Annotated in this window: 46 protein-coding genes and 1 tRNA gene (1 of these 47 running past the window's edge); 21 read left to right on the top strand and 26 right to left on the bottom strand. The window is 62.5% G+C overall.

What is annotated here, in order from left to right:
• On the top strand, positions 1–592 hold the 3' end of the coding sequence (locus tag JOD97_RS21145) for a S8 family peptidase (RefSeq protein ID WP_209722898.1). The gene continues 2,570 nt to the left of window position 1, outside the view; 592 of the gene's 3,162 nt are visible here — the last part of the coding sequence; the start codon falls outside the window, past its left edge; its stop codon occupies positions 590–592.
• 58 nt (positions 593–650) lie between these two features.
• On the opposite strand, the gene JOD97_RS21140 is transcribed toward JOD97_RS21145, so the two are convergent.
• From JOD97_RS21140 to JOD97_RS21125, 4 genes are all read right to left on the bottom strand, one after another.
• Positions 651–1,100 carry a hypothetical protein gene (locus tag JOD97_RS21140; protein WP_209722895.1) on the bottom strand — a complete coding sequence of 150 codons (450 nt, stop codon included), beginning with the start codon at positions 1,098–1,100 and terminating at the stop codon, positions 651–653.
• A gap of 29 nt (positions 1,101–1,129) precedes the next feature.
• Positions 1,130–2,164, bottom strand: a complete 1,035-nt coding sequence (locus JOD97_RS21135) for a hypothetical protein (protein WP_229264623.1) — start codon at positions 2,162–2,164, stop codon at positions 1,130–1,132.
• A gap of 81 nt (positions 2,165–2,245) precedes the next feature.
• Entirely contained in the window at positions 2,246–3,334 is a 1,089-nt protein-coding gene (locus tag JOD97_RS21130) for a hypothetical protein (protein WP_209722892.1), read from the bottom strand.
• Positions 3,335–3,365: 31 nt separating this feature from the next.
• Positions 3,366–4,538 (bottom strand): TIGR04552 family protein, encoded by a 1,173-nt coding sequence (locus JOD97_RS21125; protein ID WP_209722888.1) that lies wholly within the window; start codon positions 4,536–4,538, stop codon positions 3,366–3,368.
• 269 nt (positions 4,539–4,807) lie between these two features.
• Here JOD97_RS21125 and JOD97_RS21120 point away from each other — a divergent pair, with 269 nt between their 5' ends.
• Both JOD97_RS21120 and JOD97_RS21115 read left to right on the top strand, forming a co-directional pair.
• Positions 4,808–6,628 (top strand): hypothetical protein, encoded by a 1,821-nt coding sequence (locus JOD97_RS21120; RefSeq protein ID WP_209722885.1) that lies wholly within the window; start codon positions 4,808–4,810, stop codon positions 6,626–6,628.
• A gap of 83 nt (positions 6,629–6,711) precedes the next feature.
• A complete protein-coding gene (locus tag JOD97_RS21115; protein WP_209722882.1) occupies positions 6,712–8,118 on the top strand; it encodes a GntP family permease in 1,407 nt (468 codons plus the stop codon).
• Here JOD97_RS21115 and JOD97_RS21110 read toward each other — a convergent pair.
• Positions 8,060–8,881, bottom strand: coding sequence for a DNA-formamidopyrimidine glycosylase family protein (locus tag JOD97_RS21110; protein ID WP_209722879.1), 822 nt, complete (start codon positions 8,879–8,881; stop codon positions 8,060–8,062). The two genes, JOD97_RS21115 and JOD97_RS21110, sit on opposite strands and share 59 nt — an antisense overlap.
• Before the next feature lie 196 nt (positions 8,882–9,077).
• Here JOD97_RS21110 and JOD97_RS21105 point away from each other — a divergent pair, with 196 nt between their 5' ends.
• Both JOD97_RS21105 and JOD97_RS21100 read left to right on the top strand, forming a co-directional pair.
• Positions 9,078–10,736, top strand: coding sequence for a M28 family metallopeptidase (locus JOD97_RS21105; protein WP_209722876.1), 1,659 nt, complete (start codon positions 9,078–9,080; stop codon positions 10,734–10,736).
• A 96-nt stretch (positions 10,737–10,832) separates the two neighbouring features.
• The gene (locus JOD97_RS21100; RefSeq protein WP_209722872.1) at positions 10,833–13,622 is read left to right on the top strand and encodes a pitrilysin family protein; all 2,790 of its coding nucleotides are present in this window, start codon (positions 10,833–10,835) and stop codon (positions 13,620–13,622) included.
• Between the two features lie 13 nt (positions 13,623–13,635).
• Here the strand turns inward: JOD97_RS21100 and JOD97_RS21095 are convergent, their stop codons facing one another.
• The 9 genes from JOD97_RS21095 to JOD97_RS21055 form a co-directional block, all read right to left on the bottom strand.
• A complete protein-coding gene (locus tag JOD97_RS21095) occupies positions 13,636–15,006 on the bottom strand; it encodes a diguanylate cyclase domain-containing protein (RefSeq protein WP_209722869.1) in 1,371 nt (456 codons plus the stop codon).
• A gap of 104 nt (positions 15,007–15,110) precedes the next feature.
• Positions 15,111–16,469 (bottom strand): tRNA 5-hydroxyuridine modification protein YegQ, encoded by a 1,359-nt coding sequence (gene yegQ, locus JOD97_RS21090; RefSeq protein WP_373999907.1) that lies wholly within the window; start codon positions 16,467–16,469, stop codon positions 15,111–15,113.
• Between the two features lie 741 nt (positions 16,470–17,210).
• A complete protein-coding gene (locus tag JOD97_RS21085; RefSeq protein ID WP_209722866.1) occupies positions 17,211–18,158 on the bottom strand; it encodes a COG2958 family protein in 948 nt (315 codons plus the stop codon).
• Between the two features lie 10 nt (positions 18,159–18,168).
• A complete protein-coding gene (locus JOD97_RS21080; protein WP_209722863.1) occupies positions 18,169–21,192 on the bottom strand; it encodes a type I restriction endonuclease subunit R in 3,024 nt (1,007 codons plus the stop codon).
• Positions 21,189–22,448, bottom strand: a complete 1,260-nt coding sequence (locus JOD97_RS21075; RefSeq protein ID WP_209722860.1) for a restriction endonuclease subunit S — start codon at positions 22,446–22,448, stop codon at positions 21,189–21,191. Before JOD97_RS21075 ends, JOD97_RS21080 begins: the two co-directional genes overlap by 4 nt.
• Entirely contained in the window at positions 22,445–24,037 is a 1,593-nt protein-coding gene (locus tag JOD97_RS21070) for a type I restriction-modification system subunit M (protein ID WP_209722857.1), read from the bottom strand. The genes JOD97_RS21075 and JOD97_RS21070 overlap by 4 nt, the downstream gene beginning before the upstream one ends.
• Positions 24,024–25,784, bottom strand: a complete 1,761-nt coding sequence (locus tag JOD97_RS21065; protein ID WP_209722854.1) for a DUF262 domain-containing protein — start codon at positions 25,782–25,784, stop codon at positions 24,024–24,026. Before JOD97_RS21065 ends, JOD97_RS21070 begins: the two co-directional genes overlap by 14 nt.
• A gap of 15 nt (positions 25,785–25,799) precedes the next feature.
• Positions 25,800–26,699 (bottom strand): YafY family protein, encoded by a 900-nt coding sequence (locus tag JOD97_RS21060; protein WP_209722851.1) that lies wholly within the window; start codon positions 26,697–26,699, stop codon positions 25,800–25,802.
• 381 nt (positions 26,700–27,080) lie between these two features.
• A tRNA-Phe gene (locus JOD97_RS21055) sits at positions 27,081–27,156 on the bottom strand.
• A 77-nt stretch (positions 27,157–27,233) separates the two neighbouring features.
• Here JOD97_RS21055 and JOD97_RS21050 point away from each other — a divergent pair.
• From JOD97_RS21050 to JOD97_RS21020, 7 genes are all read left to right on the top strand, one after another.
• A complete protein-coding gene (locus JOD97_RS21050) occupies positions 27,234–28,457 on the top strand; it encodes an FAD-dependent monooxygenase (RefSeq protein ID WP_209722847.1) in 1,224 nt (407 codons plus the stop codon).
• Positions 28,458–28,504: 47 nt separating this feature from the next.
• Positions 28,505–29,233, top strand: coding sequence for a DsbC family protein (locus JOD97_RS21045; protein ID WP_209722844.1), 729 nt, complete (start codon positions 28,505–28,507; stop codon positions 29,231–29,233).
• 73 nt (positions 29,234–29,306) lie between these two features.
• A complete protein-coding gene (locus tag JOD97_RS21040; RefSeq protein WP_209722840.1) occupies positions 29,307–29,765 on the top strand; it encodes a (2Fe-2S)-binding protein in 459 nt (152 codons plus the stop codon).
• An 11-nt stretch (positions 29,766–29,776) separates the two neighbouring features.
• Positions 29,777–32,017, top strand: a complete 2,241-nt coding sequence (locus JOD97_RS21035) for a xanthine dehydrogenase family protein molybdopterin-binding subunit (RefSeq protein WP_209722837.1) — start codon at positions 29,777–29,779, stop codon at positions 32,015–32,017.
• A gap of 5 nt (positions 32,018–32,022) precedes the next feature.
• On the top strand, positions 32,023–32,607 hold the full coding sequence (locus JOD97_RS21030) for an NTP transferase domain-containing protein (protein ID WP_209722834.1): 585 nt from the start codon (positions 32,023–32,025) through the stop codon (positions 32,605–32,607).
• Between the two features lie 10 nt (positions 32,608–32,617).
• Positions 32,618–34,447, top strand: coding sequence for a M61 family metallopeptidase (locus JOD97_RS21025; RefSeq protein ID WP_209722831.1), 1,830 nt, complete (start codon positions 32,618–32,620; stop codon positions 34,445–34,447).
• Positions 34,448–34,685: 238 nt separating this feature from the next.
• Positions 34,686–35,894 (top strand): GGDEF domain-containing protein, encoded by a 1,209-nt coding sequence (locus JOD97_RS21020; RefSeq protein ID WP_229264622.1) that lies wholly within the window; start codon positions 34,686–34,688, stop codon positions 35,892–35,894.
• Positions 35,895–35,904: 10 nt separating this feature from the next.
• Here the strand turns inward: JOD97_RS21020 and trpC are convergent, their stop codons facing one another.
• From trpC to rpe, 9 genes are all read right to left on the bottom strand, one after another.
• Positions 35,905–36,705 (bottom strand): indole-3-glycerol phosphate synthase TrpC, encoded by an 801-nt coding sequence (gene trpC / locus JOD97_RS21015; RefSeq protein WP_209722828.1) that lies wholly within the window; start codon positions 36,703–36,705, stop codon positions 35,905–35,907.
• A 13-nt stretch (positions 36,706–36,718) separates the two neighbouring features.
• Complete coding sequence (locus JOD97_RS21010) at positions 36,719–37,372, bottom strand: LysE family translocator (protein WP_209722825.1); 654 nt, start codon at positions 37,370–37,372, stop codon at positions 36,719–36,721.
• Positions 37,373–37,383: 11 nt separating this feature from the next.
• A complete protein-coding gene (gene trpD / locus JOD97_RS21005; RefSeq protein ID WP_209722822.1) occupies positions 37,384–38,421 on the bottom strand; it encodes an anthranilate phosphoribosyltransferase in 1,038 nt (345 codons plus the stop codon).
• 123 nt (positions 38,422–38,544) lie between these two features.
• Positions 38,545–39,108, bottom strand: a complete 564-nt coding sequence (locus JOD97_RS21000) for an aminodeoxychorismate/anthranilate synthase component II (protein WP_209722819.1) — start codon at positions 39,106–39,108, stop codon at positions 38,545–38,547.
• Position 39,109: 1 nt separating this feature from the next.
• Positions 39,110–40,606 (bottom strand): anthranilate synthase component I, encoded by a 1,497-nt coding sequence (trpE, locus tag JOD97_RS20995; protein ID WP_209722816.1) that lies wholly within the window; start codon positions 40,604–40,606, stop codon positions 39,110–39,112.
• 206 nt (positions 40,607–40,812) lie between these two features.
• Entirely contained in the window at positions 40,813–41,514 is a 702-nt protein-coding gene (locus JOD97_RS20990; RefSeq protein WP_209722813.1) for a phosphoglycolate phosphatase, read from the bottom strand.
• 140 nt (positions 41,515–41,654) lie between these two features.
• Positions 41,655–42,833, bottom strand: a complete 1,179-nt coding sequence (locus tag JOD97_RS20985; RefSeq protein ID WP_209722810.1) for an ADP-ribosylglycohydrolase family protein — start codon at positions 42,831–42,833, stop codon at positions 41,655–41,657.
• Positions 42,830–44,332: a PAAR-like domain-containing protein gene (locus tag JOD97_RS20980; protein ID WP_209722808.1), complete on the bottom strand. Its 1,503-nt coding sequence runs from the start codon at positions 44,330–44,332 to the stop codon at positions 42,830–42,832. Before JOD97_RS20980 ends, JOD97_RS20985 begins: the two co-directional genes overlap by 4 nt.
• Before the next feature lie 266 nt (positions 44,333–44,598).
• Positions 44,599–45,264 carry a ribulose-phosphate 3-epimerase gene (gene rpe, locus JOD97_RS20975; protein ID WP_209722805.1) on the bottom strand — a complete coding sequence of 222 codons (666 nt, stop codon included), beginning with the start codon at positions 45,262–45,264 and terminating at the stop codon, positions 44,599–44,601.
• 178 nt (positions 45,265–45,442) lie between these two features.
• Here rpe and apaG point away from each other — a divergent pair, with 178 nt between their 5' ends.
• Complete coding sequence (gene apaG, locus JOD97_RS20970) at positions 45,443–45,817, top strand: Co2+/Mg2+ efflux protein ApaG (RefSeq protein ID WP_209722802.1); 375 nt, start codon at positions 45,443–45,445, stop codon at positions 45,815–45,817.
• A 22-nt stretch (positions 45,818–45,839) separates the two neighbouring features.
• Here the strand turns inward: apaG and JOD97_RS33025 are convergent, their stop codons facing one another.
• Entirely contained in the window at positions 45,840–45,974 is a 135-nt protein-coding gene (locus JOD97_RS33025; protein ID WP_255585839.1) for a hypothetical protein, read from the bottom strand.
• A 10-nt stretch (positions 45,975–45,984) separates the two neighbouring features.
• On the opposite strand from JOD97_RS33025, the gene JOD97_RS20965 reads away from it, so the two are divergent.
• Positions 45,985–47,193: a murein transglycosylase A gene (locus JOD97_RS20965; protein WP_209722799.1), complete on the top strand. Its 1,209-nt coding sequence runs from the start codon at positions 45,985–45,987 to the stop codon at positions 47,191–47,193.
• Between the two features lie 10 nt (positions 47,194–47,203).
• Here the strand turns inward: JOD97_RS20965 and JOD97_RS20960 are convergent, their stop codons facing one another.
• On the bottom strand, positions 47,204–47,641 hold the full coding sequence (locus JOD97_RS20960; protein WP_209722796.1) for a universal stress protein: 438 nt from the start codon (positions 47,639–47,641) through the stop codon (positions 47,204–47,206).
• Positions 47,642–47,746: 105 nt separating this feature from the next.
• Positions 47,747–48,964, bottom strand: coding sequence for an MFS transporter (locus JOD97_RS20955; protein WP_229264642.1), 1,218 nt, complete (start codon positions 48,962–48,964; stop codon positions 47,747–47,749).
• A 170-nt stretch (positions 48,965–49,134) separates the two neighbouring features.
• Between JOD97_RS20955 and JOD97_RS20950 the strand changes: the two genes are divergently transcribed.
• From JOD97_RS20950 to JOD97_RS20920, 7 genes are all read left to right on the top strand, one after another.
• A complete protein-coding gene (locus JOD97_RS20950) occupies positions 49,135–49,911 on the top strand; it encodes an enoyl-CoA hydratase (RefSeq protein WP_209722793.1) in 777 nt (258 codons plus the stop codon).
• Between the two features lie 10 nt (positions 49,912–49,921).
• The gene (locus JOD97_RS20945; RefSeq protein WP_209722789.1) at positions 49,922–50,611 is read left to right on the top strand and encodes a response regulator transcription factor; all 690 of its coding nucleotides are present in this window, start codon (positions 49,922–49,924) and stop codon (positions 50,609–50,611) included.
• Complete coding sequence (locus JOD97_RS20940; RefSeq protein ID WP_209722786.1) at positions 50,598–51,824, top strand: HAMP domain-containing sensor histidine kinase; 1,227 nt, start codon at positions 50,598–50,600, stop codon at positions 51,822–51,824. Before JOD97_RS20945 ends, JOD97_RS20940 begins: the two co-directional genes overlap by 14 nt.
• A gap of 178 nt (positions 51,825–52,002) precedes the next feature.
• Positions 52,003–53,619, top strand: coding sequence for a phosphoethanolamine transferase (locus JOD97_RS20935; RefSeq protein WP_373999906.1), 1,617 nt, complete (start codon positions 52,003–52,005; stop codon positions 53,617–53,619).
• A 34-nt stretch (positions 53,620–53,653) separates the two neighbouring features.
• The gene (locus tag JOD97_RS20930) at positions 53,654–54,319 is read left to right on the top strand and encodes a phosphatase PAP2 family protein (protein ID WP_229264621.1); all 666 of its coding nucleotides are present in this window, start codon (positions 53,654–53,656) and stop codon (positions 54,317–54,319) included.
• A gap of 57 nt (positions 54,320–54,376) precedes the next feature.
• Positions 54,377–55,849 (top strand): DUF2868 domain-containing protein, encoded by a 1,473-nt coding sequence (locus JOD97_RS20925; RefSeq protein ID WP_209722777.1) that lies wholly within the window; start codon positions 54,377–54,379, stop codon positions 55,847–55,849.
• Positions 55,846–57,321, top strand: coding sequence for a GTPase domain-containing protein (locus JOD97_RS20920; RefSeq protein ID WP_209722773.1), 1,476 nt, complete (start codon positions 55,846–55,848; stop codon positions 57,319–57,321). Before JOD97_RS20925 ends, JOD97_RS20920 begins: the two co-directional genes overlap by 4 nt.
• Positions 57,322–57,671: the final 350 nt, after the last annotated feature.

Here is a 57,671-nt window from a genome sequence, read left to right as displayed (position 1 = left end):
GCCGGCCACCCGCGAGACGCGCACCATCGCCACCGCCAACACCAACGTCAGCAACACGGCGCTGTGCCAGGCCGGGCCCGCGACCGGCGTCAACCTGCATCCGGTGACGATCCCGGCCGGCGCCATGCTGGCGCGCTTCTCGCTGTTCGATGCGGACACGGTCGGCGCCGTCAGCGGCAACTCGGACCTGGACATGGTGCTGATGCGCGGTAACACGCCCGTCCTCAGCAGCGGCGGCGACACCGCCAACGAGACGATCCAGATGGTGGCCCCGGCCGCCGGCGATTACAGCGTCTGCGTGATCGGTTACCGTCCGAACGGCGGCCAGGCCAGCTACACGTTGTCGAGCTGGGTGGTCGAGCCGTCGACGGGCGGCAACCTGAAGGTCCTCTTGCCGAGCTCGGCCACCGTGGGCGGCACCGCGACCGTCGCCATGAGCTGGTCCGGCCTGGCCGCCGGCAAGCGCCACGTCGGCGCGGTCAACTACATGCTGGGCGGCGCCAAGCAGGGCATGACGGTGATCGATGTCGACACCACCGATCCGCTGCCGCTGTTGCAGAACTCGCGCAACAAGGAGGCGCTGGCGTTCTAAGCGTGAGCTTGTTGTAGCGAAAACCCGCGCGACCCGATGGTCGCGCGGGTTTTTTGCTTTAATCCGCCCGGCGCGGTTCCGTCGTGAAGGGGGCGGCGGGATTGACGACGCAGACGCCGGCGCGGCAGCTGGCGCCGGGGTCGCTGATCATCGAGCAGGTCGACATCATGTGTTCGCGCTCGTCGTCGGCGCGGCGCGCGGCCGCGTGCTGGGCGACCAGCGCCTTGAGCGCGGCGCCGTCGCTGTTTTTGCTCGACCAGGCCAGATAGCGCTCCGGGCCGCCGCAGGCTTTGGCGCCGGCGCCTATCGTGTGGCAGTCGCTTTGCGTGGCGCAGCTGAGGTCGGCGTTGGCCGCCAGGATTTTCTGCCACAGCTGTTCGGTCTTGCCGGCCGCCGGCGCCGGCGTAGCCGGGGCGGGGGGCGGCGCGCTGCCGCAGGCGCTGGCGGCCAATGTCAGCAGGCTTGCGGCGGCAAGGCGAAGGAAGCGGGGCGGGAGGGCGGTTTTCATCGTTTCATCATGAGCCAATCGCCGCCGCTTTACAAGGGGTCGGTCAATCGTGCTTTGCGCGCCAGGCCGTCCGGGCCGAACAGGACGACGAATTCGGCGTCGTCGGGCTTGCCGTTTGCCGATGGCTTGGGCGTGAGCCTGGGATAGCGGTAACGCCACACCTGGTAGCCGCTGTCGAAGCGCACCACGGCGGCGGGACCGAGCGCGGCGCGCATCCGTTCGGTGTCGCGATGGGTGTCCGCGACCGCGACCGTGCCGGCGGCGCCGGGTGGATCGTCCATGTAGTCGAATTGCACCAAGGTATCGTCGGACCAGCGCCGGTCCCATAGCGGCGCGTAGTAGCTGCGGTCGAGCAACACCTGGCAATCGCAGAAGGGCAGCGTGTCCGACGTTTGGGTGCCGCCCGCGTACAGCATGGCAAACGGCAGTTGCTCGGTGCGCGCGCCGTCGCGCAAGGTGGCGCCGAACAGCGGCCGATCGGCGAAGAGCAGGTAATTGCCATCGGGCGAGGCGCAGACGCGGTCGGGATCGGTGAGCAGCGCGCCCAGCCAGGCGAAGACGTTGGCGTTGTTCGAGACCAGTCCGGCCTGGACGCCGACCAGGCATTCGAGGCGCAGGTCGCCCAGCCGCCGCATGCCGGGCGGCACGCTGGGACTGCGCACTTGCGCGCGCCAGGTCAGCGTACTGGTCTTGCTGCTGGCGACGAGGGCGGCGTCCTGCCGCAGCGCCTCGCCGTCGCGCTCGAGGGTGAAGGTGTGGTCGGGCGCCACCGCGACCGGCAGCGCCATCGTGTCGCCGACCACGCGCAACGTGATGCCGTCGAGCCGCGTGGTGGGCAGGCGCGGCAGCAGTTCGAAGCGCAAGGTCGCGTTTGGCGCCAGCGCGCGGTCGCGCTCGAAGCGGTCCATGCCGGCGAGCATCTTGCGGTAGGACTTGTCGACCGGATCGCGGGTGGCCGTGACGGTGACTTGGGCGGGGGACTGCTGGCCGGTGGCGGCGCCGGCGCAGCAGGCCAGCGCCGACAGCAACAGGCCATGCAAGCAAAAGTGCTGGGCATTCGGCAACGTCGTCTCCGGCTACATGGCTTTTCATGTTAGCGCCGGTGGCCGTTTGGCGGCGCACCGCTCAGGGCGGGCGTCGCCTTATTACTGGTGTTCGAGCCTCCATGTGCCCGATGCGGTGCCGGCGGACCAGGCGCCGCCGATGCTGAACAGCGATTCAAAGGCGCCGCTGAAGCTGGCGCCTTTGACACCGTTCACGGTGAGATAGAAAGTGCCTTTGCCGTTGACGTCGATGTCGCCGTGAACGCTGAACAGGCCGTCCCCGCAGTCTGCGTCCAGCTTGCCGGTCTCGCTCACTGTTCCCTCGCATTTGCCGCTGTAGGCGCCTGAATACGATCCGGCCCAGGGGCCGGCGAAGCGTTCGATATTTAAATTCCGGCGTCCTTGTTTGGCGCTGGCGTAGCCAATCAGCTCACTACTTGCGATATAGCTCGTTTTGCTGCCGTCGGTGGCCACCTGGTTGATGCGGCTGACGGATTTGATCAGGCGATAGGTCGACTTGTCCCGCCATACGGTTTCTTCGTGGGTTTCGGTATAGCCGTAGAACGGCACCGGGAGGCTCGTTGATACGATCTTGATCGTGTCAAAGGTGCCGGCGTTGACCGTGATGGTTTCCAACGCTACCGCCTTATTGGTCATTTTTGCCTCGTTCTCGTACGCGCAGTTGCCATTATCGACCTTGCTGTAGCTTTCGCTCCATTCGGCCCCGACCTTCATATCTTTCGGTGCGAGGTAGGTGACCGCCGTGTAGTTGACGCTGCAGCTTTGATCCTTGGTCGCCATCAGCGAGCCGTCGGATCTGTAGTGAAATTCCGTGCTGGGCGAGGATTGAGTCGCCAACGCGGCTGTCTCCATCCATGAGCCGTCGTTGCCGACCTGGCGTACCGCATAGGTGTAGGAGCGCGTGGCCTCCGGCGTCGGCGCTACGGGCTGCTCGCCCGTGGTGAAATTGAGCCCTTGCCGGTACGAATAAAAATCGCCGACCGTCGGCACGATATCGACCACCGGACGGGTATCGACGACCGTGGCGGGCGCGTTCGGGCTGGCGGCGCCGGAACCGCCGCCGCCGCCGCAGGCGGAAAGGGTGGCGGCGATGGCGAGCAATATGCTGAGACGTTTCATGATGACCTTGGCTGGCAGGCCGGCGGGGCGCCGGCGCAAAAAGGCCGCCATCGTATCAGCTTGACAAGGTCTTGTCGAACTTTTAATTTCTGATTTGCATTGGATGTTGCCCTTCGATCCAGCGCGACAGCTCGCGCCCGAACACCCGCGCGCGCGCCGTGTCGACCTGGCGCCGCTTGTAGGCGTCGTGGCTGGCCGGGCCGGCCAGGCTGCGCGCGTAGCTGGCCTGGTCCATCAGCTGGATCTCGTACTCGAAGAAGAAGCCGACGTCGTATTCCTGCTCGGCGCCGGCGCCGACGTTGGCCTGGTCCGGCTGCACGTGGATCATCTTGCGCACCGTCACCTGGATGCTGTTGAAGCCGCTGCCGCTGTGCGGATTGTCGCAGCGCGTCTGCGGCTGCGCCAGCTCGGCCAGCTCGGCGTCCATGGTTTGCAGCAGCGCCAACGGATAGTCGTCGCTGTGCTCGATCTGGGCGCGGTATTTGTTGAAGATCTGCTTGGCCGCCTCGAGGTCGAGCAGGGTGTTGCGGGTGCGCTCGGCGTCGACGTTGGTGACCGACAGCAGGTGCGCGCGCTGCAAGGTGCGCAGCGCCAGCAGGCATTCGAAGCGGGTGGCGAACACCAGCCGCACGCCGAGGTGGTCGAAGATGTCGGCGGCCAGGTAGGCGGCCTTTTGCAGCAGCTTGAGCAGGATGCTCTTGCGGCCCTTGTTGTCCTTGCGCTCGTAGTGCAGCATCGGCAGGCAAACCTCGCCGTCGGTGAGGAAGTGGCGGTCGCCGTCGTGCCGGATCACCTCGTCGAGCGTGGCGAACACCTGTTCGCGGATGGCGTGGAAGTGGCGCAGCTTGAGGTTGTTGTCGATGTAGAAGATGCCGTGCATGACCTTGAGCACGGCGCACGACCACATGCGCCGCACATCGACGTTGTGGCCGCGCAGCGAGGCGTACACCAGCAGTTGCAGCGGATCGTCGGGATGGCTGACCTCGTCCGGTATCAGGTCGGCCCGGCCCGGTTCGAGGAAGGTGCAGGCGATGAACTCGACCGCCTCGCGGTGGGCGCGGGCGATGATGGCCGGCGCGGCCGGCTGCTCCAGGTCGAAGCCGTACTCGCGCACGAACTGGCGGGCGTCGTGGAGGTTGCGCAGCGCCAGCGCGCCGAGGTCGATGGCCGACACGCCGTTGGCGATGGCGTTCAGGTAGCTCCAGTTCAGCGAGAACCTGCCACCGCTCTTGAGCGAGGCTCGTAGTTCAGTCATGGCGTCCTGCATGGGCTGCGATGTCCCAGTATTGCAGCCCGTTCCGCGAGCGTCAATTGTTACGGCCGCTTACGGCCGCTTATGGCCGCCGGTGTCTCTTATTGCCCAATAGCAAATAATTAGGGTTTTGTTTTTCGCAAGCTTATAATGGCGGCCTTGATTTCTTCCGCCCCGCACATGAACAAACCGAGCCATCAGCACATCGCCCTCGCGCTCCCTGGCGCCCATCCGTCCAGGCCGGCGCCATCGCCGGACGAGGGCTGCGCGCCATGAATTTCCCGCACCATCGGCTGGCGGCGCTGCACGCCTGGTTCGCCCGGCGCACCGCCTTTCTGGATCATCCGCGCGCCGCCTGGCACGCCGCCTGGATCGTGCCAGTGCTGTTGGGCCTGCTGTCGCTGGCGAACGGCCAGGACGACGGCTGGGATATGCGCAACTACCACTTATATAACGCGCACGCGCTGGTCAACGGCCGCGTCGGCTTTGATCTGGCGCCGGCCGGTTTCCAGACCTATTTCAACCCCACCATCGAGCTGCCGTACTATTTTTTGAACCGCTGGTTGCCGCCGCAATGGGTCGGCTTCGTGCTGGGGACGCTGCACGGCTTGAACTTCGTCTTGTTGGCCGGCATCGCGCGCCAACTGGTGGGCCCGCAGCGGCGCCTGGTGCTGCTGCTGGCCGGCGCCTGCCTGTTCGCGCCCGGTTTCTTGAGCGAGCTGGGCAATACGATGGGCGACAACCTGACGGCGCTGTTCGTGCTCGGCTCGCTGTACAGCGTGCTGCGCCATTGGGACGGCTTGCTGCAATGGCGCGCCCGGGCCGGCCTGACGCTGGCCGGCGCCGGCCTGCTGATGGGCGTGAGCGCCGGACTCAAGCTGACCAACGCGACCTACGCGGTGGCCTTGTGCCTGGCCCTGCTGGCCGTGCCGCTGCCGTGGTGGCCGCGCCTGCGGCTGGCGCTGGTGTTCGGGGTCGGCGTGCTGGGCGGCGTGGCGGCCACAGCCGGCTGGTGGTTCGTCAAGATGTGGCATACCTTCGGCAATCCCTTGTTCCCGCAATTTAACAATATCTTCCACAGCCCGCTGGCGACCGAGAACGGCGTCATCGACTTTTATTTCCGCCCCGTCGGCTGGATCGAAAACCTGCTGTGGCCGTTCATCTTCGCGTTCAACCCGCGCCGCGTCTCCGAGTTGCCGATGAAGCTGGCGGTGTGGCCGCTGCTGTACGTGCTGCTGGCGGCGTTCGCCGTGGTCTGGCTGTTGCGGCGCCGCGCCGCCGGCCGGCCGGCATCGCTCGACGCCCGCGCCGCCTTCACGCTGGTGTTTTTTGTCGCCGCCTATGTGGTCTGGATGCGCATGTTCAGCATCTACCGCTATCTGGTGCCGCTCGAGCTGCTGGCGCCGCTGATGATCTGGATCGTCTGGCGTTACCTGGCGCCGTCCGCGCCGCGCTGGGCCGGCGTGGCGCTGGCGTTGCTGGCGGTCGCCGTGTTTCCGATCGCAAACTGGGGACACCAGGCCTGGGGCGAACGCGCCTTCAGCGCCGAGCTGCCGGCGTTCGCCACGCCGGCGCAAAGCATCGTCTTCCTCGCCCAGCCCGATCCGCCGTCGGGCTGGATGTCGACCTTCCTGCCGCCCGAGGTCAAGGTCATTTCGCTGGGCACCGGTTTCCCCGAAGCGCCGGCTTGGCGCGCGCTGCGCGACAAGGCCATCGCCGAGCGCGCCGGTCCGCACTATCTGCTGTTCGCCGCCAGCAAGAACGAGCGCGACGGTTCGCGCCTGCGCAAGCTGGCCGTGGCACGGGCGCTGGGCCTGACCGACAACCCGTCCGGCTGCCGCAAGCTGGCGTGGCTGCTCAAGCGCACGGTCGAGGTGCGCGCGCTGCCGGACGGCGGCTGCACCTTCGACCTGCCGGCCAAATATCGCCTCGACCTGGCCGCGCTCGACCGCGCCACCGTCGCCGCGCTGGCGCAAAAGCTGCCGCAATATGGCTTGCGGCTCGACCCCGGCAGTTGCGCCATCCATCAGGCGGCGGTGGGCAAGGAGCCGTATCCGTACCAGATGTGCGGCGTAACAACGTTGTCGAAGTAAATGCCGACAATCGCCGCGTGCGCGCGGCGGATCGTTGCGTTTAACTCTACAATGTCCGGCAACCAACAATGTATGGAGCCGGCATGTCCTTCCTGATCGTTCTCGCCGCACTGGTGTTCCTGATGCTGGCCGCCTACCGCGGCTACAGCGTGATCCTGTTCGCGCCGGTGGCCGCGCTCGGCGCCGTGCTGCTGACCGACCCGGGCGCGGTGGCGCCGGTGTTCAGCGGCATCTTCATGGACAAGATGGTCGGCTTCATCAAGCTGTATTTCCCGGTCTTCCTGCTGGGCGCGGTGTTTGGCAAGCTAATCGAGATGTCCGGCTTTTCCGAAGCGATCGTCGTCGCCGCGATCCGCTACATCGGCCGCACGCGCGCCAACGCCGTCATCGTGCTGGTGTGCGCGCTGCTGACCTACGGCGGCGTGTCGCTGTTCGTGGTGGTGTTCGCCGTCTACCCGTTCGCGGCCGAGCTCTACCGCCAGAGCGGCATCCCCAAGCGGCTGATGCCGGGCGCCATCGCGCTGGGGGCGTTCTCGTTCACCATGGACACCTTGCCGGGCACGCCGCAGATCCAGAACATCATCCCGACCACCTTCTTCAAGACCACCGGCTGGGCCGCGCCGTGGTTGGGCACGATAGGCGGCATCGCCACCCTGGCCGCCGGGCTGGCCTTCCTGGAATGGCGCCGCCGCGCGGTGATGGCCACCGGCGAGGGCTACGGCGCCGACGACAAGGCCGCGCCGGCGGCGGGGCGGGCGCCGAAGGGCGCGCTGCCGCATCCGCTGCTGTCGGTGGCGCCGCTGTTGCTGGTGGGCGCCGTCAACTTCGCGCTGACCAAGATGATACCGGGCTGGTACGGCGAGAACTACGCGCTGACGGCCGACGCCTTGCCCGGCCTGCACGCGACCGTCAACACGCCGATCAAGACCCTGGTCGGCATCTGGGCGGTCGAGGGCGCGCTGCTGGTGGGCATCGTGTTCGTCGTCGTGACGGCGTTCGGCCGGGTGCGCGACGCCTTTGCCGAGGGCACCAAGGCGGCCGTCGGCGGCGCGCTGCTGGCGGCGATGAACACGGCGTCGGAATACGGTTTCGGCGGCGTCATCGCGGCGCTGCCCGGCTTCGTCGCCGTCAGCGGCGCGCTCAAGAGCGTGCCCGATCCGCTGGTCAACGCGGCGGTGTCGGTGACCACCTTGGCCGGCATCACCGGCTCGGCCTCGGGCGGCATGAGCATCGCGCTGGCGGCCATGTCCGACCAGTTCATCCGGGCGGCCGAGGCGGCGCACATTCCGCTCGAGGTGATGCACCGCGTGGTGGCGATGGCCAGCGGCGGCATGGACACCTTGCCGCACAACGGCGCCGTCATCACGCTGCTGGCGGTGACCGGGCTGACGCACAAGCAATCGTACCGCGAGATTTTCGGCATCACCGTCATCAAGACGGCGGCGGTGTTCTTTGTGATCGCGCTTTACTACCTGACCGGACTGGTCTGACGGGCTTTTCGGCCGGGAGCGGCGCGGCCGGATACTGTTTCTGGCAGTTGGGGCAGAAGAAGCTGCGGCGCTGCGTCTTGCCCAGATGGCCTTTGTGGAACGGCAGGTCGCAGCGCGGGCAGACGCGCTTGGTGTGCGCCAGCCAATGCTGCTTGAGCACGAAGGCTTTCTTCCACTCGAGAAAATCGAAACTGTATGCGCGCGCCTGCGCCACCAGCTCGCGCAGCTTGGCCGCCGGCAACGCGCCCACGTTCGACAGCGGATGGACGCGGATGCGGAACAGCACCTCGTTCTTGATGATGTTGCCGACCCCGGCGAAGATGGTCTGGTCGAGCAGGGCGTCGCACACCAGCGTGTCCGGCGCGGCGCGCAGTTTCTTGAGCGCCGCCGGCGCCGACCATTGGTCGGACATGATGTCGCCGCGCCAGTCGTATTGGCTGTCGAGGTCGGCGTCTATCGTCTTGATCGAGCAGGTGTAGAAATTCAATTCCTCGCCATCGTCAAACTCCAGGCTCAGGCGCGGCTGCGCGTCCTTGCGCTCGTTGATGCGGTAGCTGCCGAACATCAGCAGGTGGATGCGCAGCGCCAGCTCCGGCAGCCGGATCAGGAAGTGCTTGCCCCAGCTGCGCAGGTCCAGCACCGGCTGGCCTGGCAGCGCCGCCATGTCGACGCCGTTGGTGTTGCCGCTGGCGCGCACGATGGTTTTGCCGATGAAGCCGGCCGTCTGCTCGCGCATGATGACGATCGATGGTCCTTCGGGCATGGAATGCTCCGGTTCGCAATGAAGCGATCAGTGTGCGCCAGCGTCCGCCAGTGCACTGTTCGACGGCTCACTTAGCAACCCGCACGGCGCCCTGCCTGGGGTCGTACCCGGGCGGGACGACCCCCGTACCGGGTTCGATTGCTGGACTTGTGGTTTCATGGCAGTATTGTCGATCTGTTTCCCATGGAGGTTTATCTTGAAACACACGCTGCTCATCGCTTCCCTGCTTGCCGCCGGTCTGGCGCAGGCCGCCGCCGGTCCCGAATTCAATCCGCAGAAACTGTCGCAGGACGTCAAGGTGCTGTCGTCCGACGAGTTCGAGGGCCGCGGCCCGAACACCGCCGGTGAAACCAAGACCGTCAATTACCTGATCGAGCAGTTCAAGGCGGCCGGCCTGCAGCCGGGCGGCGACCCGGTCAAGGGCAAAAAAGACCAGCGCGGCTGGACCCAGGACGTGCCGCTGGGCCGTTTCGAGATCAAGGGACCGGTCAAGCTGTCGGTCAAGGACGCCAAGGGCAGCCAGGAATTGAAGCAGGGCGACGACCTGGCCGTGCGCGCCGCGATGAACGGCGCCAAACTGGTCGACATCAAGAACGCGCCGCTGGTGTTCGTCGGCTACGGCGTGACCGCGCCCGAGCGCAAGTGGGACGATTTCAAGGGCGTCGACCTGAAGGGCAAGCTGGCGGTGGTGCTGATCAACGATCCCGATTTCGAGACCGGCGAGGGCGATTTCGGCGGCAAGGCCATGACCTACTACGGCCGCTGGACCTATAAATACGAGGAAATGGCCAAGCGCGGCGCGCTCGGCACCATCATCGTGCACGAGACGGCGCCGGCCTCGTACGGCTGGGCGACGGTGAAGAACTCCAACACCAACGTGATGTACGACATCGTGCGCAAGAAGCCGGCCGAGGCGCACGCGCCGATGGAGGCGTGGATACAGCGCGACCTGGCGGCCGACCTGTTCAAGCGCGGCGGCCAGGATTTCGAGGCGCTCAAGAAACTGGCGCAGACGCGCGACTTCAAGCCGGTGCAGCTGAAGGACGTGACGCTGTCGGCCCACTACGCGGTCGACGCGCACGTGATCACGTCGAAGAACGTGGCCGCGCGCGTGGTCGGCGCCAGCAAGCCGGACGAGACCGTGATCTACAGCGCCCACTGGGACCACCTTGGCGTCGGCCTGCCCGACGCCAAGGGCGACAAGATCTACAACGGCGCGGTCGACAACGGCACCGGCCTGGCCGCGCTGCTGGAGCTGGCGCGCGCCTATGGCAAGGCGCCGGCGCCCGCGCGCAGCGTGCTGTTCCTGGCGGTGACGGCCGAGGAGAAGGGCTTGCTCGGCTCGGAATATTACGCGCAGTTTCCGCTGTATCCGCTGGCGCGCACGGCCGGCGTGATCAATATGGACGCGTTGAGCCCGCAGGGCGTGTCGCGCAACTTCACCATCTCGGGCAGCGCCAAGGTCGAGTTGCTCGACCAGTTGATCGCCAAGGCCAAGCAATGGGATCTGGTGTACTCGCCCGATCCGAAACCGGAGGCGGGCCACTTCTTCCGTTCCGACCACTTCCCGTTCGCCAAGCGCGGCGTGCCGGCCATTTCCTATGGCTCGGGCGATGATTTCGTCGACGGCGGCCTGCGGGCCGGCAAGCAGGCCGAGGAAAGCTACACCACCAACAACTACCACCAGCCGTCGGACGAGTGGAGCGCCGGCTGGTCGTTCAAGGGCATGGCGCACGACCTCGGCATGCTGTATTCGCTGGGGCGCGACCTGGCCGAATCCAAGGGCTGGCCGAACTGGGCGCCGGACGCCGAGTTCCGCGGCGCGCGCGACGCCACCGCGGCCCAGCGTAAATAGTGTCGTGGTTGGCTAAAATGCCATAAAAATGGTTGCGCGCCGGCCGGGATGCCGGCGCGCACATGTACGGAACGTCCCGCCACCAGGAGATACCGCATGACCATGTTTATCCGCCCCACCAAGACCGCGGCGTGCGTCGCCATGTCCGTCGCGCTGCTGGCCGCCGGCGCCGCGCAAGCCGCCGCCGCCAAGCCGGCCGCCACCAAGGCGGCGAAGTCCGACATCGCGATTCCCGATATCCCGTACACCCGGTTCGTGCTGAAAAACGGCTTGACGCTGCTGGTCCACGAGGACCACAAGACGCCGGTGGTGGCCGTCAACACCTGGTACCACGTCGGCTCGAAGAACGAAAAGCCCGGCAAGACCGGCTTCGCCCACCTGTTCGAGCACCTGATGTTCAGCGGCAGCGACAACTTCAACAAGACCTACATCAACGCCATGCAGCAGGTCGGCGCGACCGACCTGAACGGCACCACCAATCCCGACCGCACCAACTACTTCGAGAACGTGCCGACCTCGATGCTGGACTACGCGCTGTTCGCCGAAAGCGACCGCATGGGGCACCTGCTTGGCGTGCTGGACAAGAAAAAACTGGACCTGCAGCGCGGCGTCGTGCAGAACGAAAAGCGCCAGGGCGAGAACCAGCCGTATGGCGTCACGCGCCAGTTGCTGACCGAGAACACCTGGCCGGCCGGCCATCCCTACTCGTGGACGACGATCGGCTCGATGGCCGACCTCGACGCGGCCTCGATGACCGACGTGCAGGAATGGTTCAAGACCAACTACGGGCCGAACAACGTGGTGCTGGTGCTGGCCGGCGACATCACGCCGGAACAGGCGCGCGAGAAGGTCGAGAAATACTACGGCGACATTCCGGCCGGCCCGCCGCTGGCCAAGCACCGCGAGTGGATCGCCAAGCGCAGCGGCACGCAGCGCGGCACGGTCGAGGACCGGGTGCCGCAGGCGCGCCTGTACCGCGTGTGGAACGTGCCCGGCGCGCACACCGCGACCGAACCGCTGCTGGACCTGGCCGCGAACATGCTGGGCGGCGGCAAGACGTCGCGCCTCTACAAGCGCCTGGTCTACAAGGACCAGTTGGCGAGCAGCGCCAGCGTGGGCAACAACAGTTCCGAGATCGCCGGCCAGTTCCAGGTGATCCTGACCGCGCGCCCCGGCGCCGACGTGCGCAAGCTCGAGGCCACGGCCGACGAGGAGTTGCGCGCGCTGATGAAGTCCGGCCCGACCGCCGCCGAACTGGAGATCGCCAAGACGGCGATCCTGGCCTACTACACCCGCATCGTCGAACGCGTGGGCGGCTTCGGCGGCAAGAGCGACCTGCTGGCCAGCTGCGCCACCTACACCGGCAACCCGGATTGCTACAAGCAATACCTGGCGGCGATCAAGGCGGCCACGCCGGCGCAAGTCAGGCAGGCGATGAACGAATGGCTGGCCGATGGCGATTACGTGCTGGAGGTCAAGCCGTTCGCCACCAATTACGCCACCACGGCCAAACTGGACCGCAGCCAGCCGCCGCCGCTGGGCAAGGCCGAATCGCTGAACCTGCCGCCGATGCAAAAGGCCACCTTGTCCAACGGCCTGAAAGTGGTGTTGGCCGAGCGCCACGCCGCGCCGCTGGTCAACCTGTCGATGATGATCGACGCCGGCTACGCGTCCGATTCGCAGGAGCTGCCCGGACTGGCGAGCCTGACGATGAACATGCTCGACGAGGGCACCGCCACCCGCGACGCCAGCCGGATCAGCGAGGAATTCGAATCGCTGGGCGCCAACTTCTCCACCAGCATCAATCTCGACGGCGCCTTCGTGCAACTGGACGCGCTCAAGGCGACCATGCCCAAGGCGCTAGCCGTGTACGCCGACGTGCTGCTGCACCCGGCCTTCGCGCAGCACGAGCTGGACCGCTTGAAGAAGGACCAGCTTGCCGCGATCCAGCGGGAGAAGGCCAATCCGTCGACGATGGCCCTGCGCGTCATTCCGGCGCTGGTGTACGGCAAGGGCCACGCCTATGCGCTGCCGCTGACCGGCAGCGGCACCGAGGCGGCCGTGGCCCGCATCGGCCGCGACGACCTGGTCAAGTACCACCAGGCCTGGTTCACGCCCAACAACGCGACCTTGCTGGTGGTGGGCGACACCACGCTGGCCGAGATCACGCCGCTGCTGGAACAAGCCTTCGGCGGCTGGAAGGCCGGCGCGACGCCGAAGAAGACCATCGCCCGGGTGGCGCCGGCCGACCAGCCGGTGGTCTACTTGATGGACAAGCCGGGTGCGCTGCAGAGCGTGATCTACGGCGTGCAGCTGGCGCCGCCGCGCAATGCGCCGGACGCGGTGCAGCTCGGCGTGGTCAACAACATCTTCGGCGGCAACTTCGGTTCGCGCATCAATATGAACCTGCGCGAAGACAAGCACTGGTCGTACGGCGTGCGCTCGAGCCTGCCGCCGGCGCTGGGCCAGCGGCTGTATATGAGCACCTCGCCGGTGCAGAGCGACAAGACCAGGGAAGCGCTGCGGGAGCTGGTGCGCGAATACGGCGACATCGCCGGCGCCAGGCCGATCACCGCCGCCGAACTGGCCGACGCCAAGAACAACGAGACCTTGGCGCTGGCGGGCTCGTTTGAAACGGCCGGCCAGCTGGCCGGCGCCTACGCCACCATCCTGCAGTACAAGCTGCCGGAGAACTACTACAACACCTTCACCGACACGGTGCTGGCGATGACGCCCGAGCAGGCCAACGCGCTGGCCGCGCGCACCATCGCGCCGGGCCGGCTGGTGTGGGTGGTGGTGGGCGACCTGAGCAAGGTGGAGGCCGGCGTGCGCGAACTCAACCTGGGCGAGGTGCGCAAGATCGACGCCGACGGCAATCCGCTGTAGGCGCGCGCCGCCCTCAAATTTGGGGGCTATCCTCGCCGTCCGGCGACGGACGGGAGAAAAAGCTGAAGCGGTTGCCGCCGGCCGCCTTGGCCGCGTACATGGCGTGGTCGGCGAGCGCCATCAGCGCGTCCGGCGTCGCGGCGTCCGACGGCGCCAGCGCGATGCCGATGCTGGCGCCGATGTCGATGTCATGCCGCTTGATGTGGAACGGTTTTTCCATCTGGCGCAGTATTTTGCGGGCGACGTTCTCCACGTGGCCGTTCCCGCCCAGGTCTTGCAACAGGATCGTGAACTCGTCGCCGCCGAGGCGGGCCACGGTGTCGGTGTCGCGCACGCACGAGCGCATGCGCGCCGCCGCGTGGTGCAGCAGCAGGTCGCCGGCGTCATGGCCGTAGCGGTCGTTGGCGTCCTTGAACTTGTCGAGGTCGATGAACAGCAGCGCGATCGGCGCGCCGGAGCGGCAGGCGTGGCGCACCTCCTGTTCCAGCCGGTCGCTGAACAGGCAGCGGTTGGGCAGGCCGGTCAACGGATCGAAGTTGGCCAGCCGCCAGTTGCGCAGTTCCTCGGCCTTGCGGTCGGTGATGTTGCGCGAAGTGCCGGCGACCGCTTCGACCTGGCCGTCGTCGCCGATGACGGGGACGAAGATGTATTCGTACAGATCCTCCTGTCCCGACGGCAGCGTGTAGCGCATCTCGCCGCGCACGTGCTGCATGGAATGGATGACCAGTTGCACCAGCCGGTCTTTCTCGGCCGCGTTGGGAAAATCCAGGTCCTGGTAATTTTTCTCCAGCAGTTCGTGCAGGGGCCGCCCCACCAGCTCGAGAAACGCCTTGTTGGCGTAGGTGAACCTGCCGTCGAGGTCGAAGGTGAAGCTGAGGTCGGGCGTCGACGACAGGATGGCGTCGAACACGCGGTTTTTCTGCTCCTTCTCGAAGTAGTAGCTGGTGACCGATTCGGACAGCGCCTGATCGATCGCCTCGTTAAACCGGATCAGGTCGATCACGCCGGCGGGCGGCATCGGTTGGTTCTCCGGCACGCGCTCCCACAGCCGCGTCACACTGGCGCGCAGCGCGCGGTATTCGGACACCGCCGCCACCAGGCTGAACCCCGATAGCATGCGCGCCATGCCGTGCTGGGAGGCGGCCGTCGCCCGGGCGTGCAAGGCCTGCGGGCCGGCGCCCAGCCCCTTGGATTTCTGCGCTTGCTCGAACGCCGATTCCGGTGTGGCCAGGTCGGCCGCGATCGCCTCCAGCATGTGCCTGGCGTGGTCGAGTAGCATGGTCCGGTCGAATTTGTATTTCGCCGGCGCCAGCGTGCTGGCGAATGCCATCCATTCCTCAAGAATGGCATCGGTGTGTTCGAGCAGGAAGTTCGAGAGCGACATGGTGCGCCTCTGTCGGTTGTGCCGAGTCCCGTTGTCCGGCCCTCGTGTGCGATGAGACCGGCCAGATGGCGGAAGGTTCCCGGCCGTTGCCGGCGCGCGCGGATTTACAGGTAGCGCGCCAGCAGCGCGCGGTCGAGCGCCGGATCCAGTTCGATGCGCACCACATGGCCACTGCCGGGCGCCACGCTGATCTCGACGCCGTCATCGGACCGCATCCGGGCGAGCGTGATATCGCGGTTGCCGCCGGGGTGCACCACTTCGAGGCGGTCGCCGCGCGCAAACCTGTTCTTCACGTCGACCCGCGCCCAGCCATTTTCCACACTGAGCACCTGGCCCACATACTGGCTCAGATCGGCCTCGGAGGCGCCGCGCAGGTAGTTCTGGTGGGCCTGGGTATGGTGGCGCTGATAGAAACCGTCGGTGTAGCCGCGATTGGCCAGGCCCTGCAACTGGCGCAGCAAGCCGGCGTCGAACGGGCGTCCGGCCGCCGCGTCGTCGATGGCGCGGCGGTAGGTCTGGGCCGTGCGCGCCACATAGTACAGCGACTTGGTGCGACCTTCGACCTTGAGCGAATGGACGCCGATTTTCACCAGCCGCTCCACATGCTCGACCGCGCGCAAGTCCTTCGAATTCATGATGTAGGTGCCGTGCTCGTCCTCCAGGATCGGCATCAACTGTCCCGGCCGTTCAGCCTCCTCGATCAGGTAGGGCTGGTCGGCCAGCGGGTGGCGCGGTTGCTGGTGCAGGGCCGACAGCGGGCGCCCGGCCTGCTCCAGCACCCGGTGCAGTTGCAGGTCGATGATTTGGGGCGGAGCCAGGTCGCCGCTGGCGTCTTCGGCGGCGTTCTTGACCTTGTAGTCCCAGCGGCAGGCGTTGGTGCAGGTCCCCTGGTTCGAATCCCGATGGTTGAAGTAGCCGGACAGCAGGCAGCGGCCTGAATACGCCATGCACAAGGCCCCGTGCACGAACACTTCCAACTCCATGTCCGGGCAGCGCTGGCGTATTTCCTCGATTTCATCGAGCGAGAGTTCGCGCGACAGGATGACCCGCGTGAGGCCGATCCGTTGCCAGAATTTGACGTCCGCCCAATTAATCGCGTTCGCCTGCACCGACAGGTGGATCGGCATCTCCGGCCACTTGTCGCGGACCATCATGATGAGCCCCGGATCGGCCATGATCAGGGCGTCGGGCCGCATCGCGATGACGGGCTCCATATCGCGCAGATAGGTTTTGAGCTTGGCGTTGTGCGCGAAGATGTTGCTGGCGACGAAGAACTTCTTGCCGCGTGCATGGGCGCCGTCGATGCCGTCCCGCAAAACCTGCAGGGTGGAAAAGTCGTTATTGCGCGCGCGCAGACTGTAGCGCGGCTGGCCGGCGTAGACGGCATCGGCGCCAAAGTCAAAGGCGGCGTGCATCTTGTCGAGCGAGCCTGCGGGCAGGAGGAGTTCGGGAGCTTTCAGCATAAATGGCGGACAAAGTGCAGCAGTCTAGCCAGCCGGGCCCGGCAAATCTTTGCGCCAGATCAAGAACTGTGGTTTCGGCAAACAAAAACGCCGGTCTGCATGGATCGGCGTTTGGTGAGGTATGTTCTTGGTGGCCCGGGGCGGAATAGAACCATCGACACAAGAATTTCAAGTCGCACGCCTCGTGAAGCGCTTGTCTAACGTCCGGTTCCGCCATCGTTCTACTAGCACTCTGCCATTTTTCATCTGTAGATGCTGGGAAATCCTTCATGCAAAATTTCCATGACTTTCCAGAGTGTTTTATCGCGATGCGACCGTCCGGCAAATGGAGCTGTGTAGTCATCTCTTTCGTCGGTTGCTCGCGTATTCCGTGAGCACAAATGAAAAAGCCCAATGACATTGGATGTCATTGGCTTGTCGGATAGCGGCATGGTGTACCGCGAGAATTGGTGTCGTGTCTAGTGTCGGTACTTGAATTCGAACGACACATCGAGACTGCGAGGAAGCAACGCCTGCTTAATCATCAGCGGCCTTCCGTTGATGGCAATTGGTGTCCGATCGCTTGGGTGCTGGGCGCGGCTAGGTCCGATTGCTTGCCATGTGGGCGAAGCAGTTACTTTCATCATAATTTGATTTACCTTTCTTCGGAAAATGAAAAAGGCCCGAAGTAACTTCGGGCCTTGGGCATTGGCTTGATGGCAGCCACTTCATATGACTGACTGAGCAATCGATTTCGATCAATTAATCCGTCGTCTCGGGTACATCCCAATCAGCCAATCTTGCTTCCCCAGTTTGGTAGAACTGCTTCACCAGTTTTACGTATTCCAGAAAATCTCTGTTTTCCATGGCGAGTCGATTGGCCATGTCCCAGTCGATCTCATCGCGCTCGCGCGCCGGAATGAGTACTTGGCTATCGGCAGGGTTATCGACGTCTAGCTTGATGAAACCGATCCCATGCGCAGCAAAGAGCATCCGCAGTTCCTTCAGCGTGTCGGTACCGCCGATTTCCGCCGCGACCAGATAGCCGAAGTTAGCCCATGACGAGTTCGAGACGGCCTGAAAGAAGCATTCGCGCACGTTCGAACGGTTGATCAGCAGTTTGACTTCGAACGACCACAGCTTGGTGCGCTTGTCGGAATACTGCGTTACACAGTCGCGCACTTCGCGGTGCCACTCCTTGCCCAAATCCTCCATTCCGACGACGTCCGGGTACAGCCAGCGGTTGCCGTTGGGGCCGCGCTTGTTCGAGGAGCGCTTCTCGTCGATGCGTTTGGAGAAGACGTCGAACTCCTCCCACAGGTATTGCGACAGCAATGGGTACAGCGCTTGTTCATCAATCTTTAATGCACTTGTATCCGTAGCCGCCGACGTACCCTCGCTTTCGACTGCCGCCACTTCGGCGCTATCTGAGCGCTCCGAGTAGTAGTACATGCGAGGCCGTCCTTCGGTCGTTTTAAGTTCTGGATGCTTTGTTTGCATGCGCGGGCGCTGTGAGCTGATTTCTGCGACGAGCTGCTGCACCAGATCCGCATCCGACTTGATGTAGTTCCCACGGCTGTTGGCCCGCTTTTCCTGGCACTCATCCGGGTAGGTGGCAAATACCCATTCGGCGACTTCTCGAGCAGTGAACTTTTCCTCGGGGCGTTCCTTCAGGTAGCCGATTACGGCTTTTGCCAAATTGAGTGCCATCTTCTGATCCTTACGCTAATCCGAAATACCGCTCAAAGAACGCGGCGAACTTGTCCAGCACCGTCTGCTTCTTGGCTCCGTGGCCATTGTTCTTGGAGAATCGTGATACCGGTGGCAGGATTTTGATGATGGCTGTGCCGCTGGCCGAGATGCTGCCGTCGCGGAAGGCATTGTCGATGAATTCACGTGCCGCCTCGGCGTTGAGGCTTTCCTCCGCGATGATGCGTTCCAGCTCCTCGGCCTTTTTCGCCGCAACGAAAGCCTGCCACTGCGCGTCCACCTTGGCCTTCGTGTTGACTGAATCGACGAATTGCTCAATCAGGTCTTTCTTGTTGCGCAGGCCAGGACTGGAATTGATGGCGCGCTCGATGGTCGCTCGGATTTCCTTGTCGTCGCCCGTACCCTTTTTCTTCAGGTACTGCTCGACCAACAGCAGGATGTAATCAACATTGATTTCCACTTGCTTGATGAGTTCGATCTCGAAGACCACGTCGTCATTGATCGACTCCTTCTCGGCATCCGATGTGCTGCGGAACTCCGCGTACAGGTTCAGATATAGGCTCTGGTAGTCCTGCATCTCGCGCTCGGTGAGGATTTCGTTGCCTGCAAAATCGTCGAAGGCTGTCAGAATGTTTTTTAGCCTCAGGATGGAGCCGAATAGCTTGATGAATGCCTTCTGTGCCGCTTCGCCGACGATGGCTTTCCCGAGCGGGAATCCGGCCACGAGTTCTCCGACCCGCTTCTCGTATTCCTTGTAGTACTCGGCGTAAGGCTTCAACAACACGATGCCCTTGGCATCCTTATTGCCAAAGAGGGCAAGTGCGTCGTTGGTCTCCTCCTCCAGATTGCGGAAGGAGACGATGTTACCGTAGGTCTTAACCGAATTGAGGATGCGGTTGGTGCGCGAATAGGCCTGTATCAGGCCGTGGGCCTTCAGGTTCTTGTCCGCCCAAAGGGTATTCAGCGTGGTGGCGTCAAAACCGGTCAGGAACATGTTGACCACGATGACGAGGTCCAGCTCACGTTTCTTCAGGCGCTGCGACAAGTCTTTGTAGTAGTTCTGGAACTTGTCTGCCGAGGTATCGAAACTGGTACCGAACAGCGCGTTATAGTCCTGGATTGCGGCGTCCAGAAAATCCCGCGAGTCTTGATCCAGCCCCTCTGTCTCGAAGTCCTCCTCGCCGAGCAGGCCGTCACTTTCCTCTTCATTCGCGGCAAAGCTATAGATCAAGCCCGTCTTCAGCCGTTGTGCTTTAGGCAGCGCTTTCTGTTGTGCTGCGAACTCCGCGTAGTAGCGTTTGGCTGCGTCGATGGATGCGCAGGCGAACAGCGAATTGAACCCGGCCAGTCGCTTGCCATCGTGGCGGTAGGAGTTGGCGCGCTTGGTTTTTTGATCGAAGTGCTCGCGGATGTAGCCTACGATCTGCGTGATGCGCTCCGGTGCCAGTAGCGCCCGTTCGGTGTCGATGGCGGACACCTTCTTGTCTTTGATGCCCGGGGGTAATTTGATCGTGTTGATGTAGTCGATGCGAAACGGCAGCACATTTTTGTCGTTGATGGCATCGACAATCGTGTAGGTGTGTAGCTTGTCACCAAAGGCCTGCTGCGTGGTGCGCCGCATCGGGTGCCCAGTGGAGCCTGAGTTCTCGGCGAAGATGGGCGTGCCGGTGAAACCGAACAGGTGATAGCGCTGGAACATCCGAGTGATTTCTGCGTGCATATCGCCGAACTGGCTGCGGTGACATTCGTCGAAGATCACCACCACATGTGCCTCATACACCGGGTGCTTCTTATTCTTGGCCACGAAACGGGAAAGCTTCTGGATCGTGGTGATGATGATGCGGGCGTTCGGGTCTTCCAGCTGCCGCTGCAATATAGTCGTGGAAGTGTTGGAGTTGGCGGCCCCTTTCTCGAACCGCTCGTACTCGCGCATGGTCTGGTAGTCCAGATCCTTGCGATCCACCACGAACAGCACTTTGTCGATATCGGCCAAGCCGCGTGCCAGCTGCGCCGCCTTGAAGCTGGTCAGTGTCTTGCCGCTGCCGGTGGTGTGCCAGATGTAGCCACCGGCCGCCACGGTGCCCAACTGCTTGTGATTGGTCGAAGTCGCAATACGCTGCAAGATGCGTTCGGCCGCCACGATCTGGTAAGGCCGCATCACCAGCAGCTTACGATCCACATCGAACACACAGTACTTGGTGAGCACATTCAGCAGCGAATGTTTGGCAAAGAAGGTGTTGGTGAAGCCTGTCAGTTCGGTGATGGGCTGATTGCGTGCATCGGCCCACCAGCTGGTGAAGGAAAAACTGTTGGATGTCTTGCTTTTGCTGCGCTTGGCGGACTGCTCCTTCAAATGCCCATCGCGCACGGTGTTGCTGTAGTACTTGGTCAGCGTGCCGTTGCTGATGACGAAAAGCTGTACATATTCGAACAACCCAGACCCCGCCCAGAAGCTGTCGCGCTGGTAGCGGTTGATCTGGTTGAAGGCCTCGCGGATGTCCACGCCTCGGCGCTTCAATTCGACATGCACCATCGGCAGGCCATTGACCAGCACCGTCACGTCATAGCGGTTGGCTCGCGCTGCCTCAACTTCGTACTGGTTGATGACCTGCAGGGCATTGTTGTGGATGTTGGCCTTGTCGATCAGGTAGATGTTCTTGGTGGTGCCGTCGTCACGTTTCAATACCTGCACATGGTCTTCCTGAATGCGCGCGGTCTTTTCCAGAATGCCATCATTTGCGCCTGTAATGCAGATGCTAAAGAAACGTTCCCATTCGGCATCCGAAAAAGTAACCTTGTTCAGCTTCTCCATTTGACGGCGAAGGTTGGTGATCAGCTGCCCTTCCGAGGTAATCGGCAGATATTCATAGGCCTGCACCTGCAACAGCTTGATAAATTCTTTTTCCAGCTCCGCTTCGGACTGGTAGGCCGGCTCGCGCACACCCGGCACATCAGGTTGAAATTCAGCGACGACCGTGCTTTCGTTGGACAGTGCAATCGGTTCATAGCGAAAGGGTTTGAGGTCTTCGCTCATGCGGTTTCCCTAAAAGTAAGCAGCCGGTCGCGGTAGTGTGCGTACTGCTGGCGGCGTCCGGCGATCTCGGCAGGCAAACCGAAGGAAATATCGTTTACCAGTGCGTCAAATTTATCGAGGATGCAGACAATGCGTTCTTGTTCTTCGAGCGGAGGGACGGGGATTGTTAGTTTGGCCAGACTTTCACTGGATAAACGCTTGACCTTTGCGCGCGCGACATATTTATTTTTCTCCGCATTGAATCTCTCAGTCTGAAAAAAATACGACACAAACTTGGGATTCATCTGGTGGCGAAATGCAAAGCAGTCGTCGTGAATCGCAACTTCATCCGCACCTAGCCAAGCGACCGCCTTGCCCACATCCTCAACTGTCTCACCGACAGCAGCAATCACGATATCCCCCTGTTGTGCGAAACGCAGTGTTGTTGCCAGATCAGTGCGCACATGAGAAACCGCCTGCATTGCGGAGGTTCCATATTGAGTATAGATATCGCCGTAGTGAATGCAGCTGATTCCCTCTGGGACGTAATCGTCCTTGGTGAATCGACGGCCGCGTGTAAATTTTCCAATCTCACCCAAGGTCATCCACCTTATACTTGCTTGCTTGCTTTCGTCAGCGTCCGCGCGCTCATCGAAGCTTAAGAGCGCGTCGCGGTAGTACTTGTACTGCCGCCGACGCGCCTTCAATTCCGCCTCCAACTCCGCCTCCAACTCCGCCTCCAACTTGGTGAACGTGTCAAGCACCTTTGCAATTTCTACCTGCACCTCTATGGGTGGCCGTGGAATGCGGAATGCCTTTACCGCTGCATCTGTGATGGCCGGGTAGCTTGCGCCGCGCTGATTGGCTTCTACATAGCTGTAAAAGGTTTCTGTTCCGAGTAGGTGAAACAGAAAATTCGGCAGAAGCAAGTCAGCTCTTGGACGAAGGACGCAGTAGCCTGTGCTGCATATTTGTCTGTCGTATTCCGAAGGGATTAGGCAGTAGCGTTTTAGCATCGGTCTAGTTGTGCCTAAAATCACGTCTCCTTCGCGCACGATTTGCTGCGCCCGACTCGGCGCGGTTTCGCTATCAATAGTTTCTGTGTCGCCGATAGTGTGGGTGTTGCGATCAACCGAAGTCAGATCGATATATTGGAATGCCGCACCCTTGGCGTCCTGCCAGCGGATATTCGAGGTTCGCTCAAGTAACTCCCCGATCTTGTTGAACTCCACCCCGTCTGGGCAATGCTCGACAATGAGTTCATCGATACGGTTCATGCTCGCGCTCCTTCCAAATCCGCCACGATGGCATCAATGGCCGTACGTAGTTCCGCTTGCCGGGCCACGATGTGGGTGATCTCCGCATTTAGCGAAGTGATATTTACGGTTTCACTTGTGTCTGCCCGCTCAACGTAGCTGGAAACGGCGATGTTGTAGCTGTTGGCAGCAATGTCACCGTTCTCGACCAAGCGTGCAAAATGGTCGGCGCTCTTACGCTGGATGAAGGCATCTAGGATTTTTTGCCGATGGTCTGACAAAAGCTTGTTCTTATTGCCGCTGCGCACGAATAGGCTGGAGGCGTCGATGAACAGCGTGGCGTTGTCAAACTTGGACTTCTTCAGCACGATGATGCAGGTGGCAATCGTGGTTCCGAAAAACAGATCCGGGGGTAACTGGATGACGGCATCGACATAGTTGTTGTCGATCAGGTACTGCCGGATCTTCTGTTCCGCGCCGCCGCGATAAAGCACGCCGGGGAATTCGACGATGGCGGCCGTGCCGTTGACCGCCAGCCAGCTCAGGATGTGCAGGGTGAACGCCAGATCGGCTTTGCTCTTGGGAGCAAGCACACCTGCCGGGGCGAAACGCGGATCGTTGATCAGCAGCGGGTTGGCGTCGCCATCCCATTTGATCGAGTACGGCGGATTGGAGACGATGGCTTCAAACGGTTCGTCATCCCAGTGCGCCGGGTCGGTCAGCGTATCGCCGTGAGCGATGTTGAATTTTTCATAGTTCACGTCGTGCAGGAACATGTTGATCCGGCACAGGTTGTAGGTGGTGAGGTTGACTTCCTGACCGTAGAAGCCTTGGCGCACTTTGTCGTGGCCCAGCACCTTCACGAAGTTAAGCAACAGCGAGCCCGAACCACAGGCTGGGTCATAGACCTTGTTGACCTCGGTTTTACCGACCACGGTGATGCGGGCCAGCAGCTCGGAGACTTCCTGCGGTGTGTAGAACTCTCCACCGGACTTGCCAGCGGTGGAGGCATACATCTGCATCAAGTATTCATAAGCATCACCAAACAGGTCGATGGTGTTATCGGCAAACCCATTGCTGCCGTCTTGTCGATTGTTGGCCAAGGGCAAGTCGCCAATGGCATCGAGCAGTTTGACCAGCTTTTCGTTGCGCTTGGCGACCGTGTGGCCCAGCTTGCTGCTGTTGACGTCAAGGTCATCGAACAACCCCTTGAAATCGTCTTCGCTGTCTGAACCATTGGCCGACCCTTCGATGTCAGCGAAGATGCGCGAGAGAGTTTCATTGAGGTTGGCATCAGACCGAGCACGAGCCCGCACATTGGCGAACAGTTCCGAGGGCAGGATGTAGAAGCCCTTTTCCTTCACTGTCTCGGCGCGGCCGAATTCGGCATCGGCATCGCTCAATTTGGCGTAGTCGAAATCGGCACTGCCCGCACGGCGTTCCTGTTCGTTGAGGTAACTGGTCAGGTTCTCTGAAACGAAACGGTAGAACAACAGGCCGAGCACGTAGGTCTTGAAGTCCCAGCCATCGACACTGCCGCGCAGGTCGTTGGCGATGCGCCAGATGGTTTTGTGCAGCTCGGCGCGTTCTTGTTCTTTATTGTTGCTCACGCTTTGAAACCTCCCCACGTTGCTGCCCCGCAGAGGGGCTGTTGTCCGTTGCGATATCGAGATTCCAATGCGTGCTCAATACCTTCACAAGGCGCTTTTGCCGTTCAGTCAGTAATGTCGGAGTCCAATCGCTTTCTGATCGAACTTCCTGCGTCAGGATGAAAGGCGACGCAGTGCCCTTGCCCTTGAAGTACACTTCTTTCTTCTTGGCAAAGTCGTAGTTGCTCGCAGATGAGTTCTTGTTCCTATCCAGCGGAACCAGATTGGCCAAACGGTGCGTCCAACCATCGCGCTCGTCTTCGTCCGGGAACCACTTGATCCAGTCCGAACCGTCGGGCGGTGTTTGCGGTAGAACGTGCTCCAGCGACACGGCATCTTGAAGCTGCACCCCGGGGGCGCGCACCAAGGACTCAAGGCGCAAGACCAGCGCCATCCGCGCCTTGGGCAGATCGTCGTAAACGTCTCCACCTAGTGCCGCGACGAACTTGCGCTTTTGCGTGTCTGTCAGGGCAAGCGTGGTGAGCTCGGCCAGATGCCCCTTGAAGGTGTCCGGTTCGATTTCCTTGGTGAGTGCGGCGTAGGTTTCGATGCGCTCGTTGATGCCCACCTTGGTGACCAGCAGGAAGTAGGTCAGGCGTTCCAGCGACTGGAAGAATTCTGCAAGCAATTTGGGCTGCTGCCTGAAGCGCTTGAAATAGACCAGTGCCGGGGGTACCCAGTCCTTGAAGTCAACACGATTGAGCCAAGACACGTGCTCGTTGATAGTCTCGGCGTACTCGGTGGCCTCGAAGTCGGCATCGCGCAAGAAGTTCCAAACTTCGGCGTAGGGTTTGATGACATTGTCGACGAGGTCGATAGGGGTCTTGTACTCAGTGACGTGCTCCTGGAACTCCTTGACCAGGATGTACTTCTGCTTCTTCTTGGCGTAAATGCTACGGATGTGGCCAAATAAGTCACCGAAGGCGTCGCGGCCCAGCGAGCTTTCGATCCGGCTCCACACTTTTGCGTAGGCGCGGCTCTTGACGTCGCCTGCCGTGGTGCGGATCAGGCCCAGCACCTGCGCCTTGATGATGTCGATAGGCGCGAGGTCGAGCCCCCGATTGTTGAGCACTGAAAAGATGCGGTATGCGGCTTCGAGGTCGGGCGTTGAGATAACAACCAGCGAGCAGTCGTTGGCGAGGAACTGCCACAGAGCAATCAGTTCGGTAGGCGGAAGCGCGTTGGCCTTTTCGAGCAGCAGCGTGGCGTTCTCGTGATAACGCAGACGGCTGTCTTTCAGCTTGTCGGTACTGGCGACCAACTGTGCGATACCACCCGGTTCCTGAATGTTGGTGCGGAAGAAGTCGGCATCCTCCTCGCGAGCTGTCAGGCGGTACTCGTTCTTCTCGCCAAGACTGACCTTGCCCTTTTTGTAGAGGAAGTCGGTGATGTCGTCTGCCGCATCCGGCATCACTGTACGCAGCACGGCAAAAAGCATCGTGAGCGTGGACAAGCGCTGCTGACCATCGACAACCGACGACTTCGGCTCCCGGTCGTTTTTGATCAGAACGATGCTGCCCAGGAAGTATTGGCTGTTGGCGCCGGAGACACGTGCATCCTGCATCGCCGAATACAGGTCATCGAACAGCTCTGTGGCCTGCTCGGTTGTCCAGGCGTAGGGGCGCTGGTAGTCCGGAATCTCGAACTGGTAGCTGCCCTCAAAAATCTCGCGGATCAGTTTGTCGTGGGCTTCAAGTGTCTTGGCCATCGTTTTTGTTCTTTCTTATCGTTTCTTGGGACTGCTGGGGACTTGATAGCCCGGAGCCAGCCGCGCGTTCTCAACGCCGTACAGCGCCAGCGGATCGCTGAGCCATAAGCGGTACTGTTCTTCCGAAAGGCGGTGGTCGGGCGAGCAGTCCACGCTCCAGCGCAGCAGCATGTAGCCTGCGACAGCTGCGCGCACACGCATTCGCATCGAGCCCTCGGCCATCCCGTAATCCATCTCGATGATCTCAGGACGTTCAAGGCGCGGGTGCGGCACGAAGTCCAGTTCGACGATGCGCGTCCACTGGATGTCGTTGTCCGGACGTTCGTTTGGCTGCGGCTCCCCGCCGAGCAACATTGGCGCTTCGATTCGGGTGACGACAAAGTCCCGAAACTCATTGCTCTTGCGATCAAAGGCGCGGACGTGCCAGCGGAGGCCGGTGTCAACTAAAGCGAAGGGCACGATTACTCGCTCGGAATTGCCGCTACTCATCGAGTGGTAGCGGATGGCGATCGGCCGTTTGGCATGGATCGCCCGGCAGACCGGGGCTAGCACATCCATCCTAGGGATGCTCAGAGCGGTGGGCGACTCGCATGGCAGCAGCGGCTGCGAGACGACGTTTGTCCCATCACCAAACCCAAGAGCGAGCACTGACAGGACGCGCTGCGGTGCGTGCTCGAACATCGGCGAGAACTCCTTGCCGATTCGGTAGATCTTGTTGCTACCGTCGAATTCGATATTTTGCGGTGCCATTTCCCGGTACAGCGCCAGATCGCGCGTTGCGCCAGCAGGGGCCACTCCGAAGCGGGCGGCCAAGTCTGGGCGGCCAACCTCCCCCACGAAGTAAAGGCGGAAGTCAATGTAAGCAAGTCGCTCCCGCTGGGCTTGACTCACGCTTTCGACGCGCTGGCGATGCATAGTCAGACGCACCTCACTCGCAGCCGAGGGGCGTAAAAATGGAAACAGCGGTTCGGTTGCTCATTGTCAAATGATTTATCTAATCAAAAAGATGACATTATGAGCGATAATTTGATACCAAGCAAGTAATCAAAGTAGGGCTATCCGGTGGTGACCCTCGGCGACGATCCGTCTCTATCCAACTCGGATTGTTGACACGGGTGCAGTTGAGAGAGGTACTGCGTGGTGAGGTATGCAACGCATCATCGAGGCGATGGACAATTCCATCGGTTGGGCTCGACTGGCTGAAGTTGGGCGTAAATAGGCCGGACACGAGGACTTCTCGTGCATGAAACAAAAACGCCAACCTGCATGGGTTGGCGTTCTGTTTGGGACTGTTCTTGGTGGCCCGGGGCGGAATCGAACCACCGACACAAGGATTTTCAATCCTCTGCTCTACCAACTGAGCTACCAGGCCAAGGAGCAGAATTATAGCAGCACCGGGCGAAATTGCAAGGAACAATTTCTCGCGCACACAAACGCTATAATGGCCGGATGAATAAACCATCGTCCCCCGCCGCGCCGCGCGTTATCGAGAGTGACATTTGTATTGTTGGCAATGGCGCGATCGCCAAGACCACCGCGCTGGGCCTGGCCCAGTCCGGCCTGAGCGTCGCCTTGCTCTGTCCGCCGTCGTCGGCGCCGGCCGCCGCCGCATCCGCCGACCCCGGCTGGGACGCCCGGGTCTACGCCCTCAACCACACCGCCCATCATCTGCTGTCGTCGCTGAAGGTGTGGGACGCGCTCGACGCCGCCCGCGTGGCGCCGGTCGACGCCATGGTGATCCAGGGCGACGGCGCCCGCGCCGGCGGCTTGTCGTTCGACGCCTACGGCGCCCACGCCGGCACCCTGGCCTGGATACTGGAAGACCGCAACCTCGGCCAGGCGCTCGACGCCGCCCTCAAGTTCGCCCGCGACGTGACCCTGGTCCACGGCCGCGCGGCGGCGCTGCTGCGCGACGACGATGGCGCCATCGTGCGGCTTGCCGACGGCGGTGCCGTCAGGGCGCAGCTGGTGGTCGGCGCGGACGGCGCCGAGTCGTGGGTGCGCGGCCAGTGCGACATCGGCCTCGATTACCGCAGCTATGGCCAGAGCGCCATCGTGACCAACTTCGATTGCGAAAAGCCGCACCACGGCGCGGCCCACCAGTGGTTCACCGGCGCCGAGGGCATCGTCGCGCTGCTGCCGCTGCCCGGCAACCGGGTGTCGCTGGTGTGGTCGGCGCCGGACGTGCTGGCCGACCGGCTGCGCCAGGAATCGGCCGCGCAGATCGCCGAGCGCCTCGCCGTCTACGCCGCCGACCAACTGGGCGCGCTGACGCCGCTGCAACCGGAGCTGGTGCGCGACTTCCCCCTGCGCCTGGTCCGCCCGCACGCGATGACGTCGCAGCGCGTGGCGCTGGTCGGCGACGCCGCCCACGTGGTCCATCCGATGGCCGGCCATGGCATGAACCTGGGCTTCGCCGACGTGGCGCAGCTGATGAAAACCCTGGGCGAGCGCGAACCGCAACGCGGCGTCGGCGACGAGCGCGTGCTGGCGCGCTACGAGCGCGCGCGCAAGGAAGACGTGCTGCTGATGCAGCTGACCACCGACGGCCTGGCGCGCCTGTTCGACGCCGACATCGAGCCCTTGCGCGTGGTCCGCAATTTCGGATTAAACTTGTTGGATAAATTACCTGTGCTGAAGCGCCGGCTGATCTCCCACGCAATGGGTAAATGAGCACCGAAACGCCGCCGCATGGTCTGTCTGTAGTCACCGGAGATGTCATGAAAAAAAGTAAGTTCGTTTTGCTGTTGTTGTCAGTATTGATGGCGTCTTGCGGTCAGGCCCAGAACGCGCCGAGCGAGGAGGAGATCAAGAAGCTGGTCGAGCCGCGCCTGGGCGAGGGCGTCAAGGTCGATTCGGTCAAGGCCACCCCTTACGCCGGCCTGTATGAAATCCGCATGGGGAATGAAATCCTCTACACCGATAAAACCGGCACCTATGTGTTCAACGGTCATATCTTCAACCTGACCACCGGCACCGACCTGACGCGCGAGCGCATCGACGATATCAACAAGATCAAGTTCTCCGATCTGCCGCTGGATAAGGCCCTCAAGACCGTCAAGGGCGACGGCTCGCGCGTGATCGCGGTGTTCGAAGATCCGAACTGCGGCTACTGCAAGCAGTTCCGCAAGACCACGCTCAAGGAGATCGACAACGTCACCGTCTACACCTTCCTGTACAACATCCTGCGCGAGGATTCGTTCACCAAATCGGCCGGCGTGTGGTGCTCGGCGGACCGCAACAAGGCCTGGGACGAGTGGATGGTGAACGGTAAAACGCCGGCCGCCGCCGCCGAATCCTGCAAGACCCCGAACCAGGATGTGCTGGCGCTGGGCCGCAAACTGGGCGTGACGGGCACGCCGTCGATCTTCTTCGCCGACGGTTCGCGCATTCCCGGCGCGGTCGATACCAAGGCACTTGAGGCGAAGTTCGCCAAGCTTAAGCAGTAAGCAGTTCCGCAAGGGGACCCCGTCGCGGTCCCCTAAAAATATACCCACAAGCGCGCCCCTCCAGGAGAATTAAATGATCACATTGAATATCAACGGCAAGGACGTGCAGGTCGACGCCGATCCATCGACGCCGATTTTGTGGACGCTGCGCGATAACCTGAACATGACCGGCACCAAGTTCGGTTGCGGCGCGGCCCTGTGCGGCGCCTGCACCGTGCACCTGGGTGGTGAACCGATCCGCTCCTGCGTGACGCCGATTTCGGCCGCCGTCGGCCAGCAAATCACCACCATCGAGGCGATGGAAAACGACAAGATCGGCAAGGCCGTGCAGGATGCCTGGGTCAAGCTCGACGTGCCACAGTGCGGCTACTGCCAGAGTGGCCAGATCATGAGCGCGACCGCGCTGCTGCGCACGAATAAAAAGCCGTCGGACACCGACATCGACAACGCCATGAGCGGCAATATCTGCCGCTGCGGCACCTATCAACGCATACGCGCCGCCATTAAAGACGCCGCCAACACCATCGCTTAAAGGAACACCGTATGCGTATCGAATGGCTTAATCAGGAAAACATGGCCTCCCTTGGCGCGCTGGCGCCGGCGGCGGGCGTCTCGCGCCGCGGCTTCATGAAAGCCGGCGCGGTTGCCGGCGGTGGCCTGGTGCTGGGCTTCTTCCTGCCCGGCGCCGGCCGCCTCGCCAACGCCCAGCAGCCGGCCAAGGTCTATGAACCGAACGCCTTCCTGCGCATCGCGCCGGATAACACGGTGACGGTGCAGGTCAACCGCATCGAGATCGGGCAGGGCGTGCAAACCGCGCTGCCGATGCTGATCGCCGAGGAACTCGACGCCGACTGGTCGAACATGGTCGGCGCGCTGGCCCCGGCCGGCGATCAGTACAAGGACCCGATCTTCGGCATCCAGATCACCGGCGGCTCGGGCAGCATCGCCCACTCGTATATCCAGTACCGCGAAATCGGCGCCAAGGCGCGCGCGATGCTGATCGCGGCGGCCGCCGAGCAATGGAAGGTGCCGGCCGACCAGGTCAAGACATCCAAGGGCACGCTGACCGGGCCGGCGGGCCAACAGTCCACCTACGGCGCGATGGCCGATGCGGCGATGAAGCAGCCGGTCCCCGCCAGCGTCAAGCTGAAGGACCCGAAGGACTTCACGATCATCGGCAAACCGGTCAAGCGCCTGGACGCGACGGCCAAATCGAGCGGCAAACAGCAGTTCGGCATCGACTTCAAGGCGCCCGACAGCAAGGTCGCCGTGGTGGCGCGGCCGCCGGTGTTCGGCGCCAAGGTCGCCAAGTTCGACGCCAGCAAGGCCAAGGCCATCAAGGGCGTGATCGAGGTGCTGCAGGTGTCGACGGATCGCGGCGGCAGCGGCGTGGTGGTGGTGGCCGACGGCTACTGGCCGGCCAAGATGGGCCGCGAGGCGCTGGTCATCGATTGGGACACCAGCGGCGTGGAAAAAGTCAGCAGCGACAAGCAGCTGGCGGAGTTCAAGGCGCTGGCGCTGAAACCGGGCACGCCGGTGCGCAAGGCCGACACCTCCAAACTGGCCGGTGCGGCGAAGAAGATCTCCGCCGTCTACGAGTTTCCGTATCTGGCGCACGCGCCGATGGAACCGCTCAACTGCGTGGTCGATCTGCGCGCCGACGGCTGCACCGTGTGGGCCGGTACCCAGTTCCAGACCTTCGACCACGGCGCCATCGCCGCCACCGCCGGCCTGAAGCCGGATCAGGTGGTGCTCAACACGATGACGGCCGGCGGCGGTTTCGGCCGCCGCGCGGTGCCCGGTTCCGACTATCTGGTCGAAGCGGTCAACGTCGCCAAGGCTTGGCGGGCCGCCGGCAAGACCGAACCGGTCAAGGTGATGTGGAGCCGCGAGGATGACATCAAGGGCGGGTACTACCGCCCGTCGCATGTGCACCGCGCCGATATCGGCTTCGATGCCAAGGGCGGAATCGTCGCCTGGGACCACGTCATCGTCGGCCAGTCGATCATCACGGGCACGCCGTTCGAGGCGGTGATGATCAAGGACGGCGTCGATTCGACGATGGTCGAAGGCATGGGCGAACCGTACGAGGTGCCGCTGAACCTGAGCGCGCACGCGGTCAAGGCCAACGTGCCGGTGCTGTGGTGGCGCTCCGTCGGTTCGACCCACACCGCCTACGTGATGGAGACGCTGATCGACGAAGCCGCGCACGCGGCCAAGATGGACCCCGTCGCCTACCGCAAGAAGCTGATGGGCGAGAAGGGCAAGCGCCACGTGGCGGCGCTGGAGCTGGCGGTCGCCAAGTCGGGTTACGGCAAGAAGGCTTTACCTAAAGGCCAGGCGTGGGGCGTGGCGGTGCACGAGGCGTTCGGTACCGTGGTCGCCTACGTGGTGGTGGCGTCGGTGAACAAGGACGGCACGCCAAGGCTGAACAAGGTCACCGCCGGCGTCCACTGCAACACAGCCGTCAATCCGCTGACGATCGAAGCGCAGATCCAGGGCGCCGCACTGATGGGCCTTGGCATGACCTTGCCCGGCGCCGCCATCACGATCAAGGACGGCGTGGTGGAGCAGCAGAACTTCAGCGACTACACCGTGGCCCGCATGACCGACATGCCGGCGATCGACGTCCACATCGTGCCGTCGAACGACCCGCCGACCGGCATCGGCGAACCGGGCCTGCCGCCGCTGGCGCCGGCCTTCGCCAACGCGCTGTTCAAGTTGACCGGCAAGCGCCTGCGCAAGCTGCCGTTCGATCTGAGCGCGGCCAAGGCCAAGGCCTGAGCCGCATGGCGTTGACGGGTATTTTGCTGGCGGCCGGACGGGGAAAGCGTTTCGATCCGTCCGGCGTTCAAAACAAGCTGCTGCAAACCCTGGGCGACGCTGGCGACGTGGTGGTCGCGGCCAGCGCGAAGAACATGCTGGCCGCGCTGCCGCGCGTGCTGGCGGTGGTGCGCCCCGGCGACGACAAGGTGGCCGCGCTATTGGGCGCGCTCGGTTGCGAGGTGCGCGTGTGCGCCGACGCCGACCTGGGCATGGGCGAGTCGCTGACGACGGCGATCGAACACACCAAGGGGGCGGAAGGCTGGGTGATCGCGCTGGGCGACATGCCCTACGTGCTGCCGGAGACCATCCGCGCGCTGGCCGCCACGGTGGAACGGGGCGCGCGCATCGCGGCGCCCGTATATGAGGGCCGCCGCGGCAATCCGGTCGCCTTCAGCAGTTTTCATTTGCCGCTGCTGCTGGCGCTGTCCGGCGACCAGGGCGCGCGCGCGATCTTAAAAAGCCATGCCGTGAGCGAGTTGGTGGTCGACGACGCTGGCGTGGTGCGCGATATCGATATGCCTGGCGATCTGCGGGGCGATCTCCCATAAAAGGACCAAGATGAAGAAATTGAACAAGAACGCGGCCATCGCCTATGCCATCGTCGGCCACGATCTGGCGGCGCACCTGTTTCACGTCACGCTGACGGTGGACGCGCCGGCGCCGGACGGCCAGATCTTCGCGCTGCCGGCCTGGATACCGGGCAGTTACATGATCCGTGAATTTTCCCGCAACATTGTGCGCATCAGCGCCGAATCGAACGGCGAGCCGGTCGAGCTGACCAAGCTCGATAAACATTCGTGGAAGGCGGCGCCGCCGAAGGGCGGCTTGAACGACCGCCCCGCGCCGCTCACGCTGCATTACGAAGTCTACGCCTGGGATTTGTCGGTGCGCGCCGCGCATCTGGACCAGAACCACGCGTTCTTCAACGGCACCAGCGTGTTCCTGCGCGTGCTGGGGCAGGAAGACCAGCCGCACGTGGTCGACATTCAGCGGCCGGACCACGCGGCGGCGCAAACCTGGCGCGTGGCGACGTCGCTGCCGGAGCTGAAGGCCAAGCGTTATGGTTTTGGCACGTACATCGCGGCCAACTACGATGAGCTGATCGACCATCCGGTGGAGCAGGGCGATTTTGCGCTGGCCACGTTCAAGGCCCATGGCGTCCCGCACGACATCGTCATCAGCGGCCGGGTGCCGAACCTGGACCTGGCGCGCCTGAGCGCCGACCTCAAACGGATTTGCGAAACCCAGATCGCGTTTTTCGAGCCGAAGTCCAAACAGGCGCCGATGGACCGCTACGTCTTCATGACCTTGGCGGTGGGCGATGGCTACGGCGGCCTGGAGCACCGGGCCTCGACCGCGCTGATCTGCGCCCGCGCCGACCTGCCGAGCACGACGGCCACCAGCAAGGACATCAGCGACGGCTATCTGCAATACCTGGGGTTGTGCAGCCATGAATACTTCCACACATGGAACGTCAAGCGCATCAAGCCGGCGGCGTTTGCGCCTTACAATTTACAAGTCGAAAACTATTCACCGCTGCTGTGGTTGTTCGAAGGGTTTACCAGTTATTACGACGATTTGATGCTGGTGCGCGCCGGCGTGATCGCCGAGCCCGCGTATTTCAAGCTATTGGGCAAGACTATTGGCAGCGTGCTGCGCGGTAGCGGCCGGACCAAACAAAGCGTCGCCGATTCCAGCTTTGATGCATGGGGTAAATATTATCGTCAGGATGAGAATGCGCCGAATGCAATCATTAGTTATTACACGAAAGGTTCGCTGATCGGCCTGGCGCTGGATTTGAGTATCCGCGCTAAAACCGGCGGCAAGAAATCGCTCGATGACGTGATGCGCGCATTATGGGAGCGTTATGGCCGCGATTTTTATCAGGGTGGCGGCCGCGGCGTAACGCCGGCCGAGGTGGAAGCGTTATTGGACGAAATCAGCGGCGGACGTTTCAAGCCGTTCTTCGATAAATATATACGCGGTACCGAGGACGTGCCACTGGCTAAATTGCTGGCGCCGTTCGGGGTTAAATACGCGGACGAGCGTAAATCGTCAAAGGCCAGCCTGGATGCGAATATCGGTCGTGACGGTAACGACTGCAAATTGTCGAGCGTGCACGAAAATGGCGCCGCCCATTTGGCGGGGTTATCCGCCGGGGATTTATTGGTGGCCATCGATGGTTTGCGTGTGACCGCGACCAATCTGGAAACCCTGTTGTCGCGCTACGGCGTCGGCTCCAATATCGAGGTGCACGCCTTCCGTCGCGACGAGTTAATGACTTTTAGTGTCGCACTGCAAGGTGACCGGGTACCCAATATCACGCTGACCTTGGATCCCGCCGGCAAGAAATCGACCGGTCCGCTGCGCCCCAGCGCGGCCCGCTAGCTTCCCCGTTACCGCCACCGCCGCATCGGTTCTCCGTTTGCCGGCGCTGGCGGTTTCTTTTCGTCAATCCCAAGCTAAATCTTGGCATGTTATAGCCAAAATCCGGCACGTGTGGCGGCGTGGGCGCGACATTTTTTGTGCATCGCAGCGTTTGATGGGGCTTAATTTTCCGTCAAGTCCGGTTCTGGTTTAAAATTTAACCATAACTCTTCATTGGTTAGCTACCGATCCGCAAGTTATGCCACTCGATCCCGCCACTATCGTTTTGATGTCGACCGTGATGGCCGTTGCGATGAGTGTTGTCGTTTATTCCGCCCATTCGAGTTTCCCCCGCGAAATCAAAGGTTTGAAACAATGGGCGATCAGCCTGGTATTGCTGGCGTTCGGCTCGGGGATTTACGCCTCGAGTAGCGGGCTATTGGGGAATATTTTGTCGCCGCTGTGCGCCAACGCCGTCATTCTATGGGGACTCGGATTCGGACTGATCGGCACACAAATGTTTTACAGCCGCGAGTGCTCATGGTGGTTATTCCATTTTATCTGGTCGTTGGGAATGGTGACGAGCGGCTATTATGTGATTGTCGATCCTGATTATTCCGGGCGCCTCGCCATCTTTTCGATCCTGGCTTTTGTTTTATATTCTTATCAGGTGGTGCTGATATGGGGTTATGGCGAGCGCCATTTCTCCACCGTGTTTTTTGGATTATTGATGTTATTCCAGTCGGTCATCGTGCTGATACGCGGCGTTTTGGCCATGACCCATAGCAGCGACGATATGAATTTATTCGTCAGCGGCCCCCATCAAAACCTGTATCTGGTCACCAGCCATTTCATGACTTTACTGCTGACGGTGGGATTCATGACGGTCGCCACGCGCCGCCTGCAAACGATATTGGAGCGCCGTTCGACCCTGGATCCGCTGACGCAGGTGCTCAACCGCCGCGGTTTTACCGAGGTCTATGCGAAGGAACACGCGTTGATGCGCCGCGAGCAGACCGTCATGACGATGCTCAGCATCGATCTGGACTACTTCAAGGCGATTAATGATTGCTATGGACATTCTATCGGCGATCGGGTTTTAACCGATGTGGCGTCGGTCATCGCCAAGGCCTTGCGGGCGTCGGACCACGTGGCCAGGTTCGGCGGGGAGGAGTTTATCGTGCTGCTGCCGGCTACCGGGCTGGAGCGCGCCCACCATGTCGCCGAGCGCATCCAGACGGTGCTGCGGGCGCCCCGTTCCGAAACGGAGAGCGAGCAGAGCGCTGCGGCGGCCGCCTTGCCGCCGTACACGGTCAGCATCGGCATCGCCTGCCAGGTCAGTCCGGATGAGGAGCTCGACCACATCCTGCTGCGGGCCGACCGGGCGCTGTACTGCGCCAAGGAACGCGGCCGCGACCGCATCGAGATCGCCGCCGAGGCGGTGCTACCGCTGCACGCGTCGGCTTAGTGTTTGTTGCTTAGTTGAAAAGGCGGCTCAGCTCGGCGCCCGGATCGGGCGCGCGCATGAACGCTTCGCCGACCAGGAAGGCGTGGACGCTGGCGTCGCGCATCAGCTTGACGTCGGCCGGCACCATGATGCCGGACTCGGTGATCACCAGTTTTTCCGGCGGAATGCGGTCCAGCAGGCCGATGGTGGTGTCGAGCGAGGTCTCGAAGGTGCGCAGATTGCGGTTATTGATGCCGACCATGGCCGTTTTCAGGCGCAGGGCGGCGGTCAGTTCGTCGCCGTCGTGGGTCTCGACCAGCACGCCCATGCCCAGCTCGTGCGCGCAGGCCTCCATTTCGGCCATCAGGCCGTGGTCCAGCGCCGAGACGATCAGCAGGATCGCGTCCGCGCCCATCGCGCGTGCCTCGTAGATCTGGTAAATATCGACCATGAAGTCCTTGCGCAGCACCGGCAGCGCGCAGGCGGCGCGCGCCTGGCGCAGATAGGCCTCCGCACCCTGGAAGAACTGCTCGTCGGTCAGCACCGACAGGCATGCGGCGCCGTTGGCGGCGTAGCTGACAGCGATGTCGGCCGGGCGGAAGTCGGCGCGGATCACGCCTTTCGATGGCGACGCTTTTTTCACTTCGGCGATGATGCCGGCCGAACCGGCGGCGATCTTGGCGCGCAGGCTCGCCTCGAAGCCGCGCAGGCCGGCGCGCAGTTCGGCATCGCCTTCGACTTCGGCGCGCAGGCTGGCCAGGTCACGGTGCTTTTTTGCGGCGGCGACTTCGTCTGCCTTGACCGCGAGGATTTTTTTCAGGATATCGGACATGAGGGACCTAAGATTATTGTTGTTCCGCCAGCGCCAGGCGCAGGCCGAGAGCCAGGAAAAGACCGCCGGTAACGCGGTTCAGCCAGAGCGCGACCAGCGGCTTGACCTTGAGCCGCGCGCTGGCGAAAGCGGTGAAAACGGCCAGGCCGTTACACCATAACATGCCGTTGAAATTGAAGATGCAGCCCAGGATGATGAACGCCAGCGGCTTGCTGGTGGAATCGGCGGCGATAAACTGCGGCACGAACGCCAGGAAGAACAAGGCCACCTTGGGATTGAGCACATTGGTCAGAAAGCCCTGGAAGAAGATTTTACGATACGGCAGGCGCGTGGTCGCGGCGGCGGTCGCGTCGTCCGCCCCGGCGTCGGCCTCGCCGCGCAGTTTGGCGCGCAGCATGCCGATGCCGACGTAGACGATGTACGCCGCGCCCACCCACTTGACCACGGTGAAGGCGGCGGCGGACGTCGACAGCAGCGCCGACAATCCCAGCGCGGCGGCGAAGATATGCACCATCGTGCCGGCGCCGATGCCCAGCGCGGCGGCCGAACCGGCGCGCCAGCCCTGGGTCGCGCTGCGCGTCATGATCAGCAGCGAATCGGGACCGGGCATGATGTTGAGCAGCAGGCCGGAGATGATGAACAGCGTCAGGTCGTGGATGCCGTACATGACCGCCGCCCTTAGTTGGCGCCGGCGAGGCTTTGCGTGACCCGCACGAACTGCTCGATCTTTTTGAGCGCCTCGCCGGAGGTGATGGCGACGCGCGCGCGCGCCAGACCGTCCTCGATCGAACTTGCCACCCCGGCCGCGTACAGCGCGGTGCCGGCGTTGAGCGAGACGATATCGTAGGCCGCGCCAGGTTCGCCGCGCAGCGCTTCCATCATCTTCGCTTTCGATTCGGCGGCGTCGGCCACCTTCAGGTTGCGGCTGGCGATCATCGGCAGGCCGAAGTCCTCCGGATGGATTTCGTATTCGCGGATCTCGCCGTCGACCAGTTCACCGACCAGGGTGCCGGCGCCCAGCGAGACCTCGTCCATATTGTCGCGGCCATAGACCACGATGGCGTGCTGCGCGCCCAAGCGCTGCAGCACGCGCACCTGGATGCCCACCAGGTCGGCGTGGAAAACGCCCATCAGAATGTTCGGCGCGCCGGCCGGATTGGTCAGCGGCCCCAGGATGTTGAAGATGGTGCGCACGCCCAGTTCGCGGCGCACCGGCGCGGCGTGTTTCATCGCCGCGTGGTGGTTGGGCGCGAACATGAAGCCGATGCCGGTCTGCGCGATCGATTGCGCGATCTGCTCGGGCTTGAGGTTGATGTTGGCGCCCAGCGATTCGATCACGTCGGCGCTGCCGGACGACGACGACACGCTGCGTCCGCCGTGCTTGGCCACGCGCGCGCCGGCCGCCGCCGCCACGAACATCGAGGCGGTGGAGATGTTGAAGGTGTGCGCGCCGTCGCCGCCGGTGCCGACGATGTCGAGCAGGCCGGTGGTGTCGGCCATCGGCACCTTGGTGGAGAATTCGCGCATCACCTGCGCGGCGGCGGCGATTTCGCCGATGGTTTCCTTCTTCACGCGCAGGCCCATGGTCAGGGCAGCGATCATCGACGGCGACATTTCGCCGGACATGATCTGGCGGAACAGGTGCAGCATCTCGTCGTGGAAGATCTCGCGGTGTTCGATACAGCGCAGCAGTGCTTCTTGATGGGTGATAGCCATGACAATTCCTTCTTTAATTTGTAGAGCGCGGAACCCGCAACCCGCAGCCTTGAGTGATACGCATGCGTTACCACTAGGGGTCGGACCCAGCGGGGTCCGACCCCGGTTGGCAGTGCGGGTTCGCTAGCGAACCAGGAAGTTCTTCAGCAGTGCGTGACCGTGTTCCGACAGGATCGACTCGGGGTGGAATTGAACCCCCTCGATGTCGTAGTCCTTGTGGCGCACGCCCATGATTTCACCGTCATCGGTCCATGCCGTCACTTCGAGGCAGGACGGCAGCGAGCTGCGCTCGATTGCCAGCGAGTGATAGCGGATCACCGTGAACGGGGAGGGCAGGTCCTTGAAGACGCCCACGCCCGTATGCGCGATTAAAGAAGTTTTGCCGTGCATGACCTGCTTGGCGCGTATGACATTGCCGCCGAACGCTTCGCCGATGGCCTGGTGGCCGAGGCACACGCCTAGGATCGGCTTCTTGCCGGCGAAGTGCTTGAGCACCTCGATCGAGATACCGGCCTGCGACGGGTCCTTGGGGCCCGGCGAGATGCAGATGTGGTCCGGGTTCAGCGCCTCGATTTCCGCGATCGTGATTTCGTCGTTGCGGTACACGCGCACATCCTCACCCAGCTCGCCGAAGTACTGCACGATGTTGTAGGTGAAGGAGTCGTAGTTGTCGATCATTAGCAGCATCTCAGAACTCCCCATCCAGGCCATCTTGCACTTGTTCGGCGGCGCGCAGCACGGCGCGCGCCTTGTTTTCGGTTTCCTGCCATTCCATCTCGGCCACCGAATCGGCGACGATGCCGGCGGCGGCCTGCACGTATAGCATGCCGTCCTTGATCACGCCGGTGCGGATGGCGATGGCGACGTCCATCTCGCCGCCGAACGACAGGTAGCCGCAGGCGCCGCCGTAGATGCCGCGCTTGGTGATTTCCAGCTCGTCGATCACCTCCATCGCGCGCACTTTCGGCGCGCCGGTCAGGGTGCCGGCCGGGAAGGTCGCGCGCAGCACGTCCAGGTTCGACAGGCCGTCTTTGAGCTTGCCCTCGACGTTGGAGACGATGTGCTGCACATGCGAGTATTTTTCGATGACCAGGCGGTCGGTGACCTTGACGCTGCCGATCTCGGAGATGCGGCCCAGGTCATTGCGCGCCAGATCGATCAGCATCACGTGCTCGGCGATCTCTTTCGGATCGGCCAGCAGTTCCCTGGCCAGTTCGGCGTCGCGCTCGGGCGTGGCGCCGCGCGGGCGGGTGCCGGCGATCGGACGCAAGGTGACTTTCTTCTCGCCGTCCGGCGCCGTCTCGTTGCGCACCAAAATCTCCGGCGAGGCGCCGACGATCTGCATGTCGCCGAAATTGTAGAAGTACATATATGGCGACGGATTCAGCGAGCGCAGCGCGCGGTACAAGGTCAGCGGCGAATCGACGTAAGGCTTGCGGATGCGCTGGCCGATCTGCACCTGCATCAAGTCGCCGGCCATCACGTATTCGTGCGCCTTGGCGACCGCCTTCAGGTAGTCCTCTTTCGGGAAGTCGCGGAAGGTTTCGGTGCGCACCGAGGCGCTGGTCACCGGCGCGTCGACGCCGCGGCGCAGCATCATGCGCAGGTCCTTCAGGCGCTGGCGCGCCTTGCTGAAGGACTCGGGCTGCGTGGTGTCGGCGTACACGATCAGATACAGCTTGCCGGACAGGTTGTCGATGACGGCCAGCTCCTCGGTCACCATCAGCTGGATGTCGGGCAGGCCCAGATCGTCCTTCGGCTGCGTGTTGGCCAGGGTTTTTTCGATGTGGCGCACGGTGTCGTAGCCGAAGTAGCCGGCCAGGCCGCCGCAGAAGCGCGGCATGCCCGGGCGCAGCGCGACCTTGAAGCGCTTCTGGTAGGCCTCGACGAATTCGAGCGGGTTGCCCTCGTGGGTCTCGATCACGGCGCCGTTCTTGACGATCTCGGTGCGGGTGCCGAAGGTGCGCAGCACCGTCGTCGCCGGCAGGCCGATGAACGAGAAGCGGCCGAAGCGCTCGCCGCCGACGACCGACTCGAGCAGGAAGGTGTTCTTGCCGGCGTTCTGGGTCTGCGCCAGTTTCAGGTACAGCGTGAGCGGGGTTTCGAGGTCGGCGAAGGCTTCGGCGATCAGCGGGACGCGGTTGTAGCCTTCGTTGGCCAACGATTTGAATTCGAGTTCGGTCATGTCTTATCTCCATGCCGCCAGGGTGTGGGTTGGCGGTGGTTTGTCAAAAAACCTGTCGGGTGCGCGTGCACGTGCGACAGCAATCAGTTCGGCTTAGTTTTGCCAGGATTGCCAGCGTCGCCAAAGCCAGGCCTCAATCGAGCCGGTTTGGTTGACATTGTGTTTTTTGATGGAAGACATTCGGTCAGGGTTGGTTCAGCTAAAGGTTAATTTTGCGAACTTATACGGCTTGCCGCGTCGAGCAGCGTGTCTACTATACCATCGGAATCGATCCCGTGTACAGATTGTCCGTGATTGTAACCGTAAGGCACCGTCAACACCGGGCAACCCGCAGCCCGGGCCGCTTGCGCGTCGTTCGAGCTGTCGCCGATGGCCACCACCTGGGCCGGGTCCAAGCCGAAATCGGCGCACACCGTCTGCAGCGGCAGCGGATCGGGCTTCTTGCGCGGCAGCGAATCGCCGCCGTAGACCACGTCGAAAAAGCCGTCCAGGCCCTTGAGCTTGAGCAGCGGCGTGGTGAAGGCGATCGGCTTGTTGGTCACGCAGGCCAGGCGCAGGCCGTTGGCTTTCATCGCCGCCAGGCCCTCGATCACATCCGGGTAGAGCGCGCTGTGGTTGCCGTTGATGCCGAGATAGTGGCGCTGGTAGGCGTCCATCGCGGCGTCGAAGCGCTGCTCGACGCCGGCCGCGTCCAGTTGCAGGGCCAGCACCGAGCGGATCAGGTTTTCCGAGCCCTTGCCGACCATCAGCGCGATCTGCTCTTGCTGGATCGATTCGAGGCCCAGCTCGGCCAGCATGCCGTTGATGGCGACGTGGAAATCGGGGATGGTGTCCAGCATGGTGCCGTCGAGGTCGATGATCGCGGCGCGCACGCCTGCCAGGGGGGACAGTTTCAGATTGGCGGACATTGGGTACATTTCCTCGGAACTTAGGCAAAAAAAGCGGCACGCCCGATAGGTATGCCGCCGGCTGGAGGAGAAGTATAGCGGAGCGTAGCCCAACACATCCTTCCGGCTGCTTTTTTAGGCAGCCTGATCGTTAGCCGACGTTAGTTCCCGGCGGCTGCCGCTTCCGCATGAAGTGGGTTTTCTGCTTTAGCTTGAAGCAAATCCTGGGCGAAATGATAGGCGGCTTGTAATTTGTAGAGCTTGCGGATCCAGTCGAACGGTAGCTCCATCTCGCCGTGGAAAGCGCCAGCCAGTTGACCGTACACGGCGCCTACCGTGTCTGAGTCATCGGCCAGGTTGACCGCTTCCAGGGCGCCACTCCGGAAGTCCTCGTTTCTATGAAATGCCCACAGTGCGGCTTCCAGGGTGTCGATGACGTAGCCGGACGAAGAAATCTGGCTACGGTCCTTGTTTTTGTAGGAGCCCAGTGCGATTTTTCTCACGGACGGCGTCAGCGGATGCAAGTCCCAATAGTCTGGTTCGGGAGAATACAACCCGTCCAGAAGTTTTGCTTTGCTTTCGCCGTTCAGCGCGCCGTAAAGCAGCGCTGCGAAGTAACGGCACGCATCGACCGCCTCGATCGCCTTGTGCGTTAATTTTGAACTTTCGGCCGCAAAATGGACGGTGCGTGAGAAGTCGTTCGAATAGAAGATGGGGATGGGAGCGATCCTCATCAGAGAGCCATTGCCGGCGGTTTTAGGGTCGGCGCTGCCCGCATGGGGCTCGCCCGAGCGCAAGTAGGTTTCTATCGCCTGCCGGGTTGCGTTCCCGATGTCAAAGCATTCTTCGGTCGAGCTGAAAACGCCATAGCGATACCAAAGCGAATAAGACTCCATCATGTGCTGTGGATTGAAGCCGCAGCATTTTGAGAGACTGTAGGCGGTGCAGAAGGCGAGGCTGCTGTCGTCGGTCCAGTAGCCGCGGTCCAGATTGAAGGGGCCGCCTTTTTCGAGGTCGGATACGTGTTTGACATCTCTTGGGCTGAACTCAAGCGGCATACCTAACGCATCCCCCAACATGAGACCCATCATTGCTCCCCTCGACCTGTCCGCCAAAGCGGATGAGTCCGCTCCAGCATTGCGCAAGTATTCAAAGAGCTCGTTTTTATCAGAGAGTTTTCGACGAAGGTCCAAATAGCCCTCCAGCCAAGGAGTCTTGAGCTTGGTCGAGTCATGCCATCGAAGAGGGTGAAATCCCATGTCAGCAGCGTATTTTTTTCTTTTTTCCAAAGACGCCTGTACAACCGCTAACATCTCAGCATCGGTCAGATTTTCACTCATTCTATTTCTCTCAAAACAATAACGTGGTGTTTGTTTTTTGGATCGATAATCCGACTTGTTACTTTGAATTTTGTGCCAGGAGAAAATAATACTTCTTTCTCGTTGCCATATTGGGATAACGACCGCACATCTACGCCATTCTCGCTGAAAATCTGGATCTCGGTGTTGCCAGAAAACACGCCATCAACGTCCTTGCTGCTGGAAACAAATGCCTTATCTTGAAAGTAGCCGTCTTCAGGGAAAAGCTCATCGATTTGCTTCAAATCGAAGGTGGCATCGCGACGAACTCGACCTTTGAAAAGATAGCCTTGGCCCCTCATTTTTGCCAAACCTTCCGTCGCTTCATCTACCACTGGCGCCCACTCACCAAGATTTCCCGCCCGAAGCGTCGGATTTATTTCCCGATATAAATTCGAGGTATAGGCTTGAATTGAAATATATTCGTCATCGGTCAATAACGCGTCAAGTCTTGGATCTGAACGCTTGCTTTCGAGTGCGTCATCTACCGCATCCTTTCCCCACTTCTTTTCTAAAAAATCCTGGACCTTTACGCTACGCGCTTTGGAGGTGCTTCGCAAGATCCGCACGCCGTCGCCGGTAGATGCGGTTTTGGGAAGCGCTGCATTGCCTTGGTTAAGTAATTTCGAGGCGCCTTTGGTTGCAAACTTTGCCACTCCAACGCCGGCGGCGAACAGCTGCACAATGATAGCGACCAGATTGCCACCCTCTTGTGCGCTGTTCGTGAGGACTAGTTTAGGCAGTTCAATCGCGTTCGCGCTCGCGTGCGTCGATTGTGCGACTTCGGAGAAACTGGCCGCCAATTTCCGCTTTCCCAGCGCCATTTGAAGGCTGGCTGCTTCGTTCAGTTCCTGCGCCTGCTGGTCGGCTGCGCCCTTTATTAAAATTTCCGCAGTTTCGGGTATCGTGTTGGCGAGGCCTTTAAGAGCTCCTTTGACGCCTTCCAATGGACTTGCTATTGCATCTGCGACGTTTGCGCCTGCTTGGCGTAGCGCATCCACGACTTGAGATGAGTAGTTTTTTTCGCCTTGATCCACCGGCGGTGATGAGGACGTCCCGGCCGAAGCGGGTTTTTCATGTGCGGTTGGTGGTGAGCACGCCACGTACACGCCCGGGTTGTTACCGCCATTCATCGTACATGGATCGCCGTGCCGAACTACGTGCTTGCCTTCTATTCTTACCGTCCGGCTGCCGGCGACTGGCTTGACTTCGCCGCCGACCGTTCCTGATCTAACGCCCTTTCCTGTGCCCGCCTCGTCACCGGTGCAACGGTCCTGAGTTGTGAGGTCAAGTAGATAGGCGGGTTTGCCATTGAAATTCACGGTTTTTGCCGTGTTGATGCTGTTTCCCAAATCCTGTACGGTCGGGTAAGGAATGGGCACCATCGATGGCCCGACGGGTGTCATATTGATGGAAGGAGCGGTACTGATCGCTTTGAAGGCCGTGTCCTTGCGAGCACCCACTGGGTTGTGATTGCTCATCGGGCGCTCACATGCGCGTGAGCGTCTACTGAGGTGCCGTCAGGCGTCAATTCGAGTGGAGGCGCCGCAACTCGCCAATGGGGCACTAGCTCTTCCATTCCCGACTCCTTGTCCGTGTGAGCTATGCTGACACTGGAAAAGGCGGGAAATTTTGAGCAGGCACAAGCGCCTGGAGATTGAGGGCGAGCTTCGCGGCCTGGATGCCGGAAATGCTACAGCGGAAGGCGGGGTGGCGCGGCCGCGCCACCCGAAGTCGTGCTAAAGGATTAAATCGCCGCCAAGTTGGCGCGCATGGCGTCGATGACGGCCTTGTAGTCCGGCTGGCCGAAGATGGCCGAGCCCGCCACGAAGGTGTCGGCGCCGGCCGCCGCCGCCGCCGCGATGTTGTCGATCTTGATGCCGCCGTCCACTTCCAGCATGATGTCGCGGCCCGATTCGTCGATCTTGCGGCGCGCCAGGGCGATTTTCTTCAGCGCCTCCGGAATGAAGGACTGGCCGCCGAAGCCGGGGTTGACCGACATGATCAGGATCATGTCGATCTTGTCCATCACGTGGTCGAGGAAGTGCAGCGGCGTGCCCGGGTTGAACACCAGCCCGGCCTTGCAGCCGTTGTCGCGGATCAGTTGCAAGGTGCGGTCGATGTGCTCGGACGCTTCCGGATGGAAGGTGATGATGTTGGCGCCGGCCTTGGCGAAGTCGGGAATGAGGCGGTCGACCGGCTTGACCATCAGGTGCACGTCGATCGGCACCTCCACGTGCGGGCGGATCGCCTGGCACACGAGCGGGCCGATCGTCAGGTTTGGAACATAATGGTTGTCCATCACGTCAAAGTGGATGATGTCGGCGCCGGCGGTGACGACGTTGCGTACCTCCTCACCCAAACGGGCGAAGTCGGCGGACAAAATGCTGGGAGCGATGCGGAAATTGGACATGACGTGAGGCCTGCGATAAAAAAGATGCGCTATTTTACGCTGCCCGGCGCGGCCGCGCCCGTTTTCAGCCGCGTACTCCTTGCACGCGTTGCGGATTTGCGGTGCAATGGAAGCCTGACGATATACAATCGCGATTACCCTTTTTATGACCCCCACGCCCCAGCCTTAAGGAATGTCGATGGCAACTTATGAATTTACTGTGTCGGTCAGAACCCAGTATCTGCCGGATCAGTCCGATCCGGAACGCACCAATTTCGTGTTCACCTATTCGATCACGATCAAGAACACCGGCAGCGTCGCCGCCCAGCTGATCTCGCGCCACTGGGTCATCACCGACGCCAACAATCATATCGAAGAGGTGCGCGGGCTGGGCGTGGTCGGCCACCAGCCATTGCTGCAGCCGGGCGAGCATTTCGAATACACCAGCGGCACCGCGCTGCAAACCCAGCAGGGCTCGATGGTCGGCGAATACTTCTGCGTGGCCGAGGACGGCCATCAATTCGAGGCCAAGATCCCCGAGTTCGTGCTGTCGCTGCCGCGCACGCTGCACTGAGCCACGGCCCGGCCGTGCCGGCTCATCGCTTCGGATCGTCATCCTGTTCAGGCGGGGGCAGCTTTTTAGCTTTGCCTTTGCCTTGGTACATCGTCCACCAGACGATGAACACCAGCAGGAAAAACGCGATGCACGCTTCCAACATCAATACCCACATAGCTATCCTCATGTCATTTACACGCCGTAGTCTACTCGTTCCGCTCACCGTCGTCGCGCTTTCGCTGGCCGCCTGCACCACCACGCCGATTCCGCCGGCAAAACCGGGCGGGCAGCCCGTGCCGACGCCGCCCGCGGGCACGCCGGCCCAGCCGCCCGCCACGCCGCCCAAGCCGGACGCGCTGCGGATGGTGCCGACCACCTTCGCCGCGCTGCCCGGCTGGGAGCGCGACGACGTGCGCGCCGCCTGGCCGGCCTTCATGTCCTCGTGCTCGGTGCTGGTCAAGCAGCCGCTGTGGAAGGAATCGTGCTCGATCGCGCGCACCGTCAACGCCGCCGACGACAAGGCCATCCGCACCTTCTTCGAGGCGTTCATGGTGCCGAACCAGGTCATCGCGCCGGACGGCGCCACCGACGGGCTGGTCACCGGTTATTACGAGCCGCTGCTGCGCGGCGCGCGCAAAAAGGGCGGCCCGTATCAAACGCCGCTGTTCAAGGTGCCGGACGACATGGTCACCGTCGATCTGGCCGGCGTCTATCCGGAGCTGAAGGGCATGCGCCTGCGCGGCAAGCTGGTCGGCAAAAAGGTGGTGCCGTACGCGACCCGCGCCGAGATCGAGAAGGCCGATGCCACCGGCAAGGAGTTGCTGTGGGTCGACGATCCGGTGGAGTCGTTCTTCCTGCAGGTGCAGGGTTCGGGCCGCGTGCAGCTGACCGACACGCAGGAAACCGTGCGCGTGGCGTACGCCGACCAGAACGGCCATCCGTATAAGTCGATCGGCAAGTATCTGGTGGAGAAGGGCGAGTTGACGTTGGAGCAGGCGTCGGCGCAGGGCATCAAGGCGTGGATCGCCGGCCACCCGACGCGCATGCAGGAACTATTCGATGTGAACCCGAGCTACGTGTTCTTCAAGGAGGAGCGGTTGCCGGACCCGAAAGTGGGGCCGAAAGGCGCGCAGGGCGTGCCGCTGACGCCGCAGCGTTCGGTGGCGATCGACGCCTCGCAGTTGCCGCTGGGCGCGCCGATTTTCCTGGCCACCACGCAGCCGAACAGCGATATTCCGCTGCAGCGGCTGGTGATGGCGCAGGATACCGGTGGCGCCATCCGTGGCGCGATCCGGGTCGACTACTTCTTCGGCTTCGGCACCGAGGCGGCGGAAAACGCCGGCCGCATGAAGCAGCGCGGCAACGTCTGGGTGCTGCTGCCGAAGCAGCCTTGACCGGTGCTAGCTAGCGCAACACCAGCACCGGCAGCGTGGTGTGCGCCAACACCTTGTCGGTCTGGCTGCCCAGCAGCAGCTTGTTGATGCCCTTGTGGCCGTGCGACGCCATCATGATGAGGTCGCACTCGAATTTTTTCGCAGCCTCGACGATTTCCTCGTACGGGGTGTGCGACACCGAAATCACCCCCTCGAACGGAATATCGGCCGCGCGCGCGGCCGCCGCCACCTTGTCGATATAGCCGCGCGCGGCCTCCTGCATCTTGACGGCGAACTGGCCCGAGTCGATCACGGCGCCGCCGTCGCCCATCGACGACAGGGGCAAAGGCTGGATCACGGTGATGGCGACGATCTTGGCGCGGTTCAGTTTGGCGAACTCGACCGCAGTTGCGGTCGCCTTGTCCGACAGGTCCGAGCCGTCGGTCGGCAACAGTATGGTTTTGAACATGGCGCACCCCCTATCAGGATCGGTTGATACTGCAGTGAGCCTAATAGCTTGGCCGGATTTCCGGCGCACGGTAGGGCGCTTTTTCAGGACTATTTTTAGGGATAGTTACGGGACGGCCGCCGCCGGCTGTCCGGCGTCGCGCAGCGCCGGCGCCATCGCCATGCAGGCGGTCAGCACGATGCCGCCCACCGCCACGCAGCCCATGCCGGCGCGCACGCTGAAATGCTCGCCGATGTAGCCGGCCGCCAGCGCGCCGATCGGCGCCACGGCGATGGTCAGAAAGCGCATCGTCGACACCATGCGGCCCAAATAGGCGTCCGGCGTGACCTTCTGCCGCACGGCCGTGTACGGCATGAAAAACAACATCACCCCGCAGTCGAGGAAGAACGACAGCGCCGCGCACGCCGCCGCGCTGGCCGCCGGGTAGCCGAACAGCCTGGCCGGTATCATCGGCGTCAGCGTGAAGGCGACGGTGGTCAGGCCGACGCCGATCAGGATGGTGCCGCTGGCGCCGTAGCGTTGGGTCAGCGGCTTGAGCATCATCGCGCTGGCCAGCACGCCGAGCCCGCCGATCATCTGGGCCACGCCGAGCATGCCGGCGCTCATGCCGAGGTCGCGCGTGGCGAACAGCACGGCCAGCGCCGCGTAACCATAGAACAGCATGTGCCAGGCGCCCACGCTCCACGCCAAGGTGCGCAGCAGCGGCTGGCGCCAGATGAAATGCAGGCCGTCGCGGATGTCGCGCAGCGGGTGCTTGTCGGACGGCGCCGGTTGCGGATCGTTGGCCTTGAGGTCGCGCAGCAGCAGGATCGACAGCACGAAGCCGAAGGCGTTGAGCAGCACCGCGTACGGCGCGGTGAGCCATTGGATCAGCAAGCCGGCCAGCCCAGGCGCCAGCAGCCGCGAGGCCGAGTCGGTGGCGGCGAATTTGGATTGCGCGTCCATCAGGCGCTCGCGCCCGATCAGGTTGGTCAGGAAAATCTGCTCGGCGCCGCCGCCGACGACGTTGCAGGCGCCGGTGGCAAAGGCGACCGCGTACATCCATTCGACCGACAGCACGCCGAGCCAGTAGGCGGCCGGAATGCTGAACAGGGCGCTGGCCTGGATGGCTTTGCTGGCGAGCAGGATCGGCAGTTTACGGTTGCGGTCGAGCACCACGCCGGCCGGCAGTGCGAACAGCGCGAACGGCATCGCCGCCGCCGCGCCCAGCATGCCCATCTGCGCCGGCGTGGCCTTCAGCAGCAGCACCGCGCACAAGGGCACGGCCAGCGCGCCGATGTAGCCGCCGAAGCCGTTGAGGATGGCGCTGAACCAGTAGCGCAGGAAATCGCTGTTGCCCAGCAGCGCGTCGCTGGCCAGCTTGGCGCGCAGCGGGAGGCGGAGTGAGGTAAAAATGGTAGGCTCGCCGAAGTTAGTTGCCGAGCTTCAATAATACCAGCGGTGGGGATAGGCGCTACAATCGACCTATTAATATTCCACCGTGGAGTCACACTATGCAATACGAAGACCTGATCGTCGAAGTGCACGGCAAAGTCGCGCTCATCCGCCTGAACCGTCCGAAGGCGCTGAACGCGCTCAATGACCGCATGATGAACGAACTTGGCGAGGCGTTGTTCAAATTTGACGCCGATCCGGCGATCGGCTGCATCGTCCTGACCGGCAGCGAGAAGGCCTTCGCGGCCGGCGCCGACATCGCCGCCATGGTCGACTACACCTATGTGGACACCTACCGCGACAACTACATCGGCCGCAACTGGGAGCACATCCTGCGCGTGCGCAAACCGGTGGTGGGCGCCGTGGCCGGCTACGCGCTGGGTGGCGGCTGCGAACTGGCGATGATGTGCGACTTCCTGATCGCCGCCGACACCGCCAAATTCGGCCAGCCGGAGATCAAGATCGGCGTCACGCCGGGCGCCGGCGCCTCGCAGCGCCTGCCGCGGGCGATCGGCAAGGCCAAGGCGATGGACATGTTGCTGACCGCCCGCACCATCGACGCGGCCGAGGCCGAGCGCATCGGCCTGGTGTCGCGCATCGTCCCCGCCGACAAGCTGATCGAGGAAACGCTGGCCGCCGCGACCTTGATCGCCGCCATGCCGACCTCGGTGGCGATGATGGTCAAGGATGCCGTCAACCGCGCCTTCGAAGTGCCGCTGACCGAGGGCGTGGGCTATGAGCGCCGCCTGTTCCACGCGGCGTTCGGCACGCCCGCGCAAAAAGAAGGCATGCAAGCCTTCCTGGAAAAACGGCCGCCGAATTTCGAAGGCATGTAACCGGATTCCCATGCGCATTCTGATTATCGAAGACAATCACGACATCCTGGCCAACCTGTACGCCTTCCTGGAGGCGAAGGGGCACAATCTCGATTCGGCGTCGAACGGCTACGCGGGGCTGGCCCTGGCGGCGCAGCATGAATACGACGTCATCGTGCTGGACGTCATGCTGCCCGGCATGACGGGCTTGGAGCTGTGCCAGAAGCTGCGCGGCGAATTGCGCGACGCCACGCCGGTGCTGATGTTGACGGCGCGCGACACCCTGCAGGACAAGGTCGCCGGCTTCGACAGCGGCGCCGACGATTATCTGGTCAAGCCGTTTTCGCTGGTCGAACTGGAGGTGCGCCTGCACGCCCTGCTGCGGCGCGCGCGCGGCCAGACCGTCGGTGGCAGCGTGCTCAGCGTGGGTGACTTGCGCTTCGATACCGAGAATTTCGAGGTCAAGCGCGGCGGCACGCCGCTGACGCTGACCAAGACCGGCTACACCATCTTGAAATGCCTGATGACGCAGGCGCCCAAGCTGGTGCCGCGCGAGTTGCTGGAGCAGGAAGTGTGGGGCGAGGACCGCCCCGACAGCGACGCGCTGCGCACCCACATCCACGCGCTGCGCCAGGTGCTCGACAAACCATATGACTTCGCCATGCTGCGCACCGTTCCGGGCATCGGCTATAAATTGCTCGCCTCCGATGCCACCGTTTAAATCCTTGCGCCGGCGTATTGTCGTCGCCTACCTGATGTTCGCCGCCGCCGGCATCCTGTTTTTCGCGCTGATCGCCGCCGTCGCCGTCGAAGGCATCGAAGTCAAACTGGTCGACGAGCGCCTGCAGGAGGTGGCGGCGTGGGCATCGCCGCGCCACGCTGGCAACCTGCCGGTGGAAATGCCGGCCGGCCTGAGCTTCCACCACGACGCCGAAATCCCGCTGTCGCTGCGCCATTTGCCCGAAGGCGCGACCGAGATCACGGTCGATGGCGTCGATTTGCACGTTTGGTCCGGCAAGGACGAGAGCGGACCCTACGTGGTGGTCGACCACGCCAGCGCCTATGAAAAAATCGAGGTGGTGGTGTACGGCATGTTCGCCATCGGCTTCGTGGGGTTTTTGATCTGTTCGATGATGTTCGGCGCGTACATCGGCAACAGCCTGGTCACGCCGATCATGGCGCTGGCCTCGGCGGTGCAGGCACGCCGGCGCGATTTGCCGTTGCAGGACAGCGCCGACGAGCTCGGCATCCTGGCGCGCGCTTTTTCCGCCCGTACCAGCGAGTTGACCGAAGTTCTGGACCGCGAGCGCTTTTTCACCGGAGATGTCAGCCACGAACTGCGCACGCCGCTGACGGTCATCACCGGCGCGGCGGAAATCCTGATGACGCAGCCGCATGAAAACCCCGCCATCCACGCCGCTTCCGAGCGTATCTACCGCGCCGCGCGCGACGCCTCCGACTCGATCACCGTGCTGCTGCGCCTGGCGCGCTCGCCGGACATGCTGGAGATGACTTCGGTTTCCGCCGCCGAGCTGGCCAGCGAGGAGGCCGCGCGTTGCCAAACCCTGACCTCCGCCAAGCCGCTGACCTTGCAGTACGCCGGCGGCGACGACTTTATGATCCACGCGCCGCGCGAGCTGTTGATCGCCGCCATCGGCAATCTGGTCAGGAATGCTTGTCTTTACACCATGCGGGGTGAAGTGGTCGTGCGCCTTGCCGGGCGCTCGCTGGTCGTCGAGGACAGCGGCCCCGGCCTGCCGGCTGCGGCGCGCGCGCGCCTGCTCAACGAGGCCATCCCGGTCAGCGCCAGCGGCTCGTCCGGCACCGGCCTGGGCTTGGGGCTGGTGCAGCGCATTTGCGCCTATCTCGGCGCGGAACTGGCGTACAGCGAGCGCGCTGGCGGCGGCAGCGTGTTTGAAATTCGCTTTCCATAGGGAATTTAACGTAAACTTAACGCATTGTTGACGCGGAGTTGACTGGCTGTTGGTTATTGTGGAGGCTGGAATTCAGGAGCCTCTGTTGAACGTACACCCGAACTTAACTCTTAGTCATCGCTCGCGGTTGTCCCCGTTTTTGCGCATCAAGCCACTTCTACGTTTGCCTCGCGTCCACGTGCAGCAACTGAGCCTGGCGGCCGCCGCGTTCCTTGTCTTGGTTTACAACTTTAGTTTCTGGCGAACGTTCTTTGCCGCCACCGGCGGCGCGCAGCTGGCCAACGTGCCGCTGTACATTGCCGCGTTCATCTTGCTGGCGCTGACGTTCAACGCCTTTCTGACCCTGTTCAGCTTCCGCTATGTGATCAAGCCGGTGTTGATCGTGCTGTTTTTCGTCAGCGCCTTCAGCAGCTATTTCATGAACCGCTACGGCATCGCCATCGACGCCTCGATGATGCAGAACGTCATCGAGACCGATGTTCGCGAGGCCACAGAACTGCTGAACTGGAACATGGTGTTGACCGTCACGCTGCTCGGCGTGCTGCCGTCGCTGCTGGTGTGCCGCCTCAAGCTCGAGTTTCCGACCTGGCGCCGGGCGTTGCTGCTCAATCCCGCCGTGATCGTCGTCTCGCTGCTGGTCGCCGGCATGCTGGTGATGGTGTTCTTCAAGACGCTGGCGCCGGCCGTGCGCGAGTATCGCCAGATGCGTTTCCTGCTGACGCCGACCAACGTGATTCAGGCGGGTAACTCCTATGTCAAACATAAGCTGGCGCGCGCGACGGTGATCGCGCCGCTCGGCAGCGACGCCATGAAGGGTACCCTGTGGGCCGGGCAAAAGCGCCGCACCGTGACCATCCTGGTGGTCGGCGAAACGGCGCGCGCGATGAATTTCTCGCTCAACGGCTATCAGCGCGACACCAACCCGCGGCTGTCGCGCGAAGCCGGCCTGCTCAATTTCAGCCAAGTGCAATCGTGCGGCACGGCGACGGCCATTTCCGTTCCGTGTGTGTTCTCCGGCTTCGACCGTGTGGATTATTCGGAGGAAAAGGCCAAGGCGCAGGAAGGGCTGCTCGACGTCCTGAGCCATGCCGGGCTGCAGGTGCTATGGCGCGACAACAATTCCGGCTGCAAAGGCGTGTGCGACCGCGTCGCTTACGAGGACATGTCGCAGCCGAAGGCCGGCGATCCGTTCTGTAACGACGAGGAATGCTATGACGAGCGCATGCTGCAGGGCTTGCCGGAGATTATCCGCAACGCCAAGCGGGACCTGGTCATCGTGCTGCACCAGAAGGGCAGCCACGGGCCGGCTTACTGGAAGCGCTATCCGGCGGCCTTCCAGCGCTTCGGCCCGGTGTGCACCAGCAACGAGCTGGAAAAATGTTCGCGGGAGTCGATCGTGGCGGCCTATGACAACACCATCGCCTACACCGACTATTTCCTGAGCAAGACGATCGACCTGCTGCGCGCCGCCGGCGCCGCCGACAACGTCGACACCGCCTTCATGTACTTCTCGGACCATGGCGAATCGCTGGGCGAGAAGAATATGTATCTGCACGGCGCGCCGTATTTCATCTCGCCGGAGGAGCAGCGCCACGTGCCGTTCATGCTGTGGCTGGACGAGGGGTATCGCGACCGCTTCAGCCTGGACCAGCGCTGCCTGGAAGCGCGGCGCGGGCAGGAGTTCTCGCACGACAACGTGTTCCACTCCTTCCTGGGCATGCTCAACATCAGTACCGCCGTCTATAACCCTCAACTTGATATCTTCCATGCTTGTACGCTCGCTAACCAGTCTTAAAAGAGGCGGCGCGCCGCGTACCATCCACATTGTATTGATACTCTCGGGCCTGCTGATCCTGTGGATAGGCAGCTACAGCTCGCTCGACCTGACGCTGGCCGACGCCATGTTCGATCGCGCCAGCGGAACCTTCCCCTGGCGCCACGCCTGGCTGGCGGAGGGCTTCAACCACGGTATCTTGAAGACCATTTTGCAAATCCTGGCCGTCATGGCCGTCTCGCTCGCCGTGTGGGACTGGGCCCGGCCACGGCCGACCTGGGACGTGTCGCGCCGCACCGGCGTGCGGGTGCTGGCGCTGTCGGCCATTCTGGTCCCCACCACTATTAGCGTTCTGAAGCACTTCAGCGATTCGCATTGTCCGTGGGATTTGCAGCGTTACGGCGGCCGCGAGCCCTATGTGCGGCTGCTGGAGATGTTGCCGGCCGGCGTGGCGCCAGGGCAGTGCCTGCCGGCGGGGCACGCGTCCAGCGCCCTGTGGCTATTGGCGCTGGCCGTGTTCTGGTTGCCGCATCGTCCCCGGATGGCGGCCGCGGTGGGCGGCGCGATGCTGTTGTTCGGCCTGGCCGTCGGCTGGATGCAGCAGTTGCGCGGGGCGCATTTCCTGACCCACACGCTGTGGTCGATCTGGATCGCCGTGTTCATTGTCGATTTCCTATATAACGTGCTAAGGCCCGCCGAACGTCGTGCAGAATTGGCCTGATTGGGGAAATTGGGTCACAATCCTGTCGAGTTGTCGCTTTGACCAAACAGGAGCAGCATGAACGAGCAGATTGCCAGGGACGTCGTCCTGGTGCGCGCCATTGAATTGGCCGACCAGAAGAAAGAAGTGCTCAGCGAGGATGACCGCATGTATGCCAGCCGCAGCGCGCGCGAGCTGGCGCACTGGCAGGCCTCGGACAAGCAGGCGGACGTGACGTCCGACGATTTTCTGCAGCAACGCTCCGAACTGATATTGAAACGCCTCGCCGAGCGCACGCCGGCGTTTGCCGGTTTCGCCCGGCGCGCCACCGGTTTGCGCGCGCTGGCGTGGCTGCTGCCGGTGCTGGCCCTGGCGCTGGGCGCCGCGCTGGACCGCATCACCGATCCGCACCGCGTCGATTTGCTGTCGGCGCCGCTGCTGCTGATCATCGCCTGGAACTTGCTGGTTTATTTGGGCCTGCTGGTCAGCCTGTTCATTCCGGCGCGCGGGCAGGGCGGACAGGCGTCCGGGCTGATCCGGCGCCTGAGCGTCGGCAAGCTAGCCGTGCCGCGCAAGGTGCCGCCGGTGCTGGCGACCGGCTTGCTGGGGTTTATGGGCGAGTGGTCGCAATTGAGCGCCAGGCTGACCAAAGCCCGGCTCGGCCGCACCATCCATCTGAGCGCGGCCATGTTCGCGCTCGGCGCGGTGCTCTCTTTATATGGTCGTGGCTTGCTGTCGCAGTACGCTGCCGGCTGGGAGAGCACTTTCCTCGACGCCACCCAGGTGCATGGCCTGCTGTCCTTGCTGTTCGCGCCGGCCGTCGCCGTGTTCCACTTGCAGGGATTCAGCCTGGCCGAGATCGAGGCGTTGCGGTTTCCTCAGACCACGGCGCCGGCCGGCGGCGCGCGCTGGGTCCATCTGTACGCGGCGACGATCTTCCTGCTGGTCGTGCTGCCGCGCCTGGCGCTGGCGCTCATCGCCCACTGGCGCGCGGCGCGGCTGACCAGGCGTTTCCCGATCGACCTCGATCAACCTTATTTCCGCAAGCTGAACGAGACCATCGGCGCGGCCACCGGCGGCATGCTGCGCGTGCTGCCGTTCAGCTTTACCGTCGACGAGGCCCGCCACCGGGGCCTGGGGCAGATCGCCGTCATGCTGTTTGGCGAGCAGGGCCGCATGATGCTGCGGCCGTCGACGTCGTATGGCGAAGAGCCGCGGGAAGTGCTGCGTGATGTCGATCTCAGCGATCCGAACGTGACCATGACGGCGGTGCTGTTCAACCTGACGGCGACGCCGGAAAAGGAAAACCACGGGGCGTTTCTCGATTATCTGGTCAAGGCGTCGCCGCGCGGCATCGCCGTGCTGCTCGACGAATCGGCTTATCTGGAGCGCATGGGACCCGACGACCAGCGCGGGCTGGCCGAGAGGACCGCGTTGTGGCAACATTTCTGCCATTTCCACCAGACCACGGCCACCGTCGTTAATCTGCTCAACCCTTCCATACACCCGCTCGACGCCGGCGTCGGGCTGAAACTGTCGGCTGCCGCATGAGTGTTTCGATCGAAAAAACCGGCGACGCGGTGCAAATCCAGTTTGCGCTGATTTCGCACACCAATAACGGCAAGACCACCCTGGCGCGCACCCTGGTCGGCATGGACGTCGGCGAGGTGCGCGACGCCGCCCATGTGACCATCTTCGCCGAATCGCATACCTTGCTGACGACGCCGCAGGGCGACAGCTTGCAATTGTGGGATACACCGGGTTTCGGCGATTCGGTGCGGCTGCTCAAGCGGCTGGGACAGTCGGGCAATCCGATCGGCTGGTTCCTGCGGGAAGTGTTGGACCGCTACCGCGACCGGCCGTTCTGGCTCAGCCAAAATGCCTTGCGCACCGCCAAGGAATCGGCGGACGTCGTTCTTTATCTGGTCAACTCCTCGGAAAATCCGAAAGATGCGGGTTATGTGCCGGCGGAAATGAAGATATTGGAATGGATCGGCAAACCGGTGGTGGTATTGCTGAACCAGACCGGGCGGCCACGGCCGAGTGCCGATGAACAGGCCGAGCAGGGACGCTGGCGCGATCATCTGGCCCAGTATCCGGCCGTGCGCGAAGTGCTGGCGCTGGATGCCTTCGCCCGCTGCTGGGTGCATGAGCGCGTCTTCTATGAAACGGTCGGTAAATTGCTCGAACCGTCGCAGCAAGCTGGCTACGGGCGCCTGTTCGCGGCCTGGGAAGCGGCCAACGCCCGGCGCTACGATCACGCGGTACGCATGATGGCCAAACAGCTGGCGGCGGCTGCGCGGGACAGCGAAGCGGTCGAAGATGTGCCCAAGAGCATGCTCAAGTCGGCGTTGAAAGTGGTCGGCATCGGCAAGAACGAGGATCAGCAGCGCCAGGACCGGGCGATGGGCAACCTGATCGCTCGGCTGAACCAGGCGACGGTCGAATCGACACGCGAATTGCTTATATTGCATCAGCTCGATCCGACCGACGCCGGCAAGATCAACGAGCGGGTGCGTGAAAACTTTGCCGTGCGCGCCCCTATAGATAAAGCGCAGGCCGGATTGCTGGGCGCGGTGATCTCCGGCGCCGCGACCGGATTGTCGGCCGACGTGATGGCCGGTGGGCTGACACTAGGCGGCGGCGCGCTGCTGGGCGGCGTGGTCGGCGCGTTGACGTTTGCGGGCGCGGCCTGGGGATTCAACTCCAGTACCGATCGCAATCAGACCGCCGTGCAGTTCACCGATGCTTTCATGCGCAACCTGGTGGTGGTCGGCATCCTGCGCTACCTCGCGGTGGCGCACTTCGGACGCGGGCGCGGCAACTTCGTCGAAAACGAGGCACCGGCTTTCTGGCAGGAAGAGGTGGAGCAGGCGGTGGCGCGGCACGACGCGGCGTTGGTGACATTGTGGAACGACCTGCGTCGGGACAGGACCGACAACGAGGCCGCGACCGCCCTAATCAAGCAAATAGCGACCGATACGCTGGTGCGACTTTACCCAAATGTTGCAGGTAAGCTTTAAAAGTCCTTGCGGTAATTGTTACGCCTTGCTATAGTTCGCCTCCCCGCAAACGGCGACACAAAACAGCGTGTTGCAGAATGAAGCGGGGAAAAAGAAGAGCTTGACGAGATGTGCGAAACGCCTCATAATCTTGCCTCTTCGCTGATGAACACAACGCTTCTTCAGCAAGCAGTACCAAACAAAGTTCTTTAAAAATTAACAGTCGATAAGTGTGGACGTTTGATGAAAGTGCACGCGGAACCAAGGTTAAACTTAGTTCCGCGATACTTAAAATATCAAATGTTCACAAGAAGTAATGAAATAGGCGCTACGAAAGTAGTGGCCTGTCAGTATTTTGAGTGAGCGACCCG

The sequence above is a fragment of the Duganella sp. 1411 genome, from assembly GCF_017833525.1.
Lineage (GTDB): Bacteria > Pseudomonadota > Gammaproteobacteria > Burkholderiales > Burkholderiaceae_D > Rugamonas.
The sequence above is the reverse complement of the archived record's forward strand: the minus strand, read 5'-3'. Positions and strand labels throughout refer to the sequence as shown.

Coding starts and splice junctions, on each gene's coding strand:
- JOD97_RS21140 (WP_209722895.1), bottom strand. CDS start 1,100: ATGAAAACCGCCCTCCCGCCCCGCTTCCTTCGCCTTGCCGCCGCAAGC.
- JOD97_RS21130 (WP_209722892.1), bottom strand. CDS start 3,334: ATGGCGGCCTTTTTGCGCCGGCGCCCCGCCGGCCTGCCAGCCAAGGTC.
- JOD97_RS21125 (WP_209722888.1), bottom strand. CDS start 4,538: ATGACTGAACTACGAGCCTCGCTCAAGAGCGGTGGCAGGTTCTCGCTG.
- JOD97_RS21120 (WP_209722885.1), top strand. CDS start 4,808: ATGAATTTCCCGCACCATCGGCTGGCGGCGCTGCACGCCTGGTTCGCC.
- JOD97_RS21115 (WP_209722882.1), top strand. CDS start 6,712: ATGTCCTTCCTGATCGTTCTCGCCGCACTGGTGTTCCTGATGCTGGCC.
- JOD97_RS21110 (WP_209722879.1), bottom strand. CDS start 8,881: ATGCCCGAAGGACCATCGATCGTCATCATGCGCGAGCAGACGGCCGGC.
- JOD97_RS21100 (WP_209722872.1), top strand. CDS start 10,833: ATGACCATGTTTATCCGCCCCACCAAGACCGCGGCGTGCGTCGCCATG.
- JOD97_RS21095 (WP_209722869.1), bottom strand. CDS start 15,006: ATGTCGCTCTCGAACTTCCTGCTCGAACACACCGATGCCATTCTTGAG.
- yegQ (WP_373999907.1), bottom strand. CDS start 16,469: ATGCTGAAAGCTCCCGAACTCCTCCTGCCCGCAGGCTCGCTCGACAAG.
- JOD97_RS21085 (WP_209722866.1), bottom strand. CDS start 18,158: ATGGCACTCAATTTGGCAAAAGCCGTAATCGGCTACCTGAAGGAACGC.
- JOD97_RS21080 (WP_209722863.1), bottom strand. CDS start 21,192: ATGAGCGAAGACCTCAAACCCTTTCGCTATGAACCGATTGCACTGTCC.
- JOD97_RS21075 (WP_209722860.1), bottom strand. CDS start 22,448: ATGAACCGTATCGATGAACTCATTGTCGAGCATTGCCCAGACGGGGTG.
- JOD97_RS21065 (WP_209722854.1), bottom strand. CDS start 25,784: ATGGCCAAGACACTTGAAGCCCACGACAAACTGATCCGCGAGATTTTT.
- JOD97_RS21060 (WP_209722851.1), bottom strand. CDS start 26,699: ATGCATCGCCAGCGCGTCGAAAGCGTGAGTCAAGCCCAGCGGGAGCGA.
- JOD97_RS21050 (WP_209722847.1), top strand. CDS start 27,234: ATGAATAAACCATCGTCCCCCGCCGCGCCGCGCGTTATCGAGAGTGAC.
- JOD97_RS21045 (WP_209722844.1), top strand. CDS start 28,505: ATGAAAAAAAGTAAGTTCGTTTTGCTGTTGTTGTCAGTATTGATGGCG.
- JOD97_RS21040 (WP_209722840.1), top strand. CDS start 29,307: ATGATCACATTGAATATCAACGGCAAGGACGTGCAGGTCGACGCCGAT.
- JOD97_RS21035 (WP_209722837.1), top strand. CDS start 29,777: ATGCGTATCGAATGGCTTAATCAGGAAAACATGGCCTCCCTTGGCGCG.
- JOD97_RS21030 (WP_209722834.1), top strand. CDS start 32,023: ATGGCGTTGACGGGTATTTTGCTGGCGGCCGGACGGGGAAAGCGTTTC.
- JOD97_RS21025 (WP_209722831.1), top strand. CDS start 32,618: ATGAAGAAATTGAACAAGAACGCGGCCATCGCCTATGCCATCGTCGGC.
- JOD97_RS21020 (WP_229264622.1), top strand. CDS start 34,686: ATGCCACTCGATCCCGCCACTATCGTTTTGATGTCGACCGTGATGGCC.
- trpC (WP_209722828.1), bottom strand. CDS start 36,705: ATGTCCGATATCCTGAAAAAAATCCTCGCGGTCAAGGCAGACGAAGTC.
- JOD97_RS21010 (WP_209722825.1), bottom strand. CDS start 37,372: ATGTACGGCATCCACGACCTGACGCTGTTCATCATCTCCGGCCTGCTG.
- trpD (WP_209722822.1), bottom strand. CDS start 38,421: ATGGCTATCACCCATCAAGAAGCACTGCTGCGCTGTATCGAACACCGC.
- JOD97_RS21000 (WP_209722819.1), bottom strand. CDS start 39,108: ATGCTGCTAATGATCGACAACTACGACTCCTTCACCTACAACATCGTG.
- trpE (WP_209722816.1), bottom strand. CDS start 40,606: ATGACCGAACTCGAATTCAAATCGTTGGCCAACGAAGGCTACAACCGC.
- JOD97_RS20990 (WP_209722813.1), bottom strand. CDS start 41,514: ATGTCCGCCAATCTGAAACTGTCCCCCCTGGCAGGCGTGCGCGCCGCG.
- JOD97_RS20985 (WP_209722810.1), bottom strand. CDS start 42,833: ATGAGTGAAAATCTGACCGATGCTGAGATGTTAGCGGTTGTACAGGCG.
- JOD97_RS20980 (WP_209722808.1), bottom strand. CDS start 44,332: ATGAGCAATCACAACCCAGTGGGTGCTCGCAAGGACACGGCCTTCAAA.
- rpe (WP_209722805.1), bottom strand. CDS start 45,264: ATGTCCAATTTCCGCATCGCTCCCAGCATTTTGTCCGCCGACTTCGCC.
- apaG (WP_209722802.1), top strand. CDS start 45,443: ATGGCAACTTATGAATTTACTGTGTCGGTCAGAACCCAGTATCTGCCG.
- JOD97_RS33025 (WP_255585839.1), bottom strand. CDS start 45,974: ATGTGGGTATTGATGTTGGAAGCGTGCATCGCGTTTTTCCTGCTGGTG.
- JOD97_RS20965 (WP_209722799.1), top strand. CDS start 45,985: ATGTCATTTACACGCCGTAGTCTACTCGTTCCGCTCACCGTCGTCGCG.
- JOD97_RS20960 (WP_209722796.1), bottom strand. CDS start 47,641: ATGTTCAAAACCATACTGTTGCCGACCGACGGCTCGGACCTGTCGGAC.
- JOD97_RS20950 (WP_209722793.1), top strand. CDS start 49,135: ATGCAATACGAAGACCTGATCGTCGAAGTGCACGGCAAAGTCGCGCTC.
- JOD97_RS20945 (WP_209722789.1), top strand. CDS start 49,922: ATGCGCATTCTGATTATCGAAGACAATCACGACATCCTGGCCAACCTG.
- JOD97_RS20940 (WP_209722786.1), top strand. CDS start 50,598: ATGCCACCGTTTAAATCCTTGCGCCGGCGTATTGTCGTCGCCTACCTG.
- JOD97_RS20925 (WP_209722777.1), top strand. CDS start 54,377: ATGAACGAGCAGATTGCCAGGGACGTCGTCCTGGTGCGCGCCATTGAA.
- JOD97_RS20920 (WP_209722773.1), top strand. CDS start 55,846: ATGAGTGTTTCGATCGAAAAAACCGGCGACGCGGTGCAAATCCAGTTT.